Source organism: Pseudoalteromonas sp. Z1A8 (assembly GCF_011378855.1).
Lineage (GTDB): Bacteria > Pseudomonadota > Gammaproteobacteria > Enterobacterales > Alteromonadaceae > Pseudoalteromonas.
Window position 1 is genome coordinate 1 of sequence record NZ_WTLB01000038.1, and the last position, 42,071, is coordinate 42,071.

Annotated in this window: 37 protein-coding genes and 1 riboswitch; of the genes, 21 read left to right on the plus strand and 16 right to left on the minus strand. The window is 37.5% G+C overall.

All coding sequences use genetic code 11. The annotated features are described in order from the left end of the window. Positions 1-75: 75 nt before the first annotated feature. The gene (locus GQR55_RS14405; RefSeq protein WP_240916865.1) at positions 76-495 is read right to left on the minus strand and encodes a hypothetical protein; all 420 of its coding nucleotides are present in this window, start codon (positions 493-495) and stop codon (positions 76-78) included. Positions 496-716: 221 nt separating this feature from the next. Here GQR55_RS14405 and GQR55_RS14410 point away from each other — a divergent pair, with 221 nt between their 5' ends. Next, the gene (locus tag GQR55_RS14410; protein ID WP_166421140.1) at positions 717-1,610 is read left to right on the plus strand and encodes a cation diffusion facilitator family transporter; all 894 of its coding nucleotides are present in this window, start codon (positions 717-719) and stop codon (positions 1,608-1,610) included. 55 nt (positions 1,611-1,665) lie between these two features. On the opposite strand, the gene GQR55_RS14415 is transcribed toward GQR55_RS14410, so the two are convergent. Beyond that, positions 1,666-6,165 carry an EAL domain-containing protein gene (locus GQR55_RS14415; RefSeq protein ID WP_166421141.1) on the minus strand — a complete coding sequence of 1,500 codons (4,500 nt, stop codon included), beginning with the start codon at positions 6,163-6,165 and terminating at the stop codon, positions 1,666-1,668. Between the two features lie 166 nt (positions 6,166-6,331). Between GQR55_RS14415 and GQR55_RS14420 the strand changes: the two genes are divergently transcribed. The 3 genes from GQR55_RS14420 to GQR55_RS14430 all read left to right on the plus strand — a co-directional run bounded on the left by GQR55_RS14420 (position 6,332) and on the right by GQR55_RS14430 (position 8,973). Continuing rightward, on the plus strand, positions 6,332-6,883 hold the full coding sequence (locus GQR55_RS14420) for a hydrolase (protein ID WP_346774261.1): 552 nt from the start codon (positions 6,332-6,334) through the stop codon (positions 6,881-6,883). Between the two features lie 115 nt (positions 6,884-6,998). Continuing rightward, positions 6,999-8,465 carry a methyl-accepting chemotaxis protein gene (locus GQR55_RS14425; protein WP_166421142.1) on the plus strand — a complete coding sequence of 489 codons (1,467 nt, stop codon included), beginning with the start codon at positions 6,999-7,001 and terminating at the stop codon, positions 8,463-8,465. Further along, positions 8,449-8,973: a DUF6436 domain-containing protein gene (locus tag GQR55_RS14430; RefSeq protein ID WP_166421143.1), complete on the plus strand. Its 525-nt coding sequence runs from the start codon at positions 8,449-8,451 to the stop codon at positions 8,971-8,973. Before GQR55_RS14425 ends, GQR55_RS14430 begins: the two co-directional genes overlap by 17 nt. Positions 8,974-9,034: 61 nt before the next feature. On the opposite strand, the gene GQR55_RS14435 is transcribed toward GQR55_RS14430, so the two are convergent. Next, a complete protein-coding gene (locus tag GQR55_RS14435; RefSeq protein ID WP_166421144.1) occupies positions 9,035-9,592 on the minus strand; it encodes a TMEM165/GDT1 family protein in 558 nt (185 codons plus the stop codon). Between the two features lie 84 nt (positions 9,593-9,676). Next, a riboswitch (yybP-ykoY riboswitch) is annotated at positions 9,677-9,777 on the minus strand. Positions 9,778-10,192: 415 nt separating this feature from the next. Here GQR55_RS14435 and GQR55_RS14440 point away from each other — a divergent pair. Together GQR55_RS14440 and GQR55_RS14445 are read left to right on the plus strand one after the other, a co-directional pair. Further along, complete coding sequence (locus GQR55_RS14440; protein WP_166421145.1) at positions 10,193-10,774, plus strand: helix-turn-helix transcriptional regulator; 582 nt, start codon at positions 10,193-10,195, stop codon at positions 10,772-10,774. Between the two features lie 449 nt (positions 10,775-11,223). After that, positions 11,224-11,418, plus strand: coding sequence for a (2Fe-2S)-binding protein (locus GQR55_RS14445; RefSeq protein ID WP_002960627.1), 195 nt, complete (start codon positions 11,224-11,226; stop codon positions 11,416-11,418). A gap of 65 nt (positions 11,419-11,483) precedes the next feature. On the opposite strand, the gene bfr (GQR55_RS14450) is transcribed toward GQR55_RS14445, so the two are convergent. The 5 genes from bfr (GQR55_RS14450) to GQR55_RS14470 form a co-directional block, all read right to left on the minus strand. After that, complete coding sequence (bfr, locus tag GQR55_RS14450) at positions 11,484-11,948, minus strand: bacterioferritin (RefSeq protein ID WP_166421146.1); 465 nt, start codon at positions 11,946-11,948, stop codon at positions 11,484-11,486. Between the two features lie 12 nt (positions 11,949-11,960). Continuing rightward, a complete protein-coding gene (bfr, locus tag GQR55_RS14455) occupies positions 11,961-12,431 on the minus strand; it encodes a bacterioferritin (protein ID WP_002958985.1) in 471 nt (156 codons plus the stop codon). A gap of 265 nt (positions 12,432-12,696) precedes the next feature. Continuing rightward, positions 12,697-14,832: a TonB-dependent receptor gene (locus GQR55_RS14460; protein ID WP_166421147.1), complete on the minus strand. Its 2,136-nt coding sequence runs from the start codon at positions 14,830-14,832 to the stop codon at positions 12,697-12,699. Positions 14,833-14,904: 72 nt separating this feature from the next. Beyond that, positions 14,905-15,975: a PepSY-associated TM helix domain-containing protein gene (locus tag GQR55_RS14465; RefSeq protein ID WP_166421148.1), complete on the minus strand. Its 1,071-nt coding sequence runs from the start codon at positions 15,973-15,975 to the stop codon at positions 14,905-14,907. 57 nt (positions 15,976-16,032) lie between these two features. Then, complete coding sequence (locus tag GQR55_RS14470; protein WP_166421149.1) at positions 16,033-16,908, minus strand: cation diffusion facilitator family transporter; 876 nt, start codon at positions 16,906-16,908, stop codon at positions 16,033-16,035. A gap of 252 nt (positions 16,909-17,160) precedes the next feature. On the opposite strand from GQR55_RS14470, the gene GQR55_RS14475 reads away from it, so the two are divergent. The 7 genes from GQR55_RS14475 (at position 17,161) to GQR55_RS14505 (ending at position 26,177) form a co-directional block, all read left to right on the plus strand. Beyond that, positions 17,161-21,924, plus strand: coding sequence for a PAS domain-containing protein (locus tag GQR55_RS14475; protein ID WP_166421150.1), 4,764 nt, complete (start codon positions 17,161-17,163; stop codon positions 21,922-21,924). 12 nt (positions 21,925-21,936) lie between these two features. Continuing rightward, positions 21,937-22,419, plus strand: coding sequence for a GNAT family N-acetyltransferase (locus tag GQR55_RS14480; RefSeq protein ID WP_165740462.1), 483 nt, complete (start codon positions 21,937-21,939; stop codon positions 22,417-22,419). 80 nt (positions 22,420-22,499) lie between these two features. Beyond that, entirely contained in the window at positions 22,500-23,006 is a 507-nt protein-coding gene (locus GQR55_RS14485; protein ID WP_165728414.1) for a hypothetical protein, read from the plus strand. 16 nt (positions 23,007-23,022) lie between these two features. After that, complete coding sequence (locus GQR55_RS14490; protein ID WP_165740466.1) at positions 23,023-23,634, plus strand: superoxide dismutase; 612 nt, start codon at positions 23,023-23,025, stop codon at positions 23,632-23,634. Between the two features lie 74 nt (positions 23,635-23,708). Then, positions 23,709-25,061, plus strand: a complete 1,353-nt coding sequence (locus GQR55_RS14495; RefSeq protein WP_166421151.1) for an AlkA N-terminal domain-containing protein — start codon at positions 23,709-23,711, stop codon at positions 25,059-25,061. Next, positions 25,061-25,531, plus strand: coding sequence for a methylated-DNA--[protein]-cysteine S-methyltransferase (locus GQR55_RS14500; RefSeq protein WP_166421152.1), 471 nt, complete (start codon positions 25,061-25,063; stop codon positions 25,529-25,531). Before GQR55_RS14495 ends, GQR55_RS14500 begins: the two co-directional genes overlap by 1 nt. A gap of 52 nt (positions 25,532-25,583) precedes the next feature. After that, a complete protein-coding gene (locus tag GQR55_RS14505; RefSeq protein ID WP_166377125.1) occupies positions 25,584-26,177 on the plus strand; it encodes a thymidine kinase in 594 nt (197 codons plus the stop codon). Here GQR55_RS14505 and ltaE read toward each other — a convergent pair. Together ltaE and rlmF are read right to left on the minus strand one after the other, a co-directional pair. Then, on the minus strand, positions 26,151-27,155 hold the full coding sequence (gene ltaE, locus GQR55_RS14510) for a low-specificity L-threonine aldolase (protein ID WP_166421153.1): 1,005 nt from the start codon (positions 27,153-27,155) through the stop codon (positions 26,151-26,153). The genes GQR55_RS14505 and ltaE overlap by 27 nt on opposite strands. Positions 27,156-27,195: 40 nt before the next feature. After that, positions 27,196-28,128, minus strand: a complete 933-nt coding sequence (gene rlmF / locus GQR55_RS14515; RefSeq protein ID WP_166421154.1) for a 23S rRNA (adenine(1618)-N(6))-methyltransferase RlmF — start codon at positions 28,126-28,128, stop codon at positions 27,196-27,198. A gap of 128 nt (positions 28,129-28,256) precedes the next feature. Here rlmF and GQR55_RS14520 point away from each other — a divergent pair, with 128 nt between their 5' ends. Beyond that, positions 28,257-29,168, plus strand: coding sequence for an alpha/beta fold hydrolase (locus GQR55_RS14520; RefSeq protein ID WP_166421155.1), 912 nt, complete (start codon positions 28,257-28,259; stop codon positions 29,166-29,168). Here the strand turns inward: GQR55_RS14520 and GQR55_RS14525 are convergent. The 3 genes from GQR55_RS14525 to GQR55_RS14535 all read right to left on the minus strand — a co-directional run bounded on the left by GQR55_RS14525 (position 29,155) and on the right by GQR55_RS14535 (position 33,902). Continuing rightward, complete coding sequence (locus GQR55_RS14525; RefSeq protein WP_166421156.1) at positions 29,155-30,588, minus strand: sulfotransferase; 1,434 nt, start codon at positions 30,586-30,588, stop codon at positions 29,155-29,157. The genes GQR55_RS14520 and GQR55_RS14525 overlap by 14 nt on opposite strands. 250 nt (positions 30,589-30,838) lie before the next feature. Continuing rightward, positions 30,839-33,421, minus strand: coding sequence for a TonB-dependent receptor (locus GQR55_RS14530; protein WP_166421157.1), 2,583 nt, complete (start codon positions 33,419-33,421; stop codon positions 30,839-30,841). A gap of 310 nt (positions 33,422-33,731) precedes the next feature. Then, positions 33,732-33,902 carry an oxidoreductase-like domain-containing protein gene (locus tag GQR55_RS14535; RefSeq protein ID WP_166421158.1) on the minus strand — a complete coding sequence of 57 codons (171 nt, stop codon included), beginning with the start codon at positions 33,900-33,902 and terminating at the stop codon, positions 33,732-33,734. A 112-nt stretch (positions 33,903-34,014) separates the two neighbouring features. Between GQR55_RS14535 and GQR55_RS14540 the strand changes: the two genes are divergently transcribed. Then, complete coding sequence (locus tag GQR55_RS14540; protein WP_007582356.1) at positions 34,015-34,437, plus strand: hypothetical protein; 423 nt, start codon at positions 34,015-34,017, stop codon at positions 34,435-34,437. Between the two features lie 87 nt (positions 34,438-34,524). Beyond that, positions 34,525-35,889 carry a leucyl aminopeptidase family protein gene (locus GQR55_RS14545; RefSeq protein WP_166421159.1) on the plus strand — a complete coding sequence of 455 codons (1,365 nt, stop codon included), beginning with the start codon at positions 34,525-34,527 and terminating at the stop codon, positions 35,887-35,889. A gap of 43 nt (positions 35,890-35,932) precedes the next feature. On the opposite strand, the gene GQR55_RS14550 is transcribed toward GQR55_RS14545, so the two are convergent. Next, positions 35,933-36,319: a VOC family protein gene (locus GQR55_RS14550; RefSeq protein ID WP_166421160.1), complete on the minus strand. Its 387-nt coding sequence runs from the start codon at positions 36,317-36,319 to the stop codon at positions 35,933-35,935. Between the two features lie 69 nt (positions 36,320-36,388). Then, positions 36,389-37,468 carry a ketoacyl-ACP synthase III gene (locus GQR55_RS14555; protein WP_166421161.1) on the minus strand — a complete coding sequence of 360 codons (1,080 nt, stop codon included), beginning with the start codon at positions 37,466-37,468 and terminating at the stop codon, positions 36,389-36,391. 329 nt (positions 37,469-37,797) lie between these two features. Between GQR55_RS14555 and GQR55_RS14560 the strand changes: the two genes are divergently transcribed. The 5 genes from GQR55_RS14560 to GQR55_RS14580 all read left to right on the plus strand — a co-directional run bounded on the left by GQR55_RS14560 (position 37,798) and on the right by GQR55_RS14580 (position 40,860). Beyond that, positions 37,798-38,202, plus strand: a complete 405-nt coding sequence (locus GQR55_RS14560) for a nuclear transport factor 2 family protein (RefSeq protein ID WP_166421162.1) — start codon at positions 37,798-37,800, stop codon at positions 38,200-38,202. Positions 38,203-38,263: 61 nt separating this feature from the next. Continuing rightward, positions 38,264-39,505 (plus strand): sensor histidine kinase, encoded by a 1,242-nt coding sequence (locus GQR55_RS14565; RefSeq protein ID WP_197238330.1) that lies wholly within the window; start codon positions 38,264-38,266, stop codon positions 39,503-39,505. Continuing rightward, positions 39,502-40,029 (plus strand): response regulator, encoded by a 528-nt coding sequence (locus GQR55_RS14570; protein ID WP_166421164.1) that lies wholly within the window; start codon positions 39,502-39,504, stop codon positions 40,027-40,029. Before GQR55_RS14565 ends, GQR55_RS14570 begins: the two co-directional genes overlap by 4 nt. Positions 40,030-40,056: 27 nt before the next feature. After that, positions 40,057-40,479 (plus strand): DCC1-like thiol-disulfide oxidoreductase family protein, encoded by a 423-nt coding sequence (locus tag GQR55_RS14575; RefSeq protein WP_166421165.1) that lies wholly within the window; start codon positions 40,057-40,059, stop codon positions 40,477-40,479. Positions 40,480-40,581: 102 nt separating this feature from the next. Beyond that, a complete protein-coding gene (locus GQR55_RS14580) occupies positions 40,582-40,860 on the plus strand; it encodes a peptidylprolyl isomerase (protein ID WP_166421166.1) in 279 nt (92 codons plus the stop codon). Positions 40,861-41,082: 222 nt separating this feature from the next. On the opposite strand, the gene GQR55_RS14585 is transcribed toward GQR55_RS14580, so the two are convergent. Then, complete coding sequence (locus tag GQR55_RS14585; protein WP_166421167.1) at positions 41,083-41,775, minus strand: hypothetical protein; 693 nt, start codon at positions 41,773-41,775, stop codon at positions 41,083-41,085. Between the last annotated feature and the right edge of the window lie 296 nt (positions 41,776-42,071).

The following is a 42,071-nucleotide window of genomic DNA, read 5'->3' on the forward strand; positions in this document are numbered from 1 at the left end:
TTTCCTTTGGCGAGAAAATGGCCGAATTATAACAGCTGGCCATCTAATCTGAGAAATTGCACTTATTATCCGAATTTAGGTATCAATTAAGTCAGTTGAAATGTTCGAAATGATATTATCGAAATCATACTGTTCATCTACATTGTTATTTAATATATCGATGATGATAATAGAGTTTGAGTTAGGTAATTTTGCAAATTTTACATTGAGTAGTAATTTACATGCTTGTTTTGATAAAACAAACTGGCATTGGTTATTTGCCATAAAATAATCAATGAAGAGTTCCTCGATTAAGAGCTCTTTTTTACTATGATGATTGGTTAACGTAATATGTGAAAAATCAGCTTTTTTAAAATGTGGTTGTTCTTTTAAGTCAAATAGACTCTGCGCTTGGCTATTAACTCTAAATATATTCGTATTGCTATCATAGAATAAAACGCAAAACGGCAGTAACTCCATATTTTGCCATGCTTGATCTGCTTCGTTGTTATCCACTCAACTCTCCATGTACTTAAGCCATAATTTTGTTATTTTTCTATTTGTATTTTTATTGTTCTCACTTACTAACTATTAGCACAATTTTTTTGATTATACTAAGTTTTTAGTGCGTTTGAGGGCTGTACGTATTATAATTGATACTGTATATCATTACCCTTTTCCATTCTAAGCCATCATTGGCTTATTTGCATTTTAAGTATAGGTTATTCAAGCATTTCATGACAGAAATCACTACACACCAAGCCTCGCGTCGTCGGTTACTTATTGCGCTAGCAATTACGTGTTCATTTATGATAATTCAGGTAATAGGTGCTTATTACTCTAACTCGCTTGCTGTACTTGCTGATGCTGGGCATTTGTTTGTTCATAATAGCTCGTTATTCATTGCACTCATTGCGTCAAGTCTGGCTATACACTTTGCTAAAACCTACAACGATGGTCATCAACGAGCTGAACTCATAGGTGGGCTAATAAATGGCTTTTTATACTTAGCAATCAGCTTAGTTATTCTATACGAAGGTGGTGAACGGTTTATTCATCAACATGAAGGTAATGAGCTGGCGATTAATAGTTATTTGATGTCGGTTATTGCGGCAATTGGCTTTTTGTTTCATGGTGCAGCTGCATGGGTTTTATATAAAGGCCGTAAAGCGAGTATTAATGTTTACGCGGTATTTTTACATTCATTCTTTGATTTAATTTCAACCGTATCAACATTTGTTGCCGGCATTCTTATATATTTTACGGGCTGGGTTGTTATCGATATTTTATCGAGCATGTTAATCGCTTCTTTCGTATTATTCACCGGTATTAAGGTTATTATTCGTTGTATAAAAGGTTTGCGTTTAAATAAAGCAAAACTCCCTAAGGTTACTGATATTGAAAGTGTAATTACAGATATGGAGCATGTTCACAATGTTCACAACGTCACAGTAACGCGTAAATACAACGGTGTTGTAGTAGGAGCGCACGTCGTACTTAAACAGCATTGTACTATTGAAAAACATGATGAAGCATGTCGTTTGAAGGTAGAACAACTGTTAGCTGAAAAATTTAATGTACACAATAGTGTATTACAAATAGAAAGCCACGAATGCCATCACATCCATTAATACAAGTTAGTTACTATTAAAAGCGTGCAGAGTTGATAGGCACGCTTTTAACGCTTCAAATCAAATCAATGATATTGCTAAAACAATCGCTTTTGCGTAGGTCTTTAGCATTCATTGGTCTTGCAAAGTAATAACCCTGCAATACATTGCACCCAACTTCAGCTAAAAATGCCATCTGTTCGCGTGTTTCCACTCCTTCTGCAATGCAGTAAAGATCTAAGTTTTTTGCTAGCGAAAAAATGGTTTTAATAATCGACTCATCCCCTTTATCTACACCAATACTATTTACAAAGCTTTGATCTATTTTAATAACATTAATAGGGAATTGGCTCAAATAGGTGAGTGATGAGTAGCCCGTACCAAAGTCGTCAAGTAATAATTTAAACCCAGCCGCTTTTAAGTTTTGTAGTTGTTTGGCTGCTTTAAGTTTATCTTCTAATAAAATGCTCTCTGTTATTTCAAGCCTTAACTGTTTTGGGTGTACTTGAGATTCAGCTAATATGTACAGCAATCGCTGCGTTATATTTGTTTTTAATATGTGCTTAGGCGATAAGTTTAAAGATATATAAAACAATGGGTTTTCGTTGAGTATAGGGGCAAGTTCAATAAGTGCTCGGTGCAAGGCTTGCTCAGTAAGGAGTTCTATTAAACCGGTTTCCTCTGCGACAGGAATAAAGAGAGCTGGCGATACTAACTGACCTTTATTCTCCCAGCGCATAAGTAACTCAACACCATTTATTGTTTTTTCTTCTATATCGATAATAGGTTGATAGTGATTAAAAAATCGGTTGTCTTTAACTGCATCTTTTAAATCATTTTCAAGCAGTAGCTTTTGTTTTATCAGCTCATTCATTTCATCGCTAAAAAACTTAAAGTCGTTTCTCCCGTCTTGTTTAGCGTGCATCATCGCAATATCGGCATTACGAATGAGTATATCGGTGGTTACAGCATCGAATGGATATAAAGCGACGCCAATGCTGGCTGAAATATTAATAGAGAAGTCTTCAATAATGACTTTATTAGCTAATTCATTGCTAATTTTCTTTACTGTATTGCGAAGAGATTGCAGCGATTCTATATTTTGAATGAGCACTAAAAATTCATCACCACTTTGGCGGCCAAGTTTGGCATTTTCGCAAAGCATACCGCTTACTCTTTGTGTAATATTACACAGCAGTTTATCACCCACTGCGTGACCAAAAGAGTCGTTAACAGGTTTAAATTTATCTAAATCAATAAATAGTAATGCACATTGTGTATTATTTTCATCGGCATATCTAATCGCTTTTTCGATGTTTTGATACATTAAACTACGATTTGGTAAATGCGTTAGAGGATCAAAATTAGCTAAATAGCGCAGCTCGTTTTCAGCACGTTTTTGTTCGGTTAAATCTGTAATAACAACTACGTAGTAACTAGCAGTATCTTTTGTTACAGCTGTAGCACTTATATGTATTGGATGTTCGTCATTTCTCGCTGTTTTTATATAAGTATCACTTTGCCAGCTTTCTGTCGGTTTTAATTTTTTTAGAATATGAGCAAATTCTCTACATTTATTTTTACCAATGGCCTTAATAAATAACTTCGGACTAATTTTAGTCACAGCTTGTTCATTTGAAAATGTTTCAATAAAACTGTTATTTGCTGAAAATGGCATTAAATGTTCATCGAGTATAAGTAACCAGTCGTTTATTTGACTAAACGCTTCACCTAAAATTTTTGCTTGTTGCTCATTAGCCCGTTGCTCGGTGATATTGGTATATATGCCAGAAACATATAACGGCTCATTTGTTTGAGGATCATATATAACTTGCCCTGTATCTTGATACCACAGCCAATGCCCACCTTTGTGCTGTAAGCGATAAGTTGCTTGCCAGTTTTGATGCTTTTTGTATTTGAAATAGTTTACCCACTGACTTTCAAAGTGGCGTTGATCATCGGGGTGTATAAGTGCTAAAAATTGTTTTATATGTACACGTTCAGGTAAATCTGAATAACCAAGTTCAATTCCTCTGAGTGTATTTACAGAGTTATCTTTAAAGCGATAATTCCAAACACCGCTTTTATTATTTTTAAGGGCTAGCTCTGTTTGTTTTTGCGAATGGATAGTGGCTCTATGTGCCTGTTCAATTGCAACTTGGCGGCTTCGATACTGCCAAAAAATAAAAAACAAAACCCCAAGTATTAAAACTATATAAGCGGCAATAGCAAAGGGCGACTTCCATGGCGCGTAGGCTACATTGATATTAAGCGTAGTCGGTTCGCTTGTAACAATGCCATCACGATTATGCGCTGATATTTTTAGTGAGTAATTGCCAGGTTGAAGCTTTGTAAAAAACACTTGGTTAGATTGTAAGTCTTCGTATGTAAGAGATGTAGGCCCTGAAAGAATTACTTTATAATATGCTTTATCAACATTAGGGTAAGAAAAGTTAGAAAAGCTAACGGTCAATCCCATGTCTTCATAATCGAGATCAAGCGGTTGGCTAAGGTATTTATTAGGGTAATAATTGAGCTCTTTAGTAAAAAGACTGATATCAGTAATAGCTAGGTTACTTTTTTTAAGTTGTTCTTTTTCGTTAAAGTCTAAAGGGTCAAAAAGTAGTGCTCCCGCATTACTACCAAATATAAGACGACCATCGCTTAATGTTGCTGCTGCTATCGGTGTAAATTGATTTATATTTAAACCGTCTTTTACTGAATAACTCATTACATTGAGTGTATCTAGGTTTATTTGATACAAACCATTGTCGGTACTTACCCATAAAAAACCATTTTCATCGGGAAGTAGTGAGTAAATAGAATCAGTATTAAATGAATTTTTTAATCCTATATAGTGCTTTCTTTCATAAGTAATTGGGTCAACACCAAGTAAGCCTTCGTGGGTGGTTGCTAACCATAAAATATTTCGCTTTGAGTCTAAGTAAAAATTTTCTACCGTATAAAAAATATCTTTTTTAGGGTTAAATGACTGAAATATAGTTGTTAATTTTTGAGTTTTTTCGTTGTACCTAAGGAAGCTTTTTGATGTACCAAGTAAAAATTCGTCAGGGTTAGTTTTAAGGGGTTTATAAAAGGCGTAAGAAAATAAAGGATCGACTTGTTCTTTAAGCCCTTTAATAATTCTTGTTTTTCCGGTTGTTTCATTAAAAACATAAAAGTTATCATCAGACATAAATGCATATTTGTCTGCGGCTAATTGAGCAAAACCAAATAAATTGGGTTGGTTAATTACATTATTATCAGTGTCTTTATTCTCAATAATTTTACCCGTTTGTTTATCAAAAAGTTTCAACCCGTTAAAAGTAACAAGCCAAAGGTATTGATCTTCTCCAATTGAAGAAGCAAATATATCATAAACGGCAGATGCCCCGTATATTGCTTTTGAGTCGGTCGAGCTTAAATATATATCGCTTTTGTTTGCTGTTTTATCGAAGCGTGCAATTCCATCTTCGGTTCCCAACCATATAATATTATTATTGTCTTGATAGGTTGAATGAATAGTGTTGTTGCCAGGTAAGGAGATGTGTTTAAACCGTCGAGTATTAATTGGCCAAGTAAATACACCTTGGGTTCTCGATGCGAGCCAAAGCACGCCTGACTTATCAATCATTAGATCGTTGATTGAGTTTTCATTAATATTAAACTTACTTTTTTCATAATTTAATATGAATTCTAACTCTTTGGTTTCGCGGTGATAACTAAATAATCCACTTTCTGTTGCAACAAACTCGCCGTAATCAGTATTGGCATAATCCCATATATTATAATCAGGAATTAGCGTTGTGATATTTACTGCAGATATATTTTTGTTATTATCAAATGCTAATTGATACATGCCTTCAACAGTCCCAACAAGTAGTCCTAATTCACTATCAACACTTAAAAATTTTACGTTTACATTATCTAACGTATTTTTTTCTGGGGGATGAAGAGGTATTTTTACAAGTTCTGAACTATCTATATTTGCAGTGTATAATCCATTATTTGTACCAATATATAAAGTACTTTTATATACCGTTAACGACCTAATGTAGTCACCTTTATTGGGGAGGGTAACCTTAAGTGTAAAGCGTTTGCTCGTCTCATCAAATGTATATACTTGGCCATCTATAGCAAAGTAAAAAGTATCTTGTTGCTGAGTCATTGCGGAGATTGGAGAAAACATCTTTTCTTCTTTATCTATTTGACCAGAATAGATTTTTTCGGTTTTTAAAGTGAGGGGATCTATTATATATGCACCGGAAAGATCAGTTGAGACAATGATTTTTCCATCTTCGGCTTTAAATAAAGCATAAATATAGTGTTTATCTAACCCAAAGCCACCATCAAAGGTTTTGACTTGATATCCGTCAAAGCGATTTAAACCCTGTTGGGTTGCTATCCATATGTAGCCAATTTCATCTTCTTGTGATTGCAAAACGTAGCTTTGCGAGAGGCCTTCATCAGTAGAAATACGTTGTAATTGCTGAGCATAGTTTTGTGATGCAAAAGTGCTTTGAATGCATAGTAAAAAAATAATGATAATATGATAAAAAAATTTACTCAAACGCACTTATAAACACTCTCAGGGGTAGATAGATTGGTACTTAGCTAGATAGTAAATATAGCATAAGTTTTTATTATTTAATTACAAATAATATACGTTCAGTTAAAAGTTTTATTTTCAAATAGTGAGCTAATCTATAAAGATAACAGTTACTACTTATGAGGAGAGTATAGTGGTTTTATCTAATATTGATGTAAAAAATAGCATGTTATTAATTGTAGACTTACAAGAGTTGCTCGCCCCTGCAATTAAAGATTTTCCGAATATTTTAAAAAGTACGTTGCAGTTATCGCAGGCTGCTATTATTCACGATATACCAGTCTTAATAACAGAGCAATATGTGAAGGGTTTAGGCGAAACTAATCAGCAAATCAAAAATATGTTGCCCGATGCCGCGTATTTTCATAAAACTCATTTTAGTGCATGCGAAGAGCCTGGGTTTTTAGAGCAATTAAAAATCTATGGAAAAAAACAAATTGTAGTTGTAGGCACTGAAGCACATGTCTGTGTGTTGCAAACATGCTTAGATTTAATTCAAAGAGGTTTTGAGGTCATTATTATTCAAGACGCTATCGGCTCTCGAAATCCTGAACATAAAAGGCTAGCAATTGATCAGTTACGACAAGCTGGGGCTGTAATTTCATGTGCTGAAATTGTTATTTTTCAGTGGACAAAACAAGCTGCAACACCAACGTTTAAAAAAATATTACCTATAATAAAATAAGCCTATTTGAGTCCGTCTCAATAGTTTGAAGTTTTATTCGAATAAGTGCTCTAGTTTAAGTTTTATTACGTATAATGCTGTGTGTTTAGTAACCTACAATATATTTAAGGGTTTTATGTCTAGTGTCGCTCGGTTATTCACCATTATTTTTAGTCTTTTATTTATTGAGTCTATTGGTGTTGGTCTGTATTTTGGTACGTTAACTCAAGCTTTTATTATTGGTTTGCCACTTTGCTTACTCCCAATTTGGTTACTCAGAACGCATCCAGAAAACGCTGTAACCGCACACGTAGTTGCAGCCGCTATTATGATGTTCTCCTTTTTGCACATCCAACAAACATTCGGGCTAATAGAAGTCCACTTTGAGATATTCATTTTAATGGCTGTACTTATAATGTTTGTACAGTGGCGTGTTTTTATAACGGCAATTATATTTGTTGCTGTTCATCATTTATCTTTTTATTATCTTCAAACTCAAAATACAGGTTTCTATGTATTTGATCCAGATAGACTCGCTTTTACTACAGTACTTATACATGCAGGATATGCGATTGTTGAAGTGCTAGTTGCAGGTTATATAGCTAAAACATTGCAACGCGAGCGCCGTGCAGGCTTGTCATTAAGTTATGCGACAGAGCAAATAATGGAAGACCCTGAAAATATTAAACTCTCCCTACGTGCTGATGATACTAAAAGCGATGCTGTGGTTGGATTTAATACATTGCTAGACTATATATCTGATGTTATTAAGCAAGTTCAAGCGCAATCAGAATCACTGCAAAAAAACTCGCGAGAGCTTATCGAAGTTCATGACCAGCTTGCAGATGGAGCTGTGCATCGTACACAGCAAACGGATGATATAGCAAATTCAGGCTCACAAGTTGCACATGGCTTTAAGCTTGTTGAAGAAGAAAGTGAAGCGCTTAAGAGTCAAGTCGACCATATTACTAAAACTGTCAGTAATGCATTAGAAGATGTTCATCAAACAGATTCGAAAAGTAGAGAGTTATTAACGTTACTTAATCATACAGAAGAGCAAATAAGTCATTTAGTTGCAGCTGGGGGGGTTATTTCTGGTCTTCTTAATGAAATATCGGGTATCGCTGAGCAAACAAATTTACTTGCTTTAAATGCGGCTATTGAGGCTGCCCGTGCAGGTGAACATGGACGAGGTTTTGCAGTTGTCGCATCTGAAGTGAGATCGTTGGCGAACCACAGTAAAGCAACCACCGACAAAATAGGCGTAACACTCAAAGATCTAGTTAATAATAGTAAAACGTCAACACAATCAATGAGTCAGTGTGTAAATTTTGTAGTTGATTTAACAAGTATCAGTACCGCAATGAAAGAGAATATTTCAGCAATGAGCGAGCAAATAGCCGCTGTGTCTTCAAGCTCTGACTCAGTTGCACAAGTGGTAGCTGAGCAAGCAGGTAATACTGAGTTAATAGCAAGTAGTACCGATAATATGCGACAAAATCAATACCAAGATACGCAAATAGTGCAGCAGTTAACCGCTAAAGTGCAGCTAATAGATGTAAGTATAGATGTACTAGAGCAAAGCATTGCCAAGTTTAAATAAATCTAACACTTTCGTATTTTTGCTCATATCTGCATGGCTAATTTGCGTTGTTGCAGGGTTAATTTATTTTCAATTAGAGCAGCTTAAACCATTTGATAGCTCAAAAGTTTTATTGCAAAAGCAGTGGTTTAGTAACTTTAAAAAGCAATTGGATTGGGATGACACTGGTGAGCCGACGTTAGTACTCATAACAGAAAAAAACTGCGGGTGTACTATACAGGCTAAACCGCATATTTCATCGTTAACCTCTTTTGCTGCCAATAAAGCTATGAAGGTTGTACAAGTTGAATTAACACCAAAGCTTAAACACGTTATTCCGGCAACGCCTGCCGCCGTTATTATTAATAAAAACGGTGAGTTTGTTTATGCTGGGCCGCTCTCTGAAGGATTAGCGTGTGCTCAGGGAAGTGGTTTTGTTGAAACTGTGGTCACTAATCTAGCCGCAGGTTTTAACTCAAACCTCTTAATTACACAAACCAAGGGATGTTACTGTGTAAATAATGCATAAATAACGTGCAGGAAAAACTAAAGCTCGCACTTAAATCAACAGCTGCGAGCTTTAATATTGATTAAATTGTCACTAACCCATAAATACCCAATAACACAAACACACAAGCAGCAATAGCACGTACGGTGTTTAGAGATATTTTTTTTAGTAATGCATTACCAGCGTATATAACAGGTACGTTAGCAATTAGCATACCTAATGTGGTTCCTACCGTTACCCAAAACACAGACTGATATTGCGCGCCTAATAACACCGTCGCTATTTGTGTTTTATCACCAATTTCTGCAATAAAAAATAATACAAAAGCGACTAAAAAAGCCCCGTAGCTATCGTATTTACTACTTACAGCTTCGTCTTTGTCTGGAACTAATAGCCAAAGGCCAACAACAATAAAGCTGATGTTTACAAGCCAAGGTAAATACTCAGAAGAAAAACTATTACTTAACCACTGACCAAACCACGCTGATAGGCCATGATTCAGTAAGGTTGCGGCTAAAATACCAAGAATAAGCGCGCTTTTATTACGAAAACGGGCTGCTAATAGGAGTGATAAAAGCTGAGTTTTATCGCCTATTTCGGCAAGTGTGACAGTGACGGTTGAGGTTAAAAAAACTTCCATTATTGATTCTTACAGGCGGGAATACTAAACCAAGGCAAACAACTATCTCCCGCCATGAGGATAGTGTCTACCTAGGTCTCGCCGATAACGCTTGCTACAACATTACAAACTTACCATGCACTGAGGTGCAATTATGTTGATAAGTTTACTCATTACTGAGCGGGCTACTCCCCTAAGAGGTGGGCATTATTCCACAAAACTTTTAAGCGGTAAATATTAAGAATAGAACATAGTTAATTTATTCGGGAGTAATAAAGTTAGCTTTTGGCAATTAGTTGATAGTCAGGAAAGAGCTATAAGCCGTCACTCAGGTGAGTTGTCATTAACTTAGTAAGAATAAAAGGAAACTATCTCCTTTTTACATATTTATATAAGCTACAGTAAGAATAATATTTGTAGCTGGCAATAACTTATAGTATTTGCTATTAATATAAGTTCACAAAATAAGGATGTCTTCGCGCTAAAATAGGGAAGTGTCCTCTGATAAAGCTGTTAGCAGTATGGCATTGACCTGTCGTTAAGGTGACGCAAATGTGTCGTATACAAAAAAGGAGTTTTTGAACAGGATATAGCTTCAATATATTCATGTGAGAAATACAAATGGAAATGAAACTAAACGCTAAAAAAATTATAGAAGAACGTAAAGTTAGAGCTTGGAGTCAGCAACATTTAGCTGATGTTAGTGCTGTAAGTTTAAGAACCATTCAAAGAGTAGAAAATAATGGTTCAGGTTCATTGGAAACTGTTAAAGCATTAGCTTCCTGTTTTGAGTTAGATGTTACTAAGTTATTCCAGCCTGAAATCCCATTAAAGAAAAATCACTCTAAATCCAAAATAGCAATGCTATCTTCAATGATTGCAGCCATTTTCAGTAGTGTTTTATTTCTAGTGCCATCTACAATGGCATCAGATATTAAGATACACTCAGATAAAGTTACAACATCTAAAAATAATGATTATCGAGTTTACAGTAATAATGTAGAGATTTTCTTGCCAAAAACTCTTACTTATGAAGTGTTAGTTGATTCAAAGTGGGAAACGGCTACACCGGAAATAGCCAGTGGTAGTGTAAGGATCTATTTGGGTAACTCAGTTGTTTTTATTGAAAAAGCAATAATAACAAAAACTGAAAAAGGAACGAAAATCACTACTAATTATGCAAAATTTACTAACACTGACTAATATACTGCTTATAAGAGTCTAAGGTTGCGACCATCCATCTCCGGCCACTCGACAACATAAGATGTTGATAATAAGCGACAAGGTATTTTACTGTGTCGGATGGCGCTTCGCTTATCCGACCTACACTGGCACAAACCGGAAATCACCCATCCATAAATTCCGTATTTATACATTAAGGTTTTTAAAGCCTTAATGTAATTAACTTTCAACCATTCAACTAAACCTAATTTTACTCACATTTTAAGTGAGCTCTAATTAATAAATCTCAATCTGTGTGCCACACCTTGCTTAACACTTAAACTATTCTCAAGTTGCCGCGAATTCTCAATTTAAGTGGCGCTGGCCAAAAAAAAATCAAAAAATACACATTTTTTCAAATAACAATTGATAACCATTTCTGTTTAGATTAGTATGCACCTACTAAATGAAATTGAGAGTGGTTTGTATTCATGTATATTTGTCTATGTCACGGTGTGACTGATAAAAAAATTGAGCAAACAATTGACGATGGTGCAACGACCATGCGTGAATTAACTAAAGAGCTTAAAGTAGGCAGCCAATGCGGTAAGTGTTGTGGTTGTACTAAAAAGATCCTTAATCGCAGACTTATTCAAATTGCGGATGTAACGGATCAAGTTGCTTAATTACATATAAAATTTAGATATAAAAAAAGCAGCTTTTTAGCTGCTTTTTTTATGCTTGTTACTATTTACAGTTGAGACTGCAAGTAGTTTTTAATACCCGTATTTTTAATAAGCAATTGTTGAGTTTCTAACCAGTCAATTTGCTCTTCTTGCTCATTTAAAATGTGATCAAGGGCTTCGCGGGTAATGTAATCTTTTTTGCTTTCAGCCAGTTTTACTGCGCTTTGCAACTCGCAAATAGTATCAAGTTCAAAACTCATATTAGCTGCAATCATTTCTTCGCTGTTTTCACCAATACGTAATCGGCCTAAGTCTTGAAGATTTGGTAAGCCTTCTAAAAACAAAATACGTTCGATTAAACGATCAGCATTTTTCATTTTTTGAATTGATACTTTGTAATCTGCTTTGTCTAGTTGAGTGAAACCAAAATCTTTAAACATGCGTGCATGTAAAAAGTATTGGTTAATACCAACAAGCTCATTAGCGAGTACTTTATTAAGCGCTGCAATAACGTCTTTATCGCCTTTCATAATATGCTCCTACTAAGCCATTTGTGCTTGATGATAGTTTTCAGAACCAATCTTATCAATTAAGCCAAGTTGCTGCTCTAACCAGTAAACATGGTCTTCTTCGGTATCAAATAACAGTTTTTCTAAAATGCTACGAGATTGATAATCTTGTTGTTCTTCACATATTGCGATTACATCTTTAACACACGCAACTACTTCAAGCTCTAGTGTTAAATCGTTTTGCATCATGCTTTTTACATCGTTACCGATAAGTAAATCACGGCGCTTAGTCATATTTGGTACACCTTCTAAAAACAAGATGCGCTTAATAAGCCAGTCTGCGTGATCTTTTTCTTCTTCCATTTCGTGGTTAAGGCGCTCGTATAGCTTGTTTAAACCCCAGTCGTCATACATGCGCGAGTGTATAAAATACTGATCGATTGCTGCTAATTCGTTAGCTAACAATGTATTAAACGCATCGATTACTTTTTGATTACCTTTCATGATAAATCGCCTTAACTATTTCAATTGTATGCAGTGTAGTACAAATAGCCTACATTGCAAGTTTTCTCTATAAAAATCATTGTGTTACTATTGGTTTTGATTCTTATTTAAGTTTGCGTTACTGCTTGGTTTATGGACAGTTTTTTATTTGTATTAGCATCTAATACAAGATCATGACTGCTAGATAAAAATTGAGACGTTTATTTATGCGGGATTTGTTAAGCATATAGGCATGCAGGGCATGCCTATAACGTGTGTTTATTTGTTAAAATTGATATTTAGCACCCAGCGTTGCGGTTGTGCCTAAGCCTTTAATGTTATATCCACCGTAGGTGTAAGCCTGTGCGCGGGCAGGGTAGTAATCACTATTGAATAGGTTTTCTATTCCAAAATACCCACTCCATTGAGTGTTAACATTGTATAGGCCACTTAAGTTAAATGTATTGTAGCTACTAACAGGGCCCTGATCGCCAGAGTATTGGCTTTGCGCATTTTTATCAAAACGCTTTCTGTCGCCTACATATAAAAAGCTCATAGCAAGTGATAGTTCGTCATTTGTTTGCCATGTTAAATTAGCAGTGGCTTTAGGTGGGCTAATTTGGCTTGCGCCTAGATAGTCATCAGCTTCGGTGTTTTTACCTTCTACGTAACTGTATGTGGCACTTAATTTAAGGTCTTGGGTAATAGTGTAGTTAACTAACCCTTCGTAACCCCATATTTCTTGTGGTGCACGTACAGGTTCGTAAACACCCGTTACTTCATTATACTCATTACTTGTACCAAGCTCTGAGGTACTTCTGTAAAGTGCAAATTCAAAACGCACGTTTTCAAACTGTGAGGTAAAACCAACTTCGTAATTATCGATTATTGAAGCTTGTGTTTGAATTAGCGCAATATCGTCAACGGTCGCTGCGCGAAGTAAGCGACCAATATCAGAAATGTCAGAGCCTTGTGAGTAGCTAAAGAACGGGCTAAAGGTATCTGTTAAATTATATTTAATGCCTGCATTATAGGTTGTTGCATCGTAATTAATGGTGTCGCCACGAACACTTAATGGCACTGAACATTGTGATGCGGTTCTGCACAGCTTTAGTGTTTGATAATCACTTACGCTCAAATCAATGCTTTCGTTTCTTACACCCGCTTTTACAATAATGTTGTCGTTTATTACCCATTTGGTTTGTAAAAAGCCAGCAACACTTTCCATGTCCATTTCTGGCACCCAAACACGACCATCCACTAAAGGTTGCGATGTTTTATCGTTTAAAGCATCAATTCCATAAATTAAAGTAGCGGTTACGTTTTCAAAATCAAACTGGCTGTTAAATGTGGCTCTTGCCCCTTGTTTATCTGACTTAATAACCGATTGACCACCGCTATAACCTTCATCAAGATTGGCTAAAGCGGTTGAGAAAAAGAACACGTTTTCTATATTTTGTTTATACAGATCGAGGGTCATTTGTGTGTTTTCAAACAACGCGTAATCAACATATTTTAGGGTTATATTTTCGTTGCCTTCTGGGCCTTGCGGTTTACCTTGTTTTTGAAGCGCTAAGGGGACGTGTATAGCGTATGTTTTTTCCCCTATATTGACATCGCCAGTAACATCGCCTAAATCAGTTTTTTGCTGTGAACTATAAAAGTTATAGCTAAACTGCAGTTGCTTTTCGTCGTCAAAATCATAAGTTAGTTTGGTAAAATAGTTTTGAGTTTCAGAGTCGGATAAACCATATTGTAAACCTAAAATATCGCCTTCTGCATCGCGTTGTACGCCGTTTTCTTCATAGCTTGCTGTTAACAGATAGCTTAGTTTATCGAGCTTACCGTTTACCGCTGCCGATATTCTACCGCCGCCACTTTCTGCTAATTTAACCGCACTAAAGCGACTTGAAATACTTATTTCGCCTTCAGGCTTACCATCACTGCGAGCCTGTTTTGTTATGTAGTTAATAATGCCACCTGAGGCACCATTACCATAAATAGACGTTGCGCCTTTTATGACTTCAATGCGCGCTATGGCACTTGCATCAAGCGTTTTTACGCCTAAAGAACCATTACGAAGAGGGGTTGATTGCGGTACACCATCAATCATTATTAAAGGCGCACGGCCGCGTAGTGTTTGCCCAGAATTGCTTGAACTGCCAGTATCTGGGGCAAGGCCAGGAACCATTTGCGCGAGTAAACTACTTAGTTCTGAACTTACTTTTAAATGCTGTTGTATTTGTTGCTGATTAATAACGGTAATAGAGGCGGGTACTTCGTCTATGCTTTCTGATATGCGGCTGCCAGATACAATCACGTGCTCTAACTGATCAGAAGTGTATTCATTTTTATTATTTTCATTTGCTAACGTGTTAGCACTTATTGCAACAGCAATAAGGCAAAGCGAAGTTTTTAACATGGGGTGTCTTAGTTGATAATAATTTCCGTAATGGTAATTATTATCAACTAATGACGCAAGTGTTAATGAGATTTATTTCCATTTATGGCGTTTTAACCAAAAATACACACCGCTTACAATAAAAAACGCGAGTGAAAGGGCTATTAATAACCATAAAAACTGCACTATAGGACCTGCAAAATCACCAATGTGAAACTTATACTTAAAGTTCCATGCTTGTGTTGTGAAGTTAGTTTTACTGGCGTCAAATGAGTTTAATACTTTACCAGTAAATGGGTTGGTCCACACCCAACTGTAAGCGTGGCTTTCGCCAGGGTTTTGCATTCTCAGTGCTATTGCTTCGTCGGCTTTTTTAGGTAAATAAATTCTATATACTTTGCCATCTGGAAATACGTTCTCTGCATTTTTAATTGCTTTGTTATAGTCTAAAGTAGCCTGAGAGGGCTGTATTATTTTCGGTGCTTTAGGCCTTTGTTCTACTTTATTAAACGTTACAAATTCTAATACCGATTGAGTTTGTGTTTTCCAATTAAATGCCATGCCAGTGAAGGCAATAAGTACCAGCGGTATAAAAAAGTAAACACCCAGTACGGTATGTAATTGATACATGAGCACTCTAAATTTGGCTTTTGGTTTTATAGCTAAACGCTTAATTCTGTTTTTAGGTTTTACCCATAAATAAAAGCCGAGTAATACATTTATTAAAAGTAGCAATGCACACACCGACATCCAATTTCTAAAGGTTTTTTCACCCTCACTGTCTTCAAACAACAGCCAACGATGTAATCCCATAGCAAACCCATAAATCGTATCGGTTGATTCATAGACGTTTAGCACTCTCCCTGAGTAGGGATCAACACTGGCGTAGTATTTATTAGCTAACCTAAATTGCCATGCTGTTTCTGGTGCTTGCTCGGGCATAAAAAAGGTGATTTTTTGCTTAGTTTGAGCTTGTACATTTTGTATAAGCTCATCGTAAGGCATTAAATTTGCTTGTGGTGTTACTTGCCATTTTGCGGGTTCTATTAAGTGCTGTATGTCTTTTGCATAAATCATAACAGCACCGGTTAAGCTCACTATTAATAAAAATAGTCCGCTAATAAGGGCAAGGCCTAAATGAATTCTACGTAACCAAAGTTTCAAAAACGGTATCTCATTATGAGTTAATGGCAACATTGTAAATGATAATACGAGCTGTTTTCAATTAAATAGTTGTGTATTTGGTTGGATTTCTATTATGCAGTTTTCGATATTAAAATTGTCGTGTAAAAAGCTTTTTAAGGTTGGCAAATCAATTGCTTGCTGAGTGCTAATAACAAGCTCGCAGTAGTTTTCTTTATCGTCTAGTTGCCAAAGCTTAATACTGGTTACAGACTCGATATTAAATTCACTACCAATAGCATGTGATATAGCATGTGTGTCGATGTTATTGGGTGCTGCTTGCATTAAAATTTTGCAGCTTTGCTTTAATAGTAAAATGCCATGATAAATTACATAGATAGAAATAAGTACAGTGGCAATTAAATCGACAATGTACCATTGGTATAAAATAATTAAGGTGCCCGCAATAATTACCACAATAGACGCCATTGCATCAGATACGTTATGGATAAAAGCCGCCTTTATATTTATGCTGTGATTTGCACCTGCTCGGTAGGTTAAAAATGCGGTTGCTAAATCGATTACCAATGCTATTGCTGCCACCCACACAACTATCCAGCCATTAATTGGTTGAGGGTTTAAATAGCTCGAAATGGCTTCAAAAATTAAATACACGCCAATTAATATTAATGTACTGCTATTAAAAAGTGTGGCGAGTATTTCTGCGCGTTTATAGCCAAAGTGATGAGTGCCGTCAGCAGGTTTATTACCAACTTTACGTGCAACCAAGGCTATAAATATAGCGGCAGCATCACTTAAATTATGAAGGGCATCGGCTATAAGTGACAAACTGCCCGAAAATATCCCGCCAATAACTTGGGCTACGGTTAGCAATACATTAATAACCACAGCAACGGTGAGTTGTTTATTGCTTTGGTTTTCGTCTACATGACTATGTGAGTGATCGTGCGCCATAATGCTCTCAAATGCTTTGATTTAATATTGCTTATATCATGGGTGATTTAAAACAGCTACAGGAGTTATAGTGAAAATGAACGCAATTGTAAGTTAGTAATAAAGACGTACTTTTTTTGAATGCGCGAATTTAAGATTGTAACGCTAAATGTCGATTTTTTAAGGAGTTTACAGCTCAAAACTTGCGTCTTTATATATTTAGTGCATTAATGTAAGTAATATTAAATGATTAAAAGCTGCTGGGTATTAAGCATGGACAAAGGTTTAAACTTTGGTGAATTAACAGGTAAAGGACAATCTGTTCGAAGTAAGTTAATTATAACCTTTATAATTATAGCCTTAGGGCCACTTTGTATACTTACTTGGTTTAGTCTTGAACACGTAAATCGCACCCTTAAACAAAATGCAGACACTGAACTAAACGAGCTAAATAATATAGGTAAGCAATTTGCTGATATTTGGTTTGCGGACCATGTTACAGACCTATATTTGCTTAGGACACAGCTTGATATTAGCCCTGCTAAAAAGCAAAAATTAATCAGTCAATTTGTTGAGCAGTACGACTTTGTTAATAATGTAGAGCTTATTGATGTAGACCTCGTTAATTCACTCCCTAAATCCCCCTTTTTTAATGTTATTAAAGACCAACGTTTTAACGACATTCGTTCTGGTATTAAAAATACAGGAGAAATTCAATTTCAGTCAATGACTGTCTCAGGGCGTGAGTATCATATTATTGGTTTACCGGTATTAAATGACGAAAATAAGTTACAAACCATATTGCTCGCAGATATAAATTTAAACGGCTTATTGAATAATCTAAGTAAAATACACACAGCTAATAAAGACATAACATTTTATGTTATGCACAATAATAAAATTCAAAAAAGTAATAATACAAACGATGCCCAACCACTATTTTTCTCTCAGAATGGCTCACCAACACAACGTGTTTTTTCTTATAGTAATAAAGATGAAGCCACTTTATATGGGTATATTAATTCTTTAGAGTTTTTAAATGAATCTGGTTGGCAATTACTTGTATCAAAACCAAAAGACGTTGCATTGCAAGGATCTAATTATTATAAGCAGCTCGCTATATTAACAAATATGGGGGCATTACTACTTATATTAACGTCGTCGTGGTGGTTTGGTCGTCGGCTTTCTCGTCCTTTAATTAACTTAGCTAAAATTGTTGAAAACATTACCAAAGGTGATGTGGTTAAAGTGCCAATAATAAACGACAGCATAGAGTTTAATCAGCTTTCATTAGGCCTGCGTAAGTTAGTGGCCGTAAAAGCAGAACAGCAAAGCATACTGCAAAAACAACGCTCTGCGCTTCAAATTGCATTAAAACAATTAGCTGAACAAAAAAGCGCATTAGATGAACATGCCATTGTTGCAGTAACTGATTTGCATGGCACCATTACTTTTGTAAATAAGAAATTTTGTGAAATTAGTGGCTATGATGAGCATGAATTAATAGGTCAAAACCACCGTATTTTAAATTCAGGAAAGCACGAAAAAGAATTTTTTAAAAATATGTATCAAACGCTTAAACGCGGAGATGTATGGAACGGGCAAATATGCAATAAAGCGAAGCATGGTGGTTTTTATTGGGTAGATACGACCATTGCGCCATTTTTAGATGAAAGCGGTAAACCGCAAAGCTATATTGCTATTCGTACCGATATGACATTTCTTAAACTGCAAGAACTAGAACTTGAGCAGCATAAAACACAGTTGCAGTTAGTGATAGATACAACTGCTGTAGGTATTTGGGATTGGTATATTGATACTAACGTAGCTGTTTTAAATAACCGTTGGGCTGAAATTATAGGGTATAAACTCAGCGAAATAGAGCCTTGTACAATACAAACTTGGTATAAATTTATTCACCCAGAGGATTTAATTGAATCAGACTTAAAGCTAAAAGCGCACTTTGCAGGCGAAACAGATTACTACGAAAGTGAAGCGCGTATGAAGCATAAAAATGGCCACTGGGTGTGGGTGCTTGATACAGCTAAAGTGGTTGAATGGAATAGTGATGGTTCGCCTAAGCGAATGATAGGTACTCACTTAGATATCTCAGATAAAAAAGCAACTGAACTTGAACTGCAAGGAAGCCGAGATAGATTTGCATCTTTGGTATCAAATATACCGGGTATTATTTATCGGTGTAAATTTGATGATAAATTAAGCACGCTTTATATGAGTGAGCAAGCAAGTGAGATAACAGGCTATTCACCTGATGAGTTGATAGGCAATGATGCTCTAAGCTTTTTTGATTTAATATGCGAAGACGATTCTAAAAAAATAAAAGCTGAAATTTTACGCTGTGCCAGTGCTAAGCAGTCATGGTCTGTTGAGTATAGAATTACAGCTCGCGATGGCTCTTTGCATTGGGTAAATGAAAAAGGCCAAGCGATTTACGATGAAACTGGTAACGTTTTGTATTTAGATGGATTTATTTTAGATATTACAGAGCGATACAATACGCAATTAAAAATAAATCGTCAGCAAAGCTTGCTAGAGTCAATGAGTAAGCAAGGGCAGATTGGGGCATGGGAAATTGACTTAGAAGCACATACGCTTTATTGGTCTGATGAAGTTAAAGTTATCCACGAAGTACCAGAGGGTTTTGAGCCTAGCATAGATACCGCAATTGATTTTTATAAACCAGGAGTGCACCGAGATACTATAAATACTTTGTTTGAATGCGCAGTGACATTAGGCGAAAGCTGGAGTGTTGAACTTATTATTTTAACCTATGCTGGGCAAGAACGCTGGGTTAAATCGATGGGGCAAACAGAGTTTAAAGGTGGTAAATGTGTGCGTGTTTTTGGCTCATTTCAAAGTATTGACGCACATAAACGCCTTGAACTTGAAAGCGAAAAAGCCAACAGATATAACAAAAACTTAGCCGCGCTTACGGTTGCACCTGAAGTACAAAATAGTGATGTAGAGCAAGTTAAAAAGCTAGCGGTTAAATCTATGTGTGAAGTGCTAAATATTGCACGTGCGTCGGTATGGATTTTTAACGAACAACGAGACGCAATGGCGTGTCATAGCTTATATATAGATGGGCAAGGGTTTGTAGATACAGATGCTGTTTTAACTGCTAAAGACTATCCTGCATATTATAACGCCATTTATGAGCAAAACTTAGTGGCTATTGATGATGTTTATACTCACCCGGCCACTGTTGATTTTATAGAAGCGTATGCAAAACCACTCGATATTAAATCAATACTTGATGCTGTTATAGCAACAGGCGATGGTAATTTAGGTGTTTTATGTGCTGAAACTGTTGGCGAGCACCACTATTGGACGCAAAGTGAAGAAACCTATCTTCGATCATTAGCTACTTTAGTGGGCAGTACGTTGGTTTCTCAAAAACGAAAAGTAATTAGTGAAGAGCTTAAAATTGCGCTTGTAAAAGCAGAGGATGCAGCTATTGCTAAGAGCCAATTTTTAGCCACTATGAGCCATGAAATAAGAACGCCAATGAATGGTGTACTCGGTATGCTAGAGCTTGTTCAATTAGAGTCACTTCCTAAACCAATAGAAACAAAAGTCGATATAGCCAAAACAAGTGCACACTCTTTATTGGGTGTCATTAACGATATTTTGGACTTTTCTAAAGCCGAAGCGGGTAAAATTGAGCTTGAAGAAATTAACTTTAATGCCCGCGATTTAATTGGTGAAGTTGCTGCCGCGCAAGCATTTACAGCTCAAGACAAAGGGATTGAAATAATTTTGGATTTGGTTGCACTTGAGCCTTCGCAGTTATGCGGTGATCCTGGGCGAATTCGCCAAGTACTTACTAATTTACTAAGTAACGCCGTTAAGTTTACGAGTAAAGGCGAGGTTGTTGTAAGTGCGAAAATTAATAAAGTGGCTCAAGGCTTAGAATTTATTGTCAGTATAAAAGACTCAGGTATAGGGATCAGTTTAGAAAAACAGCAGCAATTATTTACTCCGTTTTCTCAAGTAGATGCATCAACAACGCGTGAATACGGGGGCAGTGGCTTAGGGCTGGCTATTTGTAAGCAGCTTTGTGAGCTAATGGGTGGGGCAATTTCTCTTAGTAGTGAAGCCGGCGAAGGAAGTACCTTTACTGCCACTATAATGCTGACCCCTGGCGATCAAAAAGAGCGTTATATTCCTAATATTAATATGAAAGAGTTAACGGTTTTAGTTGTTGATGATAACGAAACAAATCGAATTGTAATTTTACAACAGCTTGAGCATTGGGGCGCTAAGGTTGCGCTTGCATGCGATGCACATCAAGCACTTGATATGTGCGCGCAGCAATATGAAAGCAAAAATTGTATGTACGATATTGCAGTGCTTGATATGCAAATGCCAGGAATGGACGGCATAGAGCTTTGTAAAGCACTAAAAGCACATGCACATTATAAATCAATGCCACTTGTAATGATGACCAGTATTGCTGGTATGGAAGGCGCTCAGCGTTATTCTGACGCTGGCTTTCAGGCATATTTTCCTAAACCTGTGACCACTGCCGATTTAATTTCTGCACTGTCGGTTATAACGAGTAATGATGCAGGCGAGACACTTCCACTTGTTACGTCAGGCTATATTTCGTCACTTAAAAAAGAAAAGGTGCAGGAATCTGCCCAAATACTACTTGTAGAAGATAATCCCATTAACCAACAGGTGGCTAAATTAATGCTCAAAAAGCTTAATTGTGACGTTACGATTGCCGGGAATGGTCAATTGGCAATTGATATATTAAAAGCGCATGATTCAGGATTCTTTAAGCTTGTACTTATGGATTGCCAAATGCCAGTTTTGGATGGCTTTGGGGCAACTGCAGCTATACGCGAAGGGGTCGCGGGTGAGCAGCACAAAAATATAAAAATTATTGCTATCACTGCTAATGCAATGGACTCCGATAAAGAGCGCTGTATAACTGCTGGAATGGATGATTACTTGAGTAAGCCTATTCAATTAGATATTTTAAAAGATAAATTAGAGCTGTATATTTAAGGTCAAAATACAATGAGTAAACCCGTTATAATACGTGATGCAAAACCAAGTGACGCAAAAACAATTTTGCACTTTATTACCGAACTTGCCATATACGAAAAAGAACCTGATGCGGTAAAAACAGATGAACAAGCAATTCTAGATACTTTGTTTAGCGAAGGATCAACCGCGCACAGCATAATTTGTTTAGAAGGCGATGAGCCAATTGGTTTTGCAGTATATTTTTATAATTACTCTACCTGGTTAGGTAAAAATGGCCTGTACCTAGAAGATTTATATGTAAGCCCTGATAGTCGTGGCAATGGTGCAGGCAAAGCCATTATGAAGCACTTAGCTAATAATGCGATTAGTAATAACTGTGGCCGTTTTGAATGGGTGGTCCTTGATTGGAATAAACCCGCTATCGATTTTTACAATAGCATTGGTGCAAAGCCACAAAACGAATGGATTATATATCGCTTAACAGGGCAGGAATTATTAGATTTCGCTAAATAGTTAATGAAAATCATTTGCATTTGCGTTGTTGGGTGTGTAAGTTAAATACACACTCAATAATTAAATGTGCAGATGATTATATGATCTCAAGTCAAAAACAGCCCCAGCCAGATCTACTCTATCTTGAACAAGCATTAAGCCCTTGGCAGTCGAACATAATGCAAGGTAATTATGCATTTGAACAAGGTGCTTTACTCGAAGCACGCGATAAATACTTATTAGCCAAAACACTCGCAGATCATCTCCTTCAGCAGTTTTTATACGCTCAGATTAATAATAATGCCATTCATGCTATTGAGCATTGTATACCCGCACTTGTTGTTGCTTCACATAATTTAGCTGATACCTATATTGCTATGCAACAGCCTGAAAATGCATGTAAATGGTTATGCGAAGTACACTTAACACTCTCTTCATTAATTAAGCATACTCATTACGATATACAAAAAGTGAGTAAGCATCATTACCTCAAAACCTCTGCTGAACTTATTGCATTTGCACAGCGTTATCCTTCTTTTCCAGAACTGATTGAGCAAGTGAATTTTTGCTTATGCTCTAAAGACTCAACAAACAGCCTGCTACATTAAAATAAAGGAGTAATTTATGGCGTTTACCTTGCCAGCACTTAATTATGAATACGATGCGCTTGAGCCTCATATAGACAGTAAAACAATGTATATTCATCATACTTTACATCATCAAACCTACATAAATAAGGCTAATACAGCATTAGAGAACACTGAATATGCCAACGTAAATGCTGAGGAGTTACTTATTAATATAAGTAAGCTGCCCACTCAATTGCAAAAAGCGGTTCAAGAACACGTAGGTGGGCACTTTAATCACAGTTTGTTTTGGCAAGTAATGAGCCTGCAAGGAGGTGGTAAACCTGAAGGTATTGTGGCCCAAGCTATAAATGAGCAACTCGGCGGTTTTGATGAATTTAAAGAGGAATTTACAGCCGCTGCAATTAGCCAATTTGGTAGTGGCTGGGCGTGGTTATGCGTCACTCCAGATGAAAAGCTGATTGTACAAAATAGCGCTAATCAAGATTGCCCTTTAATGCAAGGGAATATCCCTATTTTGGGACTTGATGTATGGGAACATGCCTATTACTTGAAATATCAAAATAAGCGCCCTGAGTATATCGCTGCTTTTTATAATGTAATTAATTGGACTGAAGTTGAAAAGCGCTACTTAGCTTCTATTAGTTGAGTTCCGAATATGGCTAGTAATACAGTTTATTTTCTATAAGCTAGACTCTATTAGGTTATTTTATAGAGTCGCTTATGGACATTTTACATTGGCAAAAAGCACGTCAGAGCCGCGATCCACGTTTTGACGGGCTTTTTTATGTTGCTGTTAAAAGTACCGGTATTTATTGCAGACCTATTTGCCCTGCGCCAACGGCTCATGAAAAAAACGTCACGTATTATCAGTGTGCACATAATGCGGCGCAAGATGGTTTTAGACCCTGCATTCGTTGCAGGCCCGATAGTGCCCCAGGCAGCGCAGCATGGCAGGGTACAAAAACAACTGCACTTAGAGCAAAACAGTTAATAGATCAAAATGATGAGCACGACTGCGAAAAACTAGCCGCTCGTTTAGGTGTAAGTAGTCGTTATTTAAGACAGTTATTTAAGCAGTATTTTGGCGTGTCGATTACGCAATACCGATTATTTAACCAGTGTCACTTTGCTAAAAAACTGATTCAAGAAACACACTTACCCCTTACCGAAATAGCATTTACCGCTGGCTTTAAAAGTATTAGGCGTTTTAATGATGCTTTTTTACAGCAGTTAAATATAGCTCCCTCAAAGCTGCGCAGTGGCGATAAAAAACCAGCATCAACACTCACTTTAACACTACCATTTAGGCCGCCTTATAATTGGCCTGCTTTGCAGAGCTTTTTACAAAGGCGTTTGATAAAACCAATGGAGTGGATAACGCAAACGAGTTACGGGCGCACTTTTGCAAGTGAGGAATATAAAGGAAGCTTTACCGCTGAATTTATAGCGAGTAAAAACCATTTTAGTGTATCTATCAATATAGATAATACGGCTTATTTGCAATCGGTTATAAATAATATACGTCGTGTACTTGATTTAGATGCCGATATTAATTTAATTCAAATGCATTTAAGCGCCAATATAAACAATGCGTTTGCAGTGTGTGAAGGGCTCAGGCTTCCGGGAATTTGGTCAAGCTTTGAAGCTGGTATAAGGGCAGTACTTGGGCAGCAAGTGAGTGTTACTGCTGCGCATAATTTAGTAACAACGTTAGTTGATGAATTAGGCGAAAAAGAGGGCGATGTTATTTACTTTCCTACGGCTAACATTGTTGCTAATAGTGACTTTGCATTTTTTAAAATGCCACAAGCGCGTAAAAATGCACTGCATAATTTAGCGCAGTTTTGTGCTTTAAACCCTGAGAATGACGATTTAGACGAATGGCTTATTTTAAAGGGAATTGGCCCTTGGACGGTAAATTACGCAAAGCTGCGAGGACAAAGCCAACCCGATATATTACTTGATGGCGATTTAGGTGTTAAAAAAGCACAAGCGGCGGCAAACCCGTTTGAGCCCGCTAATTGCGCTCCCTTTCGGTCTTACTTAACTTTTCAACTTTGGCAGCAATTATAATGATAATTCAAACATCAATCTCAAGCCCAATAGACGACATAATTATTCAAGCGACCAATAAAGGCGTGAGTTACGTCGGGTTTTACCCTCCAGTTGAGCACCCTCATACGCCATTTGAGCAAGTCGCTAACAAGGCGGTGCTTATTTGCGCTGCGCAGTTAAACGAGTACTTTGCAAAAAAACGCACTACTTTTAATGTACCACTTGATACAAACGGTACAGTATTTCAACAAAGCGTATGGCAAGCATTATTAACGGTACCTTTTGGACAGTCGCAAACATACGGCTATATTGCAAACCAACTCAATAACCCAAAAGCAGTGAGAGCGGTAGGCGCTGCGAATGGTAAAAACCCGATTAGCATAATCGTGCCTTGTCATAGGATCATTGGCGCAAATGCAAAGCTAACGGGTTATGCTGGTGGGCTTGATAGAAAACGTTGGTTACTGAAACACGAAGGATTAATGTAAATTAATTTAATATTAAGGTAGCATAAGGCACTTTTTATAAAATGGCACTGCAATGGCTCAATTATACTTTTACTACTCTGCAATGAACGCAGGTAAATCAACCACGTTATTACAATCTGCATTTAATTATAAAGAACGTGGCATGGAACCTGTGATCCTTACTGCAGCCATTGATGATAGACAAGGCGTGGGTAAAGTATCGTCTCGTATAGGCTTACAAGCTGACGCGCATGTATTTGATGCTAGTAAAGATGTATTTGATCTTATTCAATCGCTTAACAACGACAAAAAACGCCATTGTGTATTAGTTGATGAATGCCAGTTTTTATCAAAAGAACAAGTAATGCAATTAACCGATGTGGTTGATGAGTTAGGTATACCGGTACTGTGTTATGGCTTGCGTAACGACTTTAGAGGCGAGTTATTTATAGGGTCGCAATATTTGCTTGCGTGGGCTGATAAGTTAGTTGAGCTTAAAACTGTATGCCACTGCGGGCGTAAAGCTAACCATGTACTGCGTACCGATGAAAATGGTGATGCAATAGCCGATGGTAACCAAGTAGAAATTGGCGGCAATGACCGATATGTTTCGGTATGCCGCAAACATTATAAAGCCGCGTTAAATATGGGCCGACAAAGCATTTAAAAATGTATCAATATCTTCGCGCGTAATATCTAAATGCGTTACTAGCCTAAGCTGCTTGCTTGGGCTAAATAATATACCTTGTTGTTTAAGCGCCTCAGCAATTTCTTCAATATTTATACTACTAGTGTACGTTGCATAAACCATATTAGTGGTGTTGCTCATATCAACAGTAAAACCACTTATCTCACTTAATTTTTGAGCCAAATAACGTGCATTTGCATGATCGTCTTTTAAGCGATTTACATTGTGCTCAAGTGCGTACTGCCCAGCGGCTGCAAGCATTCCGGCTTGGCGCATACCGCCACCAAGTACTTTTCTCCATCGTCTTGCTTTATTAATAAGTGCTGGTGAACCTAATAATAAAGAGCCAACGGGTGCACCCAAACCTTTAGATAAACAAATAGAAACTGAGTCAAAGTGTTTTGTAATCTCAGTTATATCAACATTTAGCTCAACAGCGGCATTAAATGCACGCGCGCCGTCTAAGTGCAGCGCTAAATTATGCGTATTAACAAAGTCGCGAGCTTGGGCTAAGTATTCAAGCGGGAGTACTTTTCCGCCAATGGTGTTTTCGAGGCTAAGTAATCGTGTTTTTGCAAAATGGCAATCGTCTGGTTTTATAGCCGCCGCTATTTTACTAAAAGGGATGCTGCCATCAGCTTCGTTTTCGATAGGTTGAGGTTGAACAGATCCTAAAACGGCTGCGCCTCCGCCCTCAAATTTATAGTTATGCGCATTTTGGCCACAAATGTATTCATCACCTCGCTCACAGTGCGCCATTAACGCAAGTAAGTTGGCTTGTGTACCTGAGCTACAATAAAGTGCGGCTTTAAAGTTAAAACGCTTACACGCATAGGCTTCTAGTTGGTTAACGCTTTCATCATCACCATATACATCGTCACCAACCGGTGCGCTGTACATAACATCGCGCATTGTGTTTGTTGGTTTTGTAACTGTATCAGAGCGAAAATCTATCATGATTGCCTTATCCTTTTTATTGTTTTTAATAAAATTGGTACTAAGCCAGCTCGCTACAAATTTGTTCACGAGTTTCTTTATCAAAGTAAGTCCATGCAATAAAGCGGCTGATTTTTTGACCTTGTGCCATATCAACTATTTTATATTGTGCTATTGGATGAGCTTTTAATACTTCCTCAAGGGATGCAATATTGTCTTTTTTAGAGACTAACGACGTAAACCACAGTACTTGCTCTGCAAAGTCTTCGCTCTCTTTAATCATGTTAGAGATAAACTGAACTTCACCACCTTCACACCATAATTCATTATTATGACCACCAAAATTAAGTGCGCTACTGGGTGTTTTTCCTAAGTTTTTCCATTTACGTTCACTGCCTTTAGTCGCTTCTTCTTCACTGGCATGAAACGGAGGATTACAAAGTGTTAAATGAAATAAATCTTTTTGATTTACAACGCCTTTAAAAATATGTGATGCGTTTTTTTGTTGTTTTAGGGTTATTTTTAAACCATTAAACTGCGCAATTTGCTTTGCTATTTTTACCGAAGCTGCATCAATATCAGTCCCTGTAAAATGCCACTTATATTCACTTGTGCCCGTAAGTGGATAAACTAAGTTAGCGCCAGTGCCAATATCAAGCACTTTAATTTGCTTACCTAAAGGTATTTGTTGTTGATTATCGTCACTTAATAAATCGGCTAAGTAATGAATGTAGTCAACACGCCCTGGTATAGGTGGGCATAAATTATGCTCAGGAATATCCCAAAAATTAATATTGTAGTGCGCTTTTAAAAGCGCCTGATTAAGTGTTTTTACCGCTTTGTTGTCACTAAAATCAATGCTTTTAGTGCCTGCAGGTGTGGTTATAACAAAAGGCAGTAGAGCAGGGTGCTCTGTTGTTAATAAATCGAAGTCGTATCCATTTTTATGTAGGTTACGAGGATGTAATTTTGAACGTGTATTATTTTCTTTCATGGCTTCATTTTAACAACAGATATAATGTGGTGATTGTAACAAATGCAGGTGGGTAAAGTGCAGACATTTCCTTTGGTATATCGAATATTACTGGTAGGATGAGTTGAAAATAATAAAAAGGAACCGCAGTGGCCATTTCTCAGCAATCAATAATTATTACTTTAGCTGATCAACAAACCCTCCATTTACGCCGTATTAGCGATGATAATCAGCAAGGGCCTGTTGTATTTTTTATGCATGGGGCTATAGAAAACGGTAAAATTTTTTACACGCACTCTAATAAAGGGCTCGCACCATTTTTAGCTGAGCATGGATATTGTTGTTATGTTGCTGATTTACGGGGCCGAGGTGATAGTAAACCGGTTATTTCAAGTGACGCTAAGTACGGGCAAACGGAGGCTATTTTAGAAGATATCCCTGCTTTTATTAATCAAATAGAGTTGATTGAAGGTAAAAAGCCCGATTATTGGGTCGCTCATTCTTGGGGCGGGGTATTAATGAATAGTGCGTTTGCACGTTTTCCTGAATATATTAACGATGTAAAAGCATGTGTGTATTTTGGCTCTAAACGCTCTTTATTTAATAACCATCCTCAAAAATTATTACAAGCCAATTTGATTTGGTACTTTATGGCGCCTTTGCTCGCTAAAAAACACGGTTATTTAAATGCAAAAGGCTATAAGTGGGGAAGCGATAACGAAACTCAAAAGTCGCATTATCAAAGTATGCAATGGGCTAAAAAGAAGCCATGGATAGACTCTGATGATCATTTTAATTATGCAAAAGCGCTAAACAGCCTGCATTTACCGCCAACGCTTCATATTGCTGCAGTAAAAGATAAAGCATTAGCACAGCCAATCGATATTCAAAAATTTATGGACGAATCTGGGCCTGGCATTCAAAAAATGCAAATTTACGGTCGTAAACACGGACATAATTTTGATTACGACCATATTAATATGCTTACCCACCCAAGTGCGCGTGACGATCAATTTATAGATTTACTTAATTGGTTTAAAGCGCATTCTAATTCTCATTAAGTAACTTTAGAAGAGGTGTTTTGTAGCGCTCCCACTTAGCGATTGCGGCGTTATTAATAGGTTGGCGAATAGCATGCTTACTCAACGTGGTTACTGGTTTTTTATGCTTATAAAACGCTAAACAGCGCTCTTCAAAATGGCAGTTTAAAAAACCAAGTAACTGCGTTAGCTGCTCTTTTGGGTTACTCACTAAATCTTCGTAACTGACATCATAAATTGGCATATCGTTGAAGGAGTGCCAATGGCTCATCAGTTTTTCATACACACTATAGTAAAGCTTAAACTCAGGTAGTGAGCAAAAGTAAGGTTCGTTTTCGGCAAAGTAATTAGTGAAAATAGAAAACGCGGTAGCATTAAAATCACGACTTAAATTTATAAATTTGGCATTTGGAAATAGGATATATATAAGCCCGAGCGACTGATAATTACTCGGCAGTTTATTTATTATAAAAGGCTTGATAGGCGATGCTGTTTTTAATGTTGTGATATAAAGCTCGCGGGCTTTTTTGATTAAGTCAGGCGTTAAATGCGCTAAACATTGCGGGTAAGTAACTCCTGTTTTTTGTTCAATAAAAGCAACCGCATTATTGCTAATACTCGTACTCTCCCCCAGGCTTGAAAACTGACTATGGCTTGCCAATATTTGCTCCAGGAGGGTAGAGCCACTACGAGGCATGCCAATAATAAATACAGGTGTAATATTACCTGTAAATTTTTTATCGGCAGAGGCAATAAATTCCTCGGTGTTGTATTTTATTATTTCATCGTAAAAAGGGATTAAATCTTTAGTATTAAATTCACTTAATTTTCTTTGTAATTTATTCGCCAATATAAAATAATTAAATGCTTGCTCGGTGTCCTCAAGTTTATCGTAACTGTTTGCTAATGCGTAGTAACACACCATTTTTAAACGTAAATTGCTCGTTTGAGTTAATAAGTGATGTAAATTACTTACATAATTATGTTCTTTATTAAAGCGACCTAACTGCACAAGTTCGAATAAAATATAGGCTGTTACAGGGTATACACCAATGCTGAGTGCATGGGCAAAGGTTGTATGCGCTTTATCTAACTCGCCATGTGTTAAGTAGTGTTGAGCTAAGTAATAATGAGGCTCTGGGTTATGACTTGCTAATTTTTTTGCGTATTCAAGTACGGTTAACGCATCGTTTGGCGAATTAACACCGTTAAATGCATCAGCAAGGGCATGTAATGGCTCAAGCATATGAGGCATGCGCTCACACGCTTTTTGGAGTAAGTATACGGCAGCGTCATAACGCTCTAGTCGTAGGGCAATTCTGCCTAAGCCAAATAAAGCTTCACCATTTTCGGGATTACTATTTAATAGCGTTTTAAAATGAAACTCAGCTTCTTTGAGTTTATTTTGTTGCAGTAGTTGGTTAGCTTTTTCAAGTAGCATAGTTATACCAATTTTATTAAAAAAATAATCATTCTATCGCATTAAATAGCGTACTCACTGCGTTAAAAATTATTCATATAGAGCAACTATATACCATAGTTTTCGCCTTGTTATTACGCTATTTTCTGAGCGCTATAATAGAACACTTATTCAATGCAATTGGTATTGTTCATTATTATTTTTATTAACTATAAAATTAAAAAGGCGAAATGTCTTTAACATTTCGCCTTTGGTTCTTCATGAAAATAGTTTAAAAAGTATATGTTGCTTTAGCGTAGTAAAAGCCACCGTTAATACCAAATGGAGATGTTTCGTAATATTTACCACCCCAGTTATTATTTGGTGCGCCTGCGGCTTCTGCAAAATCAAGTTTTTCAGCATCTTGGTCAAACAAGTTTTGAGCGCCTACAGAAAAGCTAACTGATTCATTTAAGAAGTAAGTTACTTCAGCATCAATAGTGACTGCAGCATCTGCTGTTTTAGCTGTTGCATCATAATCAACGTGAACACCTTGGTATTCACCGTAGTAGTTTGCACGAGCAAATGCAGAAACTGATTCCCATTGTTGAGACAATGTGAACGTTGCACGATGATTAGGTAAGTCTTCTTCTAGGCGCTTAACTTTAAACGCACCGGTAATCTCACTAAATTGAGTTACTTCAGTATCATTCCAGTTATAAGCAAGGCTAAAAGTAGAGCTACCGCCCATTAGTTCAGCAGTATAGTTTGCGACTAAATCAATACCTTGAGTTGTTGTATCAAAGTCATTTGTAAAAAAGCTTACTTGAGCAAGACCTTGTACATTAGGCACGCCAGCCGCTGTAAGCGTATCTTTATCTGCTTGGCTTAAGTTGATTTTATCTGATTGGCTAATACGGTCATCAACTTGAATGTTGTAGTAATCAAGCGTTAAAAATAATTCGCCGATTGTGTATACAGCACCAAGCGTATAGCTTTGTGATTCTTCCGGCTCAAGCTCTGTACCACCTAATTGCACTGCAATTGGGTTTGTTGGTGGAAGAAGCGCTGAATCTTGTAATACGCCGCCGTCTAAATTTGTTTGTACATTACTTACGTTAGCTTGGCCAACCGTTGGTGCACGGAAACCGCTACTTACAGAACCACGTATATTTAAATCTTCAGTTAAATGGTATTGAGCCATTACTTTATAGTTTGTTGTTGTACCAAAGCTGTCGTAGTCTTCAAAGCGAAGCGCTAAGCCCATTAAGAAGTCTTCAGTAAATGGTGCTTCAACATCAACATATGCTGCATAGTTACGACGAGAAAACTCACCAGCTTGTGATGGTTTAAAACCTGGGAAGCCGTTAGAGCCAATACCAAAACCTTGTGCTGTTAAAGGGCCAGCTGTGTAAGATGCTTCATCACCAGAGATGATTGTGAATGTTTCTTCATGCCATTCAAAACCACCGGCAATGTTTACATCATAAGCTAAACCAAAGTTGACACCCTTTGATAAATCAAAGTTAAAGTTTTTCTCTAGTTGCTCATATTTACCTGGGCTGAAATCACGTGGTGTATCTGCACCTAAAGAGGCATTAACCGTATCGTAAATAAAGTAACGTGATTCATTTAAACCCACAGTACCACTTAAGTCATAGTATGTATCTTTTAAGAAACCACCAGTGAATCGACCTTTAGTACCAATAGTTAAAGAAGTATCAGTAATGTTGCCGCCAAAGTTAGGTGTAAAACCACCTGGAAGCATCTCATTAAAGGCAAAACAATCTGGGTTGTTTGCTACACCATTTATATAAGCAGGATCATCTAGTACGTTGCCATCTGTTATTGCAATAGTAGGACAGTTAGCACTCATATCAGGTGTTGTGTCGGCAACGAGTAGTGTTTCACCACCATCATTTGAGTAAACACCAGAGCGTGTTTGTGGGTTACGGTAGTAAAAGCCGCCGCGTACATCGCGTTCTGAATAGTTACCAAACATATAAAATTCAGAGTCGTTTGTTAGCTCTAAACCTACATTACCAAAAATTGTAATATCGTCGTTTACTTCTGGTGCGCCCCATACTTGTGCAAGAGAAGATACATCAGGAACACCGGCAGCTGAAAGTGCTGCGGCATCGGCACGTTGAACTGAACGGCTTGTTGCATCAGCTGTTTTATATTGAAAGCTTAAATTAGCAAAGCCATTATCGGTAAACGGTAAACCCACGTTACCCGACACTTGTGTTGTATCGCCGTCGCCTTCATAAAATTGACCATGGCGGATTTCTAATTTACCACCTTCTGAAGCGTCTTTTAGTTGGAAGTTCATTACACCCGCAATTGCATCAGAACCATACTGTGCAGCTGCGCCATCACGAAGTACTTCTACTTGTTTAATAGCAATGCTTGGGATAACTGAAATGTCAGCGCCTTGTGCGCCATCGTTAATACCACCGCCTAAAAATGCAATTACAGAAGCACGGTGACGGCGTTTGCCGTTTAAAAGAACCAATGTGCTGTCTGATGGTAAACCACGTAAGTTAGCTGGGCGAACAAGAGAGGCCGCATCACTAATAGGATTTTGATGTACGTTAAAAGATGGCACAGCACCTTTTAAAAGCTCAAGCATGTCGGTATTGCCTGATCTTTCTAATTCTTCGCCGCCAATAATATCGATTGGCACGGGTGAGTCACCTATTGAACGTGGAGCAGAGCGCGTACCTACTACGGCAATTTTCTCTACGTTTTTATTTACTTTAGTTTGTTGTTGCTCGTCTGCTGCAATAGCAGAACCTGAAATAAACAACCCTGCAGTGGTTGTAGCTAAAGCAAATTTAATTGCTTGGTTTAGCGCATTACTTTTTAATTTCATTCTAATTTTCCCCAGTTAGAATAATTCTTATCTTTGATGCTAATTTCACATCATTTATTTTTTACTTAATTTTTTGTTTCACATAAGTTTGAGGTTTTAGCTCAAAAGCCTAATCAATTAAGCTTACTTTTCGTGAAGTCCTATCTACAGACTATAGATAAAAAACAGGAAGGGCAATTACTAATTAACTATTTGATAACAAAAAGATTCAATTTAAGAAAAAATGCAACAGTGGTGCAAAGTAAAGGCAAAATGAACTAAATAGGTGCAGATAGGGCTTTTTAGGGGAGTGTTAATGCGCTGGCAGTGTTTAAATGTTATTTATTTGTTTCTTTTTTGTGGAGGTTTCAATGTTTTGTTCGCATCGCCAAGCTGCTAATTTTTCTTTGTATTCATCCCACACGCAGGGGCAGCAACTGCCTCCACCGCAGCATTCATCAGATTTTGGTTTTTCAGGTTTTTGCGGTAATTGGTTTGTCATATTCAGTGTTGTTGTATGTATTTAATACTAATTTGGTGCAAAGGATAAGTTAAAGGATGTTGTAAGTAAATTATTCTTTGTGAACCCGTGCTGCTGTGTGAAAATAAAAGTTATGCGATTATATAAAGTTATTCACCGTGCACCTTGGCGGGTAGTTAAAATTAGTAAGAAACGCCAACAGCTGCGTTTTCGTCGTGCTATGGTGGCGCTTAAAATTGCACTTGCGCAAGAAAAACAAGAAACCAAAGAGATGCTTTCTATTTATAGGCGCTATACCCAAGGCCAAACTAGTAAAGAAGAATTAAAACGCGCTAATGAACAGTTTGTTGATATTTTGAAAGGGTTAGGGCTCGGTGTGTTTGCAGTATTACCTTTTGCCCCGCTTACAATTCCTTTAGTTGTTAAATTAGGGAGTTTAGTGGGAGTTGATGTACTGCCAAGTTCGTTTAATATGAACAAATCTATTAAAGAACTTGATGCTAAAATAGATCAAGAAAATCAAAAGCAAGAATCCAAAAATAGCTTAAAAAAGTAACTAAAATCCCTTCAAATTAGCGATACCTTTTAGGTGCGCTTATTGATATGCTCTTAAGTACCATTTTTATATTATATGAGCTTTTTAATGAGTGCATTACTACGTCATACATCTTCTGGTATTCCTTTATCTTTTATTCTTAAAAACGAATTATCTGACTGGCAAGCACAGCAGCCTGCATTTATACAAAATTGGTTAACTAATACAGGTTTTGAAAAGCAAGGTGTTGCTTTAATCCCTGATGCTAAAACGGGCGAGTTAAGCCACGTATTTTGTTTAATGCAAAGTAGCGATGATTTTTGGGCTGCGGGTAACTTAGCAAATACACTGCCTACTGGTACTTATCAAATTCAAGGCGAGAGCGCTTTTGTAGAGCAAGTTGCTTTAGGGTTTGTGCTTGGTGGTTATGAATTTAGTGAATACAAAGAAAAACCAACAGCAAAAGCGCAATTAGCCATTAGCGATAAAGCGTTGTTTGAGCGTATTAGCCAACAAGCTGATGCCATTACACTTGCGCGTGATTTAGTTAATACGCCAGCGGTAGATATGATGCCGCAACATTTATCGCAAGTAATGGAAGATTTAGCTGCAACTTACAATGGCGAATTTTCACAGTGGATTGGCGATGAGTTACTAGAGCAAAACTACCCGACTATTCACATGGTGGGTCGTGCAAGCGAAAATAAACCGCGTTTACTTGATTTAAAATGGGGCGCGACAGATGCTCCATTAATTACACTAGTAGGTAAGGGCGTATGTTTTGACTCAGGCGGACTTGATTTAAAACCAAGCTCTGGCATGCGTAACATGAAAAAAGACATGGGCGGCGCAGCACATGTTATTGCACTAGCACAACTTATTATGGCAGCTAACTTACCAATTAGATTACGAGTGCTTGTACCTGCTGTTGAAAATGCAGTATCGCGTAATGCATTTCGCCCAGGCGATGTAATTAAAACCCGCAAAGGCATTATGGTTGAAATTGATAATACCGACGCTGAAGGGCGCTTAGTCTTGTGTGATGCGCTAAGTGAAGCACAAAACGATAACCCTGAACTAATTATTGATTTTGCTACTCTTACGGGCGCATGTCGTGTTGCATTAGGCACAGAGCTTCCGGGCTTTTTCTCAACAGAGCGCGATGTAGCAAACGGTATTATTGATGCAGGTTTAAGTGTACACGACCCTGTTTGGCAACTTCCGTTGTTTGAGCAATACAAAAGCTTACTAAAAAGCGATGTAGCCGATATGGCTAACTGTGCAAGCACACCATTTGGTGGTGCTATTACTGCAGCGCTTTACTTAAAAGAATTTATTGAACCAACAACACCATGGGTACACTTTGATGTAATGGCATGGAACTTACGTGCTTTACCAGGTCGCCCAACAGGTGGCGAGGCATTAGGTATTCGTGCAGTGTTTACTTACTTACAAAACCGTTTTAATAAGTAAGTTTTTGATTCTATAGTAAGTGAATAACTTGAGCTTATGAGTGTTAAACCTCATATAGCTCAAGTGGCAAGTTATCTGGATCGGCAAAAAAGGTAAACTTTTTGCCGGTTATTTCATCCACTCTAATATCCTCAACGTTTACTTCGCACGATTCTAAATACGTTTTTGCAATCTGTACATCAGCTACCTTAAAAGCTAAATGTCTTAGGCCTTGTGCTTCTGGATAGCTTGGTCTTACAGGTGCGCCATCAAACGAAAATAGCTCTATTTGACTGCCATCGGGCATGGCTAAATCTAATTTATATGAATTACGCTCTGCTCTAAAGTGCTCATTAATAACGTTAAGTTTAAGTACGTTGCTATAGAAGTGTTTAGAGCGTACGTAGTCACTGCAAATAATAGCAGCGTGATGAATACCTAAAAGTTTCAAATTTAATTCCTTAAAAAGCAAAAACGCACTTATAAAGTGCGTTTTATGTATAGCTTATTACATGTGTTTTTAGCTTGGCTCAGCTTCTTTACATGCTTTAACGGCCGGTGCTACAAGTTCTAAGCCTGTTTTATCACATGGCGGTAAAGCGGCATCGCTTACACTAATAGGCGTTACACGTTCGCCCCATTTTATGTAACTTGCAGCCCACGTAAGGCCTGCACCAAATGCAGCAGACATAATGTTTGAATGCGGTTTAATTAACCCTTGCTCAACCGCTTCACATAACGCAATAGCAATAGTCGCAGCAGAGGTATTACCATACTCACCAATGTTAACCATTACTTTTTCGTCAGGTACTTTTAAACGATGCTGAATAGCCTGAATAATGCGTAAGTTAGCTTGGTGTGGAACGAGTACATTAATGTCATCAAGGCTCAAATCGGCTTGTTTAAGTACATCGTCACACGCTTCACTCATACCTTTAACAGCACGTTTAAATATTTCACGACCTTCAAATAATAAATCAGATGGGCCAATTGGCTCATACTTATTTAAATCGCTACCAAAGTTAGTGATGTGTAAAATATCGCGGTCTTCACTGTCACAACCTGTTTTGGTTGCCAGTAAACCAGCTGGTGTTTCTGCAGCTTCAAGTACGACTGCACCTGAACCATCGCCAAATAAAACAGCGCTATCGCGACGTGACCAGTTTACGTACCACGTCATGCGCTCTGCAGCTATTACTACTGCTTTTTTGATCATACCCGCTTGAATTTGTGCTGTAGCGGCTTGCAATGCATATAAAAAGCCAGAACATGCCGCGTTTGTATCCATTGCGGCAGCGCCGGTTGCACCAATATTTTTTTGCACTTGTGAGGCGGTATTTGCCACAACAGTAGAAGGTGTACAAGTGGCTAATATAACTAAATCAATATCTTTAGGGTCAACGCCTGCGCACGCAATAGCATGCTTAGCTGCAACGGTTGCCAGCTCGGCGGTACTTACATGGCTCACTCGGCGAGATTTAATGCCAGTACGCGTGGTTATCCACTCGTCGGTAGTATCAACTATTTCACTAATCTCATCGTTGCTAATGCTTGCTGGTGGAATGCATTTACCCCAACCAGTGATATGTGCGTAAGGCATAGTATGCTCTCTTAAGGTGGTCTGACATGTATTACTTATGAAGACGTTATATCAAAAAATGGCTTTCAAGACTAGTTTATGAGGTGTTTTGGCGTGTAATTACTGATAATTAAAAGAGAATTATATATAAGTTGATTTAAAAAAGAGCAAGCCTAAGTATAATCTTAGTGTTCAGGCTGATCGCTCTCCTTATAATAAAAATTAGTGGCTTGAGTGTTGGTATGCAAGCAGATAGTATTAATTCAATAAATTATTGTCGAAATGCTACCGTATTTTAGAGCGTCATGAGTTATAAAAACAGAGTCGATTTATAAACAATAGGGAAGGTTATGAGCAGCAAAATAAAAGTGTCGTTGTTTAATCATTTGATTGACGCTGAGCGCCAGTTACTAGACCCAGAAGTTCGCCAATCTGAGCGCGCATTAGATGCTTTACTCGATGATGAATTTATCGAAATTGCTGCCAACGGCACTACATTTAATAAATACCAAGTACTTACCCGCTTACCTACCGAGGTTGTGCCACAGTTTTATAATCAGCATTTTAAGGGCCGAATGCTGAGCGATGATGTAGTGCAACTTAGTTATCAAGCAGCTTATAGGCGCTCTGCTCGCAGTGAATTTAATTATTCATTGCGTATGTCGCTTTGCCGTAAGCAAGGTGAGCAATGGCAAATGGTGTTTCACCAAGGAACGCCTTGTGCTCCGTTTTCAATTTCGATGGATGATGATTAAAAACAATATAACCGTTAAAATAACCTTATTAAACATTTGATTGGGCAATTACCTCTTGTTAATGCGTACCGACCCCACCATTAGTCGACTATTAATGCTGCGAAGCGGCGCTATTGCGGTGCAATTAATCGCGGTGCTTAGCGTTTATTTTTTACTAGAACATCAAATTGCATTACTGCCTTTACTGATTGTTATTGCCGTTGAGGCTGTGTTTCAGCTTATTAGCCTGTTTGCCTATCGTAATGTAAGCCGCGCTAAACCTTTGGGTATGTTGATGCAGTTAACCGCTGATGTATTATTTTTAACGGTTTTGCTCTCTCTAAGCGGTGGTGCAACCAATGCATTTGTATCACTGTTATTGCTCCCAATAATGATCGCTGCTGTTACGCTGCGAGAAAAAGGATTAGCTTATATTGCAGTATTAGCCATTGCCGCATACAGTTTGCTACTGATTAAGATGCCCGAACACAGTATGCATCAAATGAATATGAGTGGTCACTTTATTGGCATGTGGGTCAATTTTGTTTTAAGTGCCAGCGTAATCGCACTTGTTATTGGCGCAATGAACAGGGCGCTTAAAGAGCGAGAGCGTATTATTGCAAACGTGCGTGAAAAACAATTACGTAACGAACAGCTTGTTACCTTAGATGGCGCTGCTGCACAAATAACCCATCAACTAGCGACTCCAATTGCAAATTTACAGTTACTTTTTGAAGAGTTATTAGAAGATCAACCAAACAACCCTATTGTTAAGCACATGCAAGCACCGCTTACTCAGTGCAGTACGCAACTTAACAGCTTTAGAAAACTCTCAGAGCAATTACGCCTTAAAAATTCGCAAGAGCATACAACGGTAAAGCAGCTGCAAACACAAATTACAGATACACTTTTACTGCAATACCCGGATCAGCACATTAAATGGATTACGCCACCAATTGCAGCAACGCTATTGAGTGATGCGATGTTATTGCCTGCTATTTTAAATTTATTGCAAAACGCCGCGCTCGCCAATCAAAAGCAAGGTCAAACTCAATTAGAGCTGAGTTGGCAGCAAGATAACTTACATAGCGAATGCGTTTACTTGTTAATTCGTGATTTTGGCCGTGGCTTTTCATCATCGCAGTTAGCAGAGCTGGGCGGGCAACTTATGCCAAGCGATCAAGGAATGGGGCTTGCTGTGCTTTTATCAAACGTTACTTTTGAGCGTTTAAATGGCTCACTTACCTTGTTTAACCATGCAGATGGCGGCGCTGTTGCCAAAGTGAAACTTGCTATTGTAAACACCGAGAAAACAGCCTCATGAAGTTACTTATAATTGAAGACGACATTAATTTAGCCAGCACACTGGCAAGGCGCTTAACTAAACAGGGCTTTACCTGCGAAGTGGCACATAACCAAAGTGATGCGTTACTTGTTGCGCGCAAATTATTACCTGACTTTGTTTTATTGGACATGAAACTAGGCGACGATAACGGACTTGCACTCATAAAGCCGCTGCGTAGTTTGCTCCCCCAAGCACATATTGTTTTACTAACCGGATTTGCAAGTATAGCAACCGCAGTAGAGGCAATGCGCTTAGGCGCAAACGACTACCTTACTAAGCCGGTTGATATGGCAACATTATTAAAAGCGCTTAACACCGAGCCTGTGGCATCGGCATCGAATGTTATTGATGATGCAGTTATGTCGCCAGAGCGCTTAGAGTGGGAGCATATTCAACAAGTATTGCACAGTAATAATGGCAATGTGTCGGTTACCGCAAGGCAACTTAATATGCACAGGCGCACGTTACAGCGCAAGTTACAAAAAAAGCCGGTGCAGCAGTAGTTTAGTACTTAATTTAAGGAAGGTGTTATGAGTAATGATGCAGCTACAATAATGCTTAATCAAAAAATTATATTATTTGATGCGCAATGTAAGCTTTGCAGCGCGTGGTGTAATTTTATTATTGCTCACGACACTAATACTATTTTTAAATTATGCAGCGTGCAATCTCCAAAAGGAGAGCGGTTGTTAACATACTTTGGTTTTTCAACAATTGAGTACGCTTCAATGGTACTTGTTGAAAATGGCAAAGTGCATACTCAAAGCCATGCTTTTTTTAACGTTGTTAAGCAGCTAGGTTACCCATATAAACTAGCAAACGTATTTAGTGTTTTCCCAAATAGGTTTAATAATTGGTTATACGATAGGGTTGCTTTAAACCGCTATACCTTATTTGGAAAATATCAGTACTGCAGAATTCCCAACCCAGATGATGCTAAACATTATTTATAAATTAGTGGTTAATACACTGCAGTATAAGTAGATGCTAGGTTTATGAGGTTGTGTTAAAATCGCCGCGTTTAATTTTAGCTAACGGTATAAAAGGCTTTTTTCATGGCAAACACAGCACATGCACTTCACATTTTGGTTAAGCACAAAGAAATTGCAGAAGATATTATTAAGCAATTAAGTAAAGGTGCAAAGTTTCAAACCTTAGCTAAAAAGTATTCGTCATGCCCGTCGGGCAAAAAAGGCGGAGACTTAGGTGAATTTGGACGCGGGCAAATGGTCCCACAGTTTGATAAAATTGCATTTAAAGGTGCAATTTTAGAGCCCCACCTAGTTAAAACAAAATTCGGCTGGCATGTAATTAAAGTACTTTATCGTACTTAGTTTACTTAAGCAGTTTGGCAAATTGACGCCGTATTGGGGAGCATCAATTTCATCACCCATTCTAAATTTTATACTTTGACGAATTGAGAATAATTAGAGTGGGTGCTATTTTTGTTTATTTATTCATAACTCTTAATTAACACACATATTTAAAGCTATAGAATGAGAACAGTAATTTCAATTTAACCCTAATTACGCAAAAGTCATATAGAACCAGTACAATCAAGCTCTAAAGTCAATGCTCAGTGAATCCAAGTAAAAGCCCCCGAAAGTAATCGGGTCAGTATCATTTAGCCTTTTTTCCATTGTATTATAGTCTCGACCAATAGCATATGTCTCTGGGGGGAATTGATTACTATAGCGCTCCGTTAACTCATTAAGCATAAATGAACCATTAAAGTGATCGGGTTGAAGATCTTCAAATGAAGAACTCCTAAGCTTAATCGCTTCGACAGTACTTGTATGTACTTGAGAAAAAGCGTCTACCAGCTTATCATTTTTCGCAATTTCTTCTTCTAGTTCTGACAACTTAAAGTCAGATAAATTCGAGTCTATGAGTTTCAAATTACCCTCTTTATCCAAAGATAAATCGAGTTTGCTTAAATCTAACTCTGGATTTTGAGCTGTTTGCATGTTCTTAAAAGCTGCAAACTCTTCTAAGCTAGTATTGAGTGAAGACTGGATTGTCGCCATTTCTTCATCCATTTTTAACGAATTCTCCAATGCATATTCATCAATATACCTCGATAATTCAGCAGAGATCCCTTTATCAATATTAAGCGATATTTTTTCTTGGCTAGGTGGTTGAGATCGCTCAGGCGTTACTGTTTTGAGAGATTTAACAAGCGCTTGTTGTTCAGTTCGACTTGATTGTGGGTAAGTTGAAATTTGATTGTTTCTATTAATTTCTACCATGATTTCAATCCTTGTATATAGTATTTATTTTACACATTACACTTAATCCTAAGTGCTGTAACTAATGGCTTAAATTTAAACTAAAGAAGATAATTTAACAAGCCTGGAATTTGGGGTGGTGTCTCTTAATGCTCTAAAACAGACGTAAAAAAGCTATCGTAAACTTCACGCAGTTGTTTGTTATAATCGCTCCAACCTTCTAAGTTTACTCTAAACCCCCTGTGTCAGGATAGTTGTCGCCTCAATTAATTTACAAATAAACAGGGCGCGGTAAGTTAAAGTAAGTGAATTATCAA

Excerpts from the sequence above, each read along its gene's own strand:
- GQR55_RS14410 (WP_166421140.1), top strand. The coding sequence starts at position 717 with ATGACAGAAATCACTACACACCAAGCCTCGCGTCGTCGGTTACTTATT.
- GQR55_RS14425 (WP_166421142.1), top strand. The coding sequence starts at position 6,999 with ATGTCTAGTGTCGCTCGGTTATTCACCATTATTTTTAGTCTTTTATTT.
- GQR55_RS14435 (WP_166421144.1), bottom strand. The coding sequence starts at position 9,592 with ATGGAAGTTTTTTTAACCTCAACCGTCACTGTCACACTTGCCGAAATA.
- GQR55_RS14440 (WP_166421145.1), top strand. The coding sequence starts at position 10,193 with ATGGAAATGAAACTAAACGCTAAAAAAATTATAGAAGAACGTAAAGTT.
- GQR55_RS14445 (WP_002960627.1), top strand. The coding sequence starts at position 11,224 with ATGTATATTTGTCTATGTCACGGTGTGACTGATAAAAAAATTGAGCAA.
- bfr (WP_166421146.1), bottom strand. The coding sequence starts at position 11,948 with ATGAAAGGCGATAAAGACGTTATTGCAGCGCTTAATAAAGTACTCGCT.
- bfr (WP_002958985.1), bottom strand. The coding sequence starts at position 12,431 with ATGAAAGGTAATCAAAAAGTAATCGATGCGTTTAATACATTGTTAGCT.
- GQR55_RS14460 (WP_166421147.1), bottom strand. The coding sequence starts at position 14,832 with ATGTTAAAAACTTCGCTTTGCCTTATTGCTGTTGCAATAAGTGCTAAC.
- GQR55_RS14470 (WP_166421149.1), bottom strand. The coding sequence starts at position 16,908 with ATGGCGCACGATCACTCACATAGTCATGTAGACGAAAACCAAAGCAAT.
- GQR55_RS14475 (WP_166421150.1), top strand. The coding sequence starts at position 17,161 with ATGGACAAAGGTTTAAACTTTGGTGAATTAACAGGTAAAGGACAATCT.
- GQR55_RS14480 (WP_165740462.1), top strand. The coding sequence starts at position 21,937 with ATGAGTAAACCCGTTATAATACGTGATGCAAAACCAAGTGACGCAAAA.
- GQR55_RS14485 (WP_165728414.1), top strand. The coding sequence starts at position 22,500 with ATGATCTCAAGTCAAAAACAGCCCCAGCCAGATCTACTCTATCTTGAA.
- GQR55_RS14490 (WP_165740466.1), top strand. The coding sequence starts at position 23,023 with ATGGCGTTTACCTTGCCAGCACTTAATTATGAATACGATGCGCTTGAG.
- GQR55_RS14495 (WP_166421151.1), top strand. The coding sequence starts at position 23,709 with ATGGACATTTTACATTGGCAAAAAGCACGTCAGAGCCGCGATCCACGT.
- GQR55_RS14500 (WP_166421152.1), top strand. The coding sequence starts at position 25,061 with ATGATAATTCAAACATCAATCTCAAGCCCAATAGACGACATAATTATT.
- GQR55_RS14505 (WP_166377125.1), top strand. The coding sequence starts at position 25,584 with ATGGCTCAATTATACTTTTACTACTCTGCAATGAACGCAGGTAAATCA.
- ltaE (WP_166421153.1), bottom strand. The coding sequence starts at position 27,155 with ATGATAGATTTTCGCTCTGATACAGTTACAAAACCAACAAACACAATG.
- rlmF (WP_166421154.1), bottom strand. The coding sequence starts at position 28,128 with ATGAAAGAAAATAATACACGTTCAAAATTACATCCTCGTAACCTACAT.
- GQR55_RS14525 (WP_166421156.1), bottom strand. The coding sequence starts at position 30,588 with ATGCTACTTGAAAAAGCTAACCAACTACTGCAACAAAATAAACTCAAA.
- GQR55_RS14530 (WP_166421157.1), bottom strand. The coding sequence starts at position 33,421 with ATGAAATTAAAAAGTAATGCGCTAAACCAAGCAATTAAATTTGCTTTA.
- GQR55_RS14535 (WP_166421158.1), bottom strand. The coding sequence starts at position 33,902 with ATGACAAACCAATTACCGCAAAAACCTGAAAAACCAAAATCTGATGAA.
- GQR55_RS14540 (WP_007582356.1), top strand. The coding sequence starts at position 34,015 with ATGCGATTATATAAAGTTATTCACCGTGCACCTTGGCGGGTAGTTAAA.
- GQR55_RS14545 (WP_166421159.1), top strand. The coding sequence starts at position 34,525 with ATGAGTGCATTACTACGTCATACATCTTCTGGTATTCCTTTATCTTTT.
- GQR55_RS14555 (WP_166421161.1), bottom strand. The coding sequence starts at position 37,468 with ATGCCTTACGCACATATCACTGGTTGGGGTAAATGCATTCCACCAGCA.
- GQR55_RS14560 (WP_166421162.1), top strand. The coding sequence starts at position 37,798 with ATGAGCAGCAAAATAAAAGTGTCGTTGTTTAATCATTTGATTGACGCT.
- GQR55_RS14565 (WP_197238330.1), top strand. The coding sequence starts at position 38,264 with ATGCGTACCGACCCCACCATTAGTCGACTATTAATGCTGCGAAGCGGC.
- GQR55_RS14570 (WP_166421164.1), top strand. The coding sequence starts at position 39,502 with ATGAAGTTACTTATAATTGAAGACGACATTAATTTAGCCAGCACACTG.
- GQR55_RS14575 (WP_166421165.1), top strand. The coding sequence starts at position 40,057 with ATGAGTAATGATGCAGCTACAATAATGCTTAATCAAAAAATTATATTA.
- GQR55_RS14580 (WP_166421166.1), top strand. The coding sequence starts at position 40,582 with ATGGCAAACACAGCACATGCACTTCACATTTTGGTTAAGCACAAAGAA.
- GQR55_RS14585 (WP_166421167.1), bottom strand. The coding sequence starts at position 41,775 with ATGGTAGAAATTAATAGAAACAATCAAATTTCAACTTACCCACAATCA.